This is a genomic window from Paenarthrobacter sp. NEAU-H11 (assembly GCF_050573415.1).
In the GTDB taxonomy this organism is placed as follows: domain Bacteria; phylum Actinomycetota; class Actinomycetes; order Actinomycetales; family Micrococcaceae; genus Arthrobacter.
Map to the genome: position 1 here is coordinate 180,361 of NZ_JBNZGA010000002.1, position 57,671 is coordinate 238,031.

Consider the following 57,671-nt stretch of genomic DNA (forward strand, 5'->3'; position numbering starts at 1 on the left):
CGTCGTTGCCGTCCACACGTTCGCCGGCCATGCCGTAGCCCACGGCCTTGTGCGCGAGCGACGGCGCCACGGACTGGTGCGCCAGCGGCACCGAGATGGCGTACTTGTTGTTCTGGACGAAGAAGATGACGGGCAGGTGAAAGACGGCGGCGAAGTTCAGGGCCTCGTGGAAGTCGCCTTCGCTGGTGGCGCCGTCGCCGCACATGGCCAGCACCACGGTGTCCTCGCCGCGGAGCTTGGCGGCGTGGGCCACGCCCACGGCGTGCAGCAGCTGGGTGGTGAGCGGGGTGCACTGGATGCCCACCTTGTGCTGGAGGGGGTTGAACCCGCTGTGCCAGTCGCCGCGGAAGATGGTCATCACCTGCACGGGGTCCACGCCGCGGGTCATCACGGCGACGGCGTCGCGGTAGGTGGGGAACATCCAGTCGCCGTCGGAGAGGCAGAGGGCGGCGGCCACCTGGCAGGCTTCCTGGCCGTGGCTGGACGGGTAGACGGCCATGCGGCCCTGCCGGACCAGCGCGGAGTTCTGGTCGTTGACGCGGCGGCCGACGACGAGCTGTTCGTACGCTGCCAGCAGTTCGCCGTCGCCGGGCAGGGGGTATTCGTGGCCGGGTTCGGTGCCCTGCTCACTGTCCGGCAGGAGCCGGCCGGCCGGGTCCACCATCTGGATCTGGTGCCGGGCCGGGAGCATGTAGTCCTCGGCGCTGATGCCGAACTTCTTGGCCGTTTCCGAGAGGTCATTCCCGGCGGGCGCCGTGCCGGTGTGTTCCGGCGCGGTGTGGTCTGCGGAGATCGTCATTGTTCCGTCCTTCTGTTGCCACTATTCCTTCCCAGTATCCGCCCGGGGCAGGTTTCGTATCCAGCTCCCTGAGGAATCGTGGAGAAGCTGCGCGATTATGCCTGCTGCGGGAGACAAATTGTAAGTGTGAGCCAGATTACTGGCAGGGTGCGTGGACAAAATGGCAGCCGGGGACGCCGGGGCCCCGGTGACCACGCCCCTTCCCGGACCAGGTCCGAGGCTGATAGCCCGTGCCAAAAGTCCCTTGACCTCTCCTTCATGCGGGACCACACTCGGAAGGTGCGCAGGGTGCGGAGGGACAGTGCAGTCCTTTCTGCCCCGGAACCGCTGTGGGCAGGGCGGCATCTCTTACACCGAAGAATTACAAAGAGTGGGGGCAGCTGTAATGGACATTGAGAAGTTGTGGGACCGGCTCGAGCCGGAAACGCGGCAGTGGCTGGTGGACAATCCCGGATGCAGGATCCTTCCCCGGACCGTCGTGGCGGCGATCACCAAGGCCACCGGGGTGCAGGTTGAACAGGACAGGCACGGGGAAAGTTCCCTCTCCCCCAGTGACTGCGACTTCCTCCGCACCGCATCGCAGCTGCAGGATGCTAATAGCCGCAAGTCTCCGTAGCCGGGCCTTTGGCCGGGTTTTCGCATCCGGCATCCCGTGAGCTGAAACGATCGTGCCCGATTCTGCCTACACTGGAAGACGAATTGTAAGTGTGGGCCGGATTACCGACGGGGGCCGTGGAGCAAGTGGCAGCCAGGGATGCCGGGACGGAACCCGTCCCGCTGGACGAGATCGACCGCAGGATCATTGCCGAGCTGACCCGGGACGGCCGGATGTCCGTCACGCAGGTGGCGGAGAACGTCCACATTTCCCGGGCGCACGCCTACACGCGGATCGGCCGGCTCACTTCTGAAGGGGTGCTGTCTAAGTTCACGGCGCTGGTGGACCCGATCAAGGCGGGCCTCCGCTCGTCCGCCTACGTGACCCTGAAGCTGAAGCAGGATGCCTGGCGGGAGCTGCGAGACCAGCTCGCCGTGATCCCCGAGGTGCACCACGTGGCCCTGGTGGGCGGCGACTTCGACGTGATCCTCCTGGTCCGCGCCGTGGACAACATCGACCTGCGGCGGGTCATCTTCGACCAGCTGCAGTCCATGCCGGGCGTGCTGGACACCCAGACGTTTTTGGTGTTCGAGGATTTGGATACGCGGTAGCTCTTAGTGGCGGGCTCTTGCCCGGATCAGTCCTGCGGCCAGGAGTCCCATGCCCGCGAGTGATGCCAGCATGCCGCCCAGTGCTACAGCGTATTCGTTGATCGTCATTCCGTTGCCCCTCCCCTGCTGTCCTGCCCTGATGCGCCCAAGCTACGCCCGGAAGCTCAGCATTGGCCGCAGGCACGGCGAGGGTTTGGTCAAGATTTGGGCACGGTCTAGGGAGATGGCTCTACCGGTACCCGTCCACAATCGCCGCAGCGATCTCCTTGTACGCACGGCGGGTCTCCGGCTTCAGCACGTCCAGGGTCACCAGGTCACCGTCCGCTACCCCACGGTCGTGCGGAACGGCAATCAGCTCGCGGCAGATGCCAGAGAGGTGCTCCTCGATCGCGTCCTTGTCAACGCGGGAGGAGACCTCATCTTTGTCGGTGATCACCACGATGGCGTTCCGGGCCAGTTCCTCGTACCCGTGGCTGGCCAGCCACTGCAGCGTGCTGCGGGCGCGTTTGGCGCCGCTGACGGCGTAGCCAGCGGCGATCACCAGGTTGTCCGCTGATTGCAGGATCCCGCTCATCGCGTTGTGGGTGACCCCCGTGCCGCAGTCCGTCAGTGCTACGGAGTAGTAGCTGGAAATGAGTTTGCGGATCCGCAGGTACTCGGCGGCCGTGAGGGAGTCTGAGACTTCCGGGTCCTGCTCCCCCGCGATCAGGTGGAGCCTGCCGGCGTGGTGCATGTACCGGGCCAAGGCCGTGAGCGAGTCGATGGACTCGATGTTTTCCAGCAGGTCGGTGATGGTCCGCGGGCTGGACTGCTGGTAAATGCCTTCACCCAGGGCGCGTTCCACCAGGTCCCCGGAGTCCGGGTTGGCGTCGATGGCGCAGGGGGCGTCCCCACGGTATTCGGCGAGGGTCAGGCCGACACCCACGGTGGTGGAGGTCTTGCCGATACCGCCCTTGAGGCTCAGGATCGCGGTGTTGTAGCTGCCCTGGAGCTGGCGCGAGATACGGCGCGCCAGCTCATCCTCCTGGCGCTGCTTGGCACTGGGACCCAGGTTCCAGGCGCCGCCGGTCATGCTGTAGAGCGCACCCCGAATGCCGCCGACGGGCCGCGGCTTCTGCTCCTTCACGAACAGCCCGGGTGAGCTGATGAAGTCGGGCATGGGGCTTTCGGCGATGCTGTCGGCAACAGTAGGCCGGGCACGGCGGAAGCCAGGCGATTCAGATGGAGCGGCCGGAGGGGCCGGCATCGATTCACCCTCCGGCGCACCAGGCACAGAGGTGATGGTGCCCGGTGCAGTGGGCCGCGCAGATACCGGCGGACGAGCGGGGACTGCCGGCTGTGCGGCGTCGGCTGCGGCTGCTGCCTCGGCCCAGGAGGTCCGGGGAGTCAGCGGCTGGCCGTCCGCGGGCTGGGTCGACGGGCTGGGAGTTACGGCTGGCATGGCTCCTGTCCAGGCATCCGATAATGAGCCGTCGGCGCGACGAAGGTCGCGGCGTCGGCGCAGCTGCGGCTGCCCTGCATCCTCTGCTTGGGCGCCTGCATTGTGATCCGCCGGATGTGGCATGTCTGTCCCCCCAGGACGTTCGGCAAAAGATTCTGCGGCACTGGTTCAACCAGTAAGTCTAGGGGCTTTGGTTGGACGCACTGGTCAGCGCGGCACCAGGGCAGCAGAAACTACCACTGCGGTGAGAACCAGAAGGAAAATCAGTAGAGCATAGCCCTGCCACTTGGGACGGCCTTTGTGGGGGTTAATGTCAACGTATGGCATGGCTAGCGAAGGTTACCTCGGGGCGCGGGGGCGGGAGCACTGGTCCGCACGGCTCGCCGCTTGAGCCGCAGCACTTGGTACAGAAGAGTGAAGGGAACCAGCAGGGTGCCCAGCAGCAAGGACAGCGCAAAGGCATACTCGGAAAAAGCCACAATAGCCTCCATCGGTCACAGTGATCCCCATCGCTCATGACCTAACCACGTGATGCGAAAATTGACAAATCATGTCAAAGATAGCTCCTGTGATCCACAGCCTATCAGCGATTGACAGCCACCATCACAGCAGCAGATGTTGCCACCGCCAGCAAAGTGAGCAGAACGTATGACAGTAGTCGAGACTGGCGCTTGACTCACCTGGGCCGGGGAACGCCGGACCGCGTAATAGCCCCTCATACGTACCCGTGCCGTGATGCTGCAAAACATGAGCTCAAGGAATGCTCACGTCGCGCTGTTTGTGACATCCCGTCTCGTCGGCGCAGCAGCCTAACATCAAAACCTCTTAGAAAGCACCGTGGCAAACGGTTCCTCATAGCTTTCCGTCGGAGGCAAGCAGAGCAGAACAGATATATTCGGAAGCGTGACTGCTCGCGCCGGTTGGGCAGATAGGAAGTGCCCTCATGGGCGTCGGAGTGGCGTCGCAATGTGCTCGCACCAACCGCCGGCTGCAACCAATTTCTATGCGCCTACCTCTAGTCATCCGGCGTAACGGACACTGCTGCTAGCCGCGCCTTGGCGGCGCAGCATGTATGGCCCCGAGGCCAATAGCTCCAGTCTCAATAAAATATTGCGGTCACATATTAGCGGTCCTAACGTTGGGCCAGGCACCACAGACGAGCGGCAGCGAGGCCTCCTTCGGCGGAACTTCGCATCGCTTGCGAGGGCCATCGCCGGCTCAAAGTCCACGAGCAGCTTTCGTCTCGACTGACGCGTTCGGTGTCACCAAAGCTTGGTCCGGGCACCCAGTGGCTGCATTCGTACGCGCCTCCGCGCGGGAGGGGCCTGTCAGTATTCGGTGGAGTCAGTGAACAGTCGCTACTTGGAAGCCCAGTGAACATGGATACTCAACACGTACGTCCCACAGCACAGTTGGACATTTGTCGGACCACGTGATGGGTGGCATCTTGCATGTGGGGACCAAGCAGCACAAGGTTTGTTGCACGCATGCGTCCAAACTAAGAATCCATTACCGGGTGCCAGAAGAGCAGCGACAGGCAGCAGGCGTGTTAGTGCGTTGAGCAGAGTGCTACAACTCTCTTGAGACCTGTCGGCTGTGTATAAGCAGGGCTCTTTAGGAAACAACAGGCAAACTCTTCGATATAAGTCGGATATTCAACTGGGCGCACTCCCGGTCAACTATTGCTACGTTCCCGGCTCTGAGCGGCACCCACCCTTAGCGTCAGTTCATCTTCAACAGTTGGCCCAACATTAGCGGCAGACCAACAAATTGGAGACTACGGCTGTTGTACATAACTGCGACAGCGGGGCGAAGGATAGCAACCCCCCCGACGTCAGATCATTAGGCATGCAAGAAGGCACTGTTGAGCGCATTGATTAGAACTGCGTACAGCGCGCTGACGAACAAGTATTCGATCGCAAGTGCTTGCGTAGTTGCTACTGTAGCGACTCAGCTAGAACCCAAATAACCTATCTGGCATGATGAACCCCACGCCACCCAATCGGTGCATGACGAGTGCATTTTTGGCATTAGTCCGCCAAACTACGGCTGGTAATACTACCTGCGATGTCGACTTGGACCTTTCCCTTGCATGTGAGGCGAAGACATGATTGATCGTATAGACAGCAGGATACCCCGCGAAAAAGACAACGCCTCAATTCAGCGTCGCAAACTCCTCGGGGTCGGAGCGTTAGCTGCTGTAACGTCTGGTATAACAGCGCTTTTCGGCCCAAATACGAATAAGGCGAATGCCGCTTCCGGCGAGGTAGAGAAGACAAATCTCAGTACGCAAGAAGTTTCCACCTATCTGACCAAATGGAAGCCCGAAACAGGGTATGGAGCAGGTGAAACGGTGGTAAGTCCCAGTGGTGATGTCGTGTTGGCCAAGAGTGCTTTCGTCAGCGGAAGTACATATAACCCGACCAATTGGCAGGTGAGTACATCTGCCCGACTAGGAAATGATCCTCTAGACTTCGGAGCTTCGGCCACTGCAGATAGTGCATCTGCCTTCGTCGCTGCATCATCCTCATCGAAAACAATAAGATTACGACCTGGAGCGACTTACCGCATCGCTTCTGAGGCCGTTTTACAACCCGGAACGGTACTCGAGGGCAACGGCGCAACCATCCAACTCCTCCTACAAGGGCATGTGACAGCATCCGATAATTGCACGATCAAGAACATAAGCTTCGTGACTGGCAACACCGTTGGGTTTGTCGGAGGAGAACGAGCGGTTACTGTTCGCGGCTCGAACGTCCTCATTGAATGTTGCCAATTCATCGGTCAAAACTACCGTCATGGCGTTGTTATTGAACGCCCAAACGGCGGCTCATGCGATAACTGTACGATTCGGCATAACAAGTTCTCAAACATTGGCTACGGGATATTAAAGCAGGGAGGTCCTATCGCCAATCCTTGCACGGCACACTTTCTTGCGATACATGACAACACCTTTAAAACTGTCCGAAGAGGGGATGCCATCGAACTTAACGCGGGAGCGGACCACGATATACTTATTGCATCCAATATCATCGATGATGTCACTGCGGGCACACTTAATTATGCGGGTTTCGGCATTGCGGTGGCTGGCCTCTCTGGTTACTCCTCGCCGGAGGCCGATCGACTTAGGCGTTGCCTCATCACCAACAACATAGTTACAAACGTAGAACGCACTGCAATCCACGCTGAGGTCGCAGCGAGAATAGAGATTAGAAACAATCATATAGAGCAGACAGCTACGAACTACGAAAAAATTGGAACTGGAATAGCGATTTATGGGTCGATAAACTGCACAATTCAATCTAATAGCATCTACAACTTCAACACTGGAATTCTCGACGGCATCGGATATATCAACGGCGAGAACATTATTTCCACCGACAAAAACCGGATTCGCGACAATGACATCACCTACTGCATTGTTGGCATCAGTGAGGGGGTCGCCGGCGAAGGTAAGACTGCCCATGTCGAGCGAAATACACTGACGAGCTGCACGACGGGGATCAAGCAATTCGGAGCAGCATCGGGAGTCTACTACACAGCCAACACCCTGGTTGCCTGTTCAACAGCATTAAACATAGATGCGAATCCTGCGGCGAAGTTGTCCGTAGCAGCCAATAATAGGCGGATCAACCTCAAAGATAACCAAATATTTACACTCGATTCCTCGAACCCATCGAACGTCTTTAGCAATTTATTCGGCACGACGGTTACAGGTGATGGCAATAACTTCAATCTACCTGTGTAATCGGAATCAGGTGCTCAATATTATATTGACCAAAGCTACCGGATTTTAGATACCGCGTCTTCGACGACCAGCGAGGTTGCTCCTTCCGTCTTCTTCTGGTGCTGCGTTATGAATCTTCGCTCAACGCTCACATGAAAGAGATAGGCTACTCCCGCCGACATCGGGAGCACGACAAGGCTCATGAAGGCAAATCTTTGCAGAGTCGACATGGGCCAATGAAGTGTCAAAAGGTTGCCGAGCCCCAAGAGCGGACTGTGGATAAGGTAGAGGCTGTAGGACCAAAGGCCCAGCCAAACCAGTGGTTTACTTTCCAGTACCCGGTGGAGAATAGAGTGCTTCCCGGCAACGCGTCGCTTGGCCATCCATACCACCCCCAAAGTAATGCCAGCCCCCGTCAAGAGTTCGCTTGCCCACAAAGGACCGGGAGCGATAAGGACAAATCCGGCCGCGCTAGCGAGGACAACGAGCGTAGCTGCGCCTAGATACTGGCATTGCACCCCATTAGCCACGATGTGTGCGGCTATTGCACCCATCGCAAATAGGGCAAGAAACCATAGATGCCCAGCGTCAAGGGTTGGCAGCAGGACCGCGACAACAGCACTCAGGCCGAGGCAGACTGCCAGCATCGCAAGAGGTCCTATTTTTCGCCAAAGGGGCAGTATCAAGAGCGGTAGGGCTAGGTAGAGTTGCCATTCTGTTGCAATTGACCAGGCAGGTCCGTTGATTTGATAAGCCCATTCTTTATTCAGGTTATGCACTACAAGAACGTGGGCAATCAGACCGTCGATTGTTGGAGGAATTTTGGAGTCCCACGCAGTACCTTGTCTGGTCTGAAGGACAGGGATGGCTGCAATGAGCAACCCAAAAAGCAAAAGTGACGCGAAGTATGGCGGCAGAATGCGCTTCGCACGCCGCGCGAGAAACGAGCCGGTTCCTTTGCGAATTCGGAGTCGCCTTCTTCTAACAATCGGCAGTGCCAGCACAAATCCAGACAAGACTATGAATACTGATACAGCGTAGTTCCCTGCAAATAGGACCTTATGCAGATACGGGAGTTCCCTGGCAATATCGCCTTCATGTCCGGTGTAGAGCGAAGCGTGAAGCACGGCAACAGCAACCGCAGCAACCGCTCGCATGCCGTCGATAAAATCAAAATCCAGGCGTCCCTCTGCAACCTTATTCACGCTAGGAGCGTACTGCATCGTGGCGTCTACCCGGCTAATCACACCCCGCCCTACTGACGAAAATCCCTTCGGCCCTATCCGGTGACGAAAGCACAAGCCACGGGCGACACATCTCACTAAATTTTCGTCCCGCTGCCACGAGACACGCTTTCTGCAAGTCAACCTGGCGCATCTGCGTCGGCCCTTCAGCAGCATCACGAGCATGTGAGGTGCTGACCAAACTATAGTTAGGCGTTGGGGTCATGAGACTCACGAGAATCCAGCAAGGCGGACTGGCTGCCAAAGGGCTGTAGACAGGGGTGAACATGCGCAAGGTACTGCAGGTGAACATACGGCTCTCTGAGGGCGGAGCCGCTGGTGTGGCTCGTACTTTGGCCGAAGAACTCAGTCAGCTGGGTGTGCACAGTCCTTTTGCCTACGGTTATGGCAAGAGGGGCGGAAGCTCCCCCCTTGAAGACATATATGACGGCGTACGGATGACTCCGATGCCAATAGCGGCATTAAACAAAGCAAGTTACGGCTTGATCGGGCGAGAAACAGACCTGGTGAGTCCGAAGTTATGGGCAAACTTCGTCGACGAAGTTCAGTCAAGCGATTTAGTGCACCTTCACGCTATTCACAGCTACTTCATATCAACCGAACGCCTACTCGCAGCTCTGATCAACGCAGGAAAGCCGGTCGTTTGGACTCTCCACGATCAATGGATCATGACGGGTCGGTGTGCCCAACCCGGAAGCTGCCGGCGCTGGGAAACAGGTTGTAGTAAATGTCCCAATCTGCAGGCGTATCCCCCGGCTGTTTTCGATCATGCGGCCAACCGGTGGCATGAACGTTATGCCGCGGTGTCCCGGCTTCAAGAAGCAGTCCCAACGGCCATAGTTGCTTGTGCCGACTGGCTCGGTAAAGAGGCCGCGAAAGCTGGCCTGAAGAACGTCCAAGTTATCAAGAACTCTGTGGATCGGGAGTTTTGGAATGCAACTCGGACGGCACCCATGCTGGCCGGAGGTGGTATCAGAAACCTGTTCATGTGCCGAGACCTTCGAGATCGGCTCAAGGTCAACTGGCCGATCCTTGAGCGGATAGCTCAGCTTGGAGATCAACGCCTGACCATAGTCGGAGATAATCCTGAGAAGGCTCCTGAAGGTTCTGTACAAAAGCCCGCAATCATGAATCGGACCGACCTTGCCCTCGAAATGTCAGCGCATCATCGTCTAATTTTTACTTCAGCTGTCGATTACTTTCCTCTCACTATTGCAGAAGCCCTATCAGCTGGTTTGGAGATTCTCGCCCTCGATTCGCAAGCCGCACGTGAGTTTGAACGGCATCCGAGAGTCAAGATAGCAAATACCGAGGACGACCTGGTCAACCTCGCAAGAGAAGCTCTGACACCGGTAGTTCAACCATCTAGTGAAGAGACATCATTCTTCGACCCCAAACGTATGGCCCTTGAATACATGAACGTCTACCGCTCTTTGTCTCTTATCTAGGCCGCGTTTATGCAGCGATTAGTTTCATTTCTGACGTTTGTCTCCATAATTTTTCAGCATTTTACACTTTTCAATCTTGCCAGTTTTGAGATAACGGTCGGGTTGGTCGCTGGATTAGCTGTTGTTTTTTTGCTTATCGAAAAGATTCATGTCAAGCTAGTCGCGTTCTGCTGGATATCACTCGCCGCACTAACGTCCGCGGCAGCTATTTCGTCGCCAATAACCGTGCCCATCAATTATGTTCAAACATTCGCGCTATTTGTGCTAGCTACCTTTATAGTAGCTAGTTCCTTTGGTCCGATTCATGTCGGAATTGTAAAGTCTGAAGCCTTCTCAAGATCTCTACTTCTCGCATTAGCTGCAGTCGTTGCCATTTCTATTGGACAAGTTGTGCTTGGCACGTTGGGGTCAAGTCTTTTGTTCAATCCCTTTGGGACCCATCAGTACCTACATGAGTACAAACCATATATTGGCATCGTCCAGTTTCCCCGAGCGCACGGGTTTTTTCTCGAACCTTCATACAACGCATTTGTCATCGGGTCCGTGGCCGCTGCTCTTCTCTGTCTCAAACGTTTCAGCAAAACCACGACAGTCTTAACTGTGCTTGGCCTCATAGCGTGCCAGTCCGCGACCGGGCTGTTGTTGCTGGTCTTCCTGCTTGCACTGGTTGCCAGCAGATCTCGCCCGGCCATCGCCATCGCCGCCGCTGGCCTGATTTTCGGCGTCATCCTGTACGCCGGCGACTACCTATGGATTCGACTGCTCTCCTTCGGGACAGAAGGTTCAAGTGCCTACTATCGAGTATTCGCTCCGGTCGAGGTTCTAATGGATGTGCTAGCGGACGCGCCTCTCGGCATGCCGTTGGGTTCGGTTGAGCAGGTAATGAGCAGATACGGACTAGAAATGGCTGGTGTTCAAGCCACCTCCTTGGACAACGGTTTTTACGTGATCATTTTCTATTTTGGATGGCTCGGCGTGCTCCTGCTAATACTAATGCTCGCAGCAACCCTTTATGCATCTAGGATTAGGAGCTCGAGCGCCTTTGCCTGGGTTGCTCCAATATGGTTGTTTGCTTCCCTTTTCTTCTCGGGAGGAATTATGGCCCCCGAGTTCGCAGTAATGACTTTTATAGTAGTAGCCAGATATAGATCAACTCCCCGAAGCTGGCACGGAAAAACCGAGGTAAACTTTGCTACTCAGCATTATCACCGTAACCTTTCGAGATTTACACGGTCTGCGGCGGACTATCAACTCCCTGGCACGCCTACGGGCCTGCAGTGAAAATGACGTGGAACTGATCATTATCGACGGCGGCACCGGCAGCGATTTTCAGCAGATCGCCTCGAGCCTGTCAGGAAATGTAAGAATAGTAAGCGAACCGGACGATGGCATATATGATGCCATGAACAAAGGTTTGCGTATGTCCAGAGGCGATTTTGTGTGGTTCCTTAACGGGGGCGACGAGTGCACGATCGAAAAGATTCAACTGTTTCTCAGCTCGCTTCGACGCGCTCGAGGCACCATGGCATTTGCTGGTTACTCTCTCGATACTGGCTTCGGCAGGATATCCCGAAAACCTCGAACTTCCGACTATATATGGCACGGTCTACCGACATCGCATCAAGCTATTTTTTATCCTGGCGACATAGTTCGCGCACAGGAATACGACTTGAGCTACAAAATCGTCGGTGATTATGAATTGACGGCTCGTTTGCTAAAAATGGGAGTCGAATCATCTGCGATAGACCATGAAGTTGCGTCCTTTCAGCTTGGGGGCGTGTCACAAAGACAAGCTCGCCTCGTAGCTCTTGAAGCATCTCGTGTTCAAAAGACAACTCTTGGATATAGGTGGCACTACAGGGCCGTAAGTCGTCTACGACACATTGCCAGCCGCAATCTGCGTCGTCTGCAAACACGAGAATGGGCTCGACTTACTAGGCCGTCTCGAGACGCAAGTTACCCGCCCGCGTCCCTAGACAATGAATGACGCTAGATTGAAAGGAACCGCTCGATGAGTTCAAAGGAGGCCGGGTATTGGCGCGCTGATAGGGCCATTTACGGGAAGAGTGCCTGGCTCATGCAGCCCTCATATTGGGCAATTGCTGTTTATCGATTTGGGAGGTGGACCAAGACTGCACCCCCGGGCATAAGAGTAGTAGCGCACTGCGTATATTTCGCTGCATATTCCTTTGTTCGACTTGCTACCGGTATAGACATTCCGCGGGGCGCCCGCGTTGGTCCTGGTTTTATGATCCACCACTTCGGTGGCATCATCATCCACCCCAGCTCAGTAATAGGAGCCCACTGCGTCCTTCGCCACGGCGTAACAATCGGTGCGCGCGACAAGTCGGGGCCACCGACGTTAGGTGACAACGTGGTCGTCGGTGCATACGCGCAATTACTCGGTTCAATCCACATAGGGGACGGTGCTCGCATAGGCGCGATGGCCGTCGTTCTCCACGACGTGCCCACAGGTGCGACCGTAGTGGGAAATCCTGCCCGGATCATCACCCCTAGATCTCGCAGCTAAGTGCGAAGCATCTTCGCCGCCAACTCTCGGCAGTGGCCGCTCCTTGCTCAGGTGTGCATTGCAGGAGTAGGCCTCGTGGGTGCTACGCTGGCCGCGCGAATTCTGGGACCGAGGCTCTATGGCAGCTACTTTCTTGGATTGACCATTGTCTCAGTTGTCGCCATCGCCTCAGACTTGTGCGTCAGCCAAGCCATCCTGACGCGGTCACCGGGGTACACAGAAATGTGGAGGCGTTGGCGTGCTCTTAGTGTCCTCCTGGCAACGGCAGCCGCTCTGCTAACGTTTGCCGTCGCCGTCACAATGTCAGCCGATGCTGACAGCGTCGGCATGTGGTTGGTGCTTACCGCCGGAGTGCCAATCTCTTTATTGAGCATGACCGGCCGTGCGTTCCTAATACTGGACGGAAAGCTTCGGTACATAGCGAGCCTCGACGTGACTTCAGTGGTACTGGCCAACGTTCTCATGTTATTGCTTGTTGCTGCCTACCAGACACTCACGGCAGCCGCAGTTGGTCAGCTGATAATCGCAATAATCCGATGGATCGGTTTTGAATTCCGATTTAGGAAACCTGTCTCTAGTCCACTATCGGTGAAGGGCAAAGGTATATGCGGGTCTTTTCGTAGTCTGTGGTCGTCTACGTCGGGAATCTATCAAAGCCAACTTTCTGGTTTTATCGCGCGGAATGGGGACAATCTGATAGTGTCGGCGGTCCTCGGCCCGTTCCATCTCGCGCAATATTCTCGCGCCTATTCATTCTTGCTCGGTCCACTTCAGCAAGCACAAATGGCTCTGACACCTATGACGCTCCGCGACCTGACGCATTCTGGATTACGAAATGTACCGATGGTGGACGGTATGAGATCCGCCAAGCATCTACTTGTAATCATGTTGCCCTTGACTGGCACAATGGCCGTCGCTGGTGAAAAAGTTGTCTCGCTACTGCTCGGCCCAGGCTGGGAGTCCGCGGGCGAGCTCATGGCAGCCTCCGCCGGACTTGCCATATCGATGACTGTGGCGCTCCCAGCACGCTGGATCCTGATCGCTAGAAGAAACTCAGGCAAGCTAAAGTTGGATTCACTACTTCAGTACTCCTTGCTGGTTGGAGTATTGGTCGGGTCGGTCGTCTGGGGATTGCCTGGGAGTTTGGTCCTTAATGCGACCCTGTTGGGGCCTGCAGCGGCCGTCGCTGAGTGGATGCTCCTATCCCGCACCTACCGTGCCGAATTTCTAAAGACAGTTCTGCCTTGGACGGCAGCGCTTACAATACTTCCTGCTTTAGCGATGGTTATGACTGATTTCATAGGGCTTGACGGAACTGCCTACGTAGCAATGGCCGTTGTCATCGCAGTAAGCACGTCCGCGGCCGGTCTCCTCGTTCAACGCAAAGCCTAAGCTGCAGTTTCCTAACGAAGTACCTGAGTTGGCTCACGGGCTGTGCTCTCGCGAAAGCGCAGGCCGCTGACCTGCGGTTATGTGGCTCTTCGTGGTTGGTGGGGAATTGAGTTCGTGTCGTTGCAGACAAGGCGGCCCGTGGCCCTGTTGGGATGAGTGTGTCTAGCATTCAACTTGGAACAGGACCACGAGCCGTGATCGAGCCTACCGGGGTCGCAGCCGACGCTGCCACCATTCTCTTCAACCTGCCCGACTACCGTGTCATTTCCACCACCGTCACTGCCGGCCGGCGGCAGGTCATCGTCGAAACTGACGAGCTCCCTGGCTGCCCGAGCTGCGGTGTCATCGCGTCGCGGCGGAAGGAACGCCGCTTCCAGCGGCTGCGGGATATTCCTGTCGCGGGGCCGGTGGAAGTGCTCTGGTCCAAGTACCGCTGGTACTGCGAAGAAGTGGCGTGCGACCGGCTCTCGTTCTTTGAATCAACACCCCAGGTTCCGCGCCGCGCCCGCTCCACAACCCGTCTCCGGGACCAGCTCGTGGACGCAGTTATCCGCTCCGGCAGAGCCGTGTCGGAGACGGCTGCCGGCTTCGCCGTGTCTTGGTGGATGGTCCGCGCGGCGGTGACCGAAGCCTGCCTGCTCAGATTGCCCGATGTGGACAAGCTCAGCCCGCGGATGCTGGGCATTGATGAACACCGGTTCCGGTCCGTGCGCTACTTCCAGGACCCGACCACGAAGGCGTGGAGACGGTTCGAGCCGTGGATGACAACCATCGTGGGTCTGGATACCGGTCAAGTCCTTGGCGTGGTCGACGGCCGTGACCACAAGGGCGTCGGGGACTGGCTCTTCGCCCGGCCCCTGCAGTGGCGCCTGGCCGTGTAGGTCGTCACTATCGACCCCTCCGCGGCGTTTCGCAAAGCCTTGCGGATGTGGCTGCCCCGCACTGCTGTCGCCGTCGATCACTTCCACCTCATCTCACTGGCCAACCAGGCAATGACCGAGACCCGGCAGAACCTCTCCCAACAGGTCAAGGGCCGCCGCGGACGGGCCACCGATAAGGCCTGGGCGCACCGCATGCTGCTCCTGCGCGGCGGCGACACGCGCACCTGCCGGGCCGCGCACCGGCTCGAGGAAGTGTTCGCCCTGGATGACCCGACCGGAACCCTCCAGGCCGTCTGGAAGGTCAAGGAACAGCTCCGGGCACTGCTCCGCACCGGCTCCCTGGAAGACGCGGCGGCGGCCAAGAAGGTACTTGAGGAACTGGTCAAGGCAGCCGCACGGCAGGAGACGAACAGGCTCTACCGCACCGTGTGCAGGTGGTGGAAAGAGATCGAGGTACTGATCATCACTGGCGCCACGACAGGCAAGGTCGAGGCCAACAACACCGCAATCAAGAACATCAAACGAACCGCACGCGGGTACCGCAACGCCGCCAACTACAAGTCGGTTATTCTCTTGAGAAGTGCCGCCGGACGGTGGCATGACGCTCATTCCAGGAATCCATTTCCCCACGAACCGTGAAGAGCCGGCATAGGCTTCGGTGCCGGCGGCACGCACGAGTCACTATGACATGCCACGCCAAGGGCCGTCTCCGAGAGGCCCTCGCGAAAAGACGACGGCGCCGGACGAATTGAACCCCTGGACCTGCTCGTGGAGCGGGGCCTGCGCTAGTGGATTCAAAGTGGATTCAAATACCCAGCTGACAGCACTACACGGACTGCAGCACGTCCACGGCCCAGTGAAAGGAGCATCGCGGAGCCGTTGCAAGCGGTGTTCTTTCCGCCGGGAGTGAATGACTACTCAGCTCGAGCAGCCAGACAGCTCGCCAGTTCTAAAAAGCACCCCCGCGGTGGGCGTTGACGGTGTGGTGAACCTCTCGCGGCGGCCGGGAGGGCTAAGGAGAATGGTGGTGGCAGCGTCGGCTGGAACCTTGAGGAGGCTGGATTGAGGCTCGTAGTCCCGTACTTAGGGGACGAGAGCAGGCCGGGCCTTTCGCTACTGGCTCCAACGTCACGGCAGTTACGACGGACGGCTAAACTGCGATTTCCATTCATTTATAGCGTTGGTCGGCAGCGAAATACTTCGGCTTGCCCGCCTTTTTATACTTTCAGCGATCTCATCTCGTTGACCGCGGGCGTGAACCGGCAACATAGTGTCTCGACCAATTTCCAGAGCTCGATTATCAACTGCCACTATCAACCCCCAGTGACCACGCTGAAAGGCACGTATGCCTCCATGCAAACGCGTGCCGATATAGTCTGCATCTGTGGAGATCAAAAGTTTGTCATACGCGTTCAGATCCGGCGTAATTAGTTCAAATGCACCGTTCAGCTGCTTCGCGTATGCAGCGTCTCTCACGGCTTGCGGCCACACTACGACCCTCTTGTAATACTTGCTCACTTCGTCGAGGAGCCACTGATCTTCCTCGACATTTTTATTGTAGTCAGTGAGTGTGACGATGCATGTTTCGGACCGCGCTGGCGAGGCGGACATGGTTGACAGGTGCCACATCGTGGGACAAGCCGTATTTAGTACGTTGAAGCCCATCTTCTGAAGGCGCTCCATCGTATATTCATCACGTACAGAATGTACATGATCCTTTGAAAGCACCTGGTTGAGCAGCCATGACGTATAAGCATTAGGCTCTGCTTGATACTGCCACCACCCCACACCCATAAGGATCACCTTATTGCGCAAGAGCGGGGCAGTCAGCGGTCCAACCTTCCATTGCTGATACCACGGCATGTTGGAGGACAAAAGGTTTGTCCCACCAACTATCGCCAGCTTGGACGTCCTCGCAGTGCGTCGCTCAGCTGCACTGAGCCGTCTTTGAGTTGGCAAACTGCCACTAACTTCAAGAAGCCCGTCCAGTCCGCGGAGTACACTTTCCTGAATAATTTGATCACCCACATTTGCGGAAGATATTGAAGGGTCAAGCAGTAGAGTACTCAATGTAAACTTTCTGTATAGCGGCATGCCAAGTTGTAAAGCCATAACCATGCTGTAAGGCGACAGTGGGGCACAAATCTATTTCCGATCACCTAGAACCTGGGCCGGTGGTGATCCATACTTTTTTCCCGGCAGCAGTGTGCCAGAGACGACGGCACCCGGCGAAACCAGACAATTCCGCCCAATGTTAGAGCCCCCCAGGACGATACACCGAGAAGTGATCCACACTCCGTCTTCGATTGTGATGGGTTTAGTTATTAGGCCCATATCCGTCCGGTGCGAATGACTACCCGTAGTCAAAAACGTCTCCTGTGAGATCACGACATTGCTACCAATTGTAACTTGGTCCTGATTATGTATCCAGACACCTTCGCCGATCCAAGAGTTGCTACCAATTGATAGCTTCCAAGGAAACTTAACTCGCGTTCGCGGCCGGAAAATTACGCCGTCGCCAATCTGCGCTCCGAATGCTCGCAAGGCGGCCGTCCTCACCCGCGAGCTTACTTGCCAAGCGTTGGTGACAAGGACCAATTCGACGGCAGACCATAAATACACAACCACTGCAGGTCTTCCCCATGCAGCCCTTTCACCGGGAGCTTTCGCTAAGCTGATGATCGGCTGACTGTCAGCACCGTGTACCCCATCAATACGTTCCATTGGCTTCTCCATAGCTGGCCCCCGTGCCGAGTGGGATCGTGTGCTGCGTGCCTATTAGCACTGAGGCTTGATTATTCCATATCCGATGCGACGGGGCTCAGAAGGCGAAGGCCGACGGGCCCCTGATGATCCGTGCATGCTCAGGTGGGCAAAGTTGCAGGAGATGACATAACAACGGCGACGATATGCACTATTTCAAGCATCGTGAAATTCCGTCAGGATCCCGAAGAGCAGGTGATCAACGTCACTACACTGTGGGCGTCGGAACTTCGACACAGAACGGGCACCCGCGCTCGCGGTGCTAATCTCTTTCCGTGATCGATGCCAAACTGCGAGTGACCATAATCGGGCTCCATTACGCTCCTGAGTCGAGCGGAAACGCACCGTACACTACTCGCTTGGCTGAGCGGCTGGTAGCAGGTGGCCATAACGTTCAGGTGCTTACAGGATATCCTCATTACCCTGAGTGGAAACTTGCGGAAGGATACAAAGGCTGGACCCGTCGTGAGGACATAAACGGTGTAGCAGTCAAGCGGTTACGGCATTTCATCCCTTCTCGTGTAACTACCCTAAGTCGACTTCACATGGAGCTGAGCTTCGGATTCCGGTTATTCACGTCTTCATGGGGCCGACCAGACGTGGTCGTCGTCGTCAGCCCGGCTCTGTTCTCAAGCGCGTTTGCTCTTCTGCGTCGCTACGCAGGCGTCAGCAGGCCTGGAATCGGACTGTGGATGCAAGACCTCTATAGTCGAGGGCTAGAAGAGACTGGAGGAGGCAGCTCCCTGGCGTCTCGAATGGTGAAACGTCTCGAAGGTGCGCTTGCCCGGTCGGCCACAAAAACAACAGTCATTCATCAGCGCTTCGCTGACTACTTGTGTTCCAATCTGAATGTCCCAGCGGACGATGTCTCCGTGATCAGAAACTGGTCCCATGTTGAGCAATCGGGCGACGTAGATACTGAATCCGTTCGCGCACGTTTTGGCTGGAGTGAGAACGACCTCGTAGTTCTTCACGCTGGCAATATGGGAATTAAGCAGGCACTTCAGAATGTCGTCGCGGCCGCTCGTCTCGCGGAAAGCCGTGGATCGCGCGTACGTTTTGTACTCCTGGGTGATGGCAATCAGCGACCATTTTTGGAAGAACTGGCCCAAAGTTGCCGGAACGTTCAGTTCATTAGCCCGCTCTCCGATCGAGACTTTATGCCCGTCCTGATGGCAGCAGACATCCTGTTAGTGAACGAGATGGAGGGCCTGCGTGAAATGTCTGTCCCGAGCAAGTTGACCTCATATTTTCGAACCGGTCGGCCTATCATTGCAGCCACCGAGGCGGACAGTGCGACTGCTGGCGAAATCTCAGACTCAGGTGGCGGCATCGTAGTCAATCCTGGGGACCCTGCGGAACTCTTGGTAACTGCGGAACGCCTGGGCATAGACAAAGACCTCGGACTTGCTCTCGGGCGAGCCGGTAGGAAGTTTGCTGACCATATGCTCGCCGAAAGCGCCGCTATAGTTCAGTACGAAAACTGGTTACAGACGATCGCAGCCGCGAACGACGCCAAGCGGAAAATCCGCAGCAAAACATCATCTTGACCACCAATATTTAGGGGGAAATCACAATGACAAAGCGTGCTTTTATCACAGGAATTACAGGCCAGGACGGCTCTTACCTCGCCGAACTCCTTCTCAGCAAGGGATACGAAGTTCACGGTCTTATTCGTCGAGCCTCAACTTTTAATACTGCACGTATTGATCACCTTTATGTTGATCCGCATGATCCCAGCGCCAGGCTTTTCCTCCACTACGGTGATCTCAGCGACGGTGCTCGGCTCGTGACTCTGCTGGCCCAGATAAACCCTGACGAGGTTTATAATCTCGCCGCACAGTCTCATGTACGAGTATCATTCGACGAACCGGAGCACACTGGTGACACCACCGGCGTCGGTACAATTCGTCTTCTGGAAGCAGTACGTATGTCAGGCATCCAGACGAAGTTCTATCAGGCATCATCCTCCGAAATGTTCGGTGCCACTCCTCCGCCCCAAAACGAAGAAACTCCGTTCTATCCCCGATCGCCCTACGGCGCAGCCAAGGTATACAGTTACTGGCTGACTAAGAATTACCGCGAGGCTTACGGGATGTTCGCGGTTAATGGAATTCTCTTCAACCATGAGTCCCCCCGCCGCGGCGAGACATTCGTGACCCGCAAAATAACCCGGGCAGTGGCAGCTATCAAAGCCGGCAAACAGGACCTGCTTTACATGGGTAATCTGGACGCGGTCCGAGATTGGGGTTACGCCGCAGAATACGTTGAAGGCATGTGGCGCATGTTGCAGGCCGACGAGCCTGATGACTTCGTGTTGGCAACGGGCGGCAACTACACGGTCAAGGATTTCCTTCAGATTGCCTTTGAACACGCCGGTCTGGACTGGGAAAAATACGTGCGGTTTGACGATCGTTACCTTCGTCCCACGGAGGTAGACGCCCTAGTGGGTGATGCATCCAAGGCGCAGGAAAAGCTTGGCTGGAAGGCATCGGTTCATACTCCCGAGCTCGCTCGCCTTATGGTTGACGCTGATATTCAAGCCCTTGAGCATGTCGGAAACGCATGGATCGACACAGTCAATCTCGACTCCTGGAAGAACTGATATGTCGGAGACAACTAGCTTCCAACCTGGCCCACTTGATCGGCAAGCCCCGTTTTACATAGCTGGCCACCGCGGTCTCGCGGGATCGGCTGTTTGGCGCCATTTGGAGTATTCGGGTTTCACGAACCTGGTGGGGCGGAGATCCGCAGATCTCGACTTACGAGACCGTGACGCCGTCTTCCAGTTTTTTTCAGAGATAAGGCCGCAGTACACGGTGCTGGCAGCTGCAAAAGTCGGCGGCATCCTAGCCAACAGCACGTACCCAGTCGACTTCATCAGTGAGAACCTCAGGATACAAACCAACGTCTTAGACGCAGCACTGGCTACGGGCGTCGAGCGACTCCTGTTCCTCGGATCCTCCTGCATTTATCCGAAGTTTGCGCCACAACCGATTACAGAAGACTCCCTACTGACTGGCGCTCTAGAGCCGACAAACGATGCCTATGCCATCGCTAAAATTGCGGGCATTATGCAAGTGCAGGCGGTCCGCCGGCAATACGGACTCCCCTGGATCTCGGCGATGCCCACTAACTTGTATGGCCCCGGAGACAATTTCTCACCGCAAGGGTCGCATGTCCTTCCTGCCCTCATTCGGCGGTACGAGAATGCTGTCGTGACCGGGGCGGAGAGAGTCGTCAACTGGGGATCCGGAAGTCCTCGACGCGAATTCCTACACGTCGATGATATGGCCGCAGCGTGCCTTCACTTGCTCGAGACTTACAATGGCCATGAGCAAGTGAATGTCGGAACTGGCACTGACATCACAATCCGCGAATTGGCCAACGTTGTGGCAGACGCAGTGGGCTATCAAGGAGTAACTGAGTGGGACACGTCGAAGCCGGACGGCACACCTCAGAAGCTATTGGATGTCTCAAAACTGGAAAGTGAAGGATGGAAAGCCAAAATCAGTTTGGCTGAGGGCATTGCGTCAACGGTTCATTGGTACCGCGACAACTTCGAGTCCGTCAGGGCGTAGCCCACCATTGCTGAGCCTTCCTGCAAACTTTTGAGAGGTGCATGTCTTGGAATTGAGCGATTATCTCCGGGTCCTTCGACGTAGCTGGGTCCTAGTTGCCGCTATTGCCCTGCTCGGGATACTCATCTCAGCGGCTATCTCGCTTTCGGTTCCAGCAACTTATATGGCCAAAACACAACTCTTCGTGGCCATCCAAAGTTCTGGGTCCGTTACTGAGCTTCAACAGGGAAATACGTTTAGTCAGGCAAGAGTGCAGTCTTACGTGAAGACGGCCGCTACTCCTGTTGTCCTTCAACCGGCTATTGACAGCCTGGGTTTGGAAACGACGCCGGCGGAGCTTGCTACAAAAATTACGGCATCATCTGACCTGGATACGGTGTTGATAACAATATCCGCGGCCGACCCTTCACCAGTTCAATCTGCGGCAATCGCTCAGGCTGTTGCAAACAGCCTTATCGACGCTGTCGACAGGCTCGAACGGCCCTCACAGGGAGGAACCTCACCGGTACGTCTGTCAATCATTACTCCCGCGACCGCGCCCACGACCCCGTCGGCACCCAATACCAGATTCAATCTGATGCTTGGTCTTCTTATGGGTTTGGCTCTGGGCATGGGAGCAGCAATGCTGCGCTCAGCACTTGACACCAAAATTCGTGGAGAATCGGATGTCCGTAGAATCACTGACGTCCCAATTCTAGGAGGTCTCAGTTTTGATGCTGACGCAGCGAAGAAGAGCCTTCTGACTCAAGTTCCGCCGCAAAGTCCTCGCGCAGAATCTTTCCGCCAAATAAGAACAAACCTTCAATTTGCGCATGTCAGTCACAGCTCTAAAACGGTCCTCGTTACTTCTTCTGTTCCTGGCGAGGGTAAGAGCACCACCGCCATCAACATGGCAATCGCCCTTGCTCAGGCTGGACAGCGAGTCGCTTTGGTTGACGCTGACCTACGACGTCCAATGGTCGGTGAATATTTGGGCCTCGAGCGCTCTGCTGGCCTAACCACCGCTCTGATTGGCAGCGCCACGTTGGAAGAACTAATTCAGCAGTGGGGAACCGATGAACTCTATGTCCTTACGTCCGGTGAGATTCCGCCTAATCCGAGTGAGCTTTTGGGCTCAGGGGCTATGCAGGCCGCAATTGACCGTTTGGAATTGGACTTCGATGTAGTAATCATTGACGCGCCGCCGCTTTTGCCCGTAACTGATGCAAGCGTGTTGGCTCAGCGTGTGGGTGGTGTAGTTCTCGTGGTCGGAAGCCAACAGGTGAAAGCCTCTGACCTGGAAAAGTCACTGACTGCTCTTGAGATGGTAGATGCGGAGTTGTTGGGCGTCGTACTGAATAAACTACCCTCGAAGGGGCCCGACGCATACGCTTACTACTCCTATGGTTCTGAAAGCGCGAGCAAACGACAGGGCGGCCGAAAAGAAAAATTGCGCTCGTCTAAGTCGTCCCATGACTTTGACGAGATTGTTTTTGGAGAACGGGGCCAGCACGCAGACCATCCTTGAGATGTTCTGCAAGTGAAAATATGGCCGTGCAACTCTATTTCAAAAATATAGTGTTCCGAAGGGGAATGAACATTATGTATCCCACGGCCGACTGGCGCACGAAGTACCGGCAGCGCTTGGGTTGGGCAGACGCCTTCGTCGTCTCCTGGGCCACAAGCGGCGCATATGTGGTCCGGTTCCAATTGGACTCCCGAGGAACCGCCGAGGGTGACTCTGTCATCTATGCAATCTTGACGGTTGTGCTAGCAGCCTGCTGGTGGGTGTTCCTTGGTCTATGGGGCACTCGGGACCCTAAGATCCTTGGCGCAGGTACGGAGGAATATAAGCGACTTTCAGCAGCCTCTCTCTGGCTATTCGGCTTTGTCGCGATCACCTCTTACGTGTTGCAGTTTGAAACGGCCCGCGGGTATGTCGGTCTAGCATTGCCCGTTGGGCTCTTTGGACTCCTTGTTGCCAGGTGGGTAGTTCGTCAGGTCTTGTGTGTAGAACGTTCAAGGGGCACCAGCAATTCTCGCGTCATGGTCATAGGTGGGCCTCATTCCTCTGAGCATCTAGTACGTTCTTTGCTGAGCCACCCCGAGGCTGGCTACCAGCCCGTTGCCGCCTATTTGGTTGGACATACAGGAGCTTCAATGAGTTCCGACATCGAAACACGCGTCGTGGGGTATTCAACCGACCTAAAACAAATAATTGACGGGATCGACGAATGTGGCGCGGACACTGTGGCTATATCCAGCGGTGCCCAACTAAGTCCTGATCAGTTGCGCCGTCTTGGATGGGAACTGGCCGCTCGCGGAACGGGCATGATTCTTGCTCCCGCGCTTACCGATGTAGCGGGTCCGCGTATCCATACCCAACCGGTGGCCGGGCTTCCCTTGATTCATGTCTCTACCCCCAAGCTCACGGGCGGCAAACGAATCGCCAAGAGGCTGTTCGACATGTCCGTAGCCTTCCTTCTGCTGCTGGTGTGCAGCCCGGTTCTCTTGACGATCGCTGCCCTCGTAAAGTTCACCAGCCCGGGTCCCATCTTTTATACTCAGCGAAGAATAGGAAAAAATGGAACGCCTTTCAGCATGATCAAGTTCAGATCAATGCGGACTAATGCTGACGATGAGCTGCAGGCTCTATTACAGGCACAAGGTACAGCCGATCGGCCTCTATTCAAAATCGAGAATGATCCCAGAATTACTGCCGTGGGTCGAGTGCTAAGGAAGTACTCCCTTGATGAACTTCCTCAATTGTTCAATGTGCTAGCTGGCACGATGAGCCTGGTGGGGCCTCGCCCTCAGCGCGAAGGTGAAGTTGCACTGTACGATGATGCAGCGCACCGACGACTATTTGTCAGTCCAGGAATGAGCGGACTATGGCAAGTTAGCGGTCGTTCTAATTTGTCCTGGGAACAGTCCATAAGAATCGATCTTTATTACGTTGAAAATTGGTCACTTACACAGGATATTGTGATCTTGCTAAAGACCTTCAGGGCCGTCTTTGGTGGTCACGGAGCAGTATAAACATCTGGGCAACCTAGTCCTCTGTACTCAATCAGCCCGGCCGCCCTGCATTTGACCCCTGATGAGACCTTACGCATAAGACATACGGGAAATCACCCTCCGGGGCAGGATGACCAAGGATGGGATGGAGATGAAGTGCGGGCGATGAGTCGACGCAAAGTAATCATGTTGGTTGCATCTGCTGTAGCCGTAATCGCTCTCGCATATGGTGCATGGTTGGCGCATCAGGTGCTCGCGGTGCGTGACCACCTCAAGGCTGCTAGGGGCAACCTCGAGATCCTGGAAGCTCAACTAGCTACGGGCCACGTTAGTCCCGATACAACAACACTCCAACGGCTGCAAAGCGATGCGAATGAAGCCAGGGCCGTAACTTCGACTCCAGGATGGAAATTCGCGGTCGCGGTACCTCAGATAGGGCCAAATTTTCAAACTGCTAGCGAGCTGTCTGTTTCAGTGGACGACATAGTTGATCGCGCGATAGTCCCCCTATTGTCCGACGCAGACCTCCTTGATTTTGAAGCGCTTGCTCCCTCTAACGGCGCGGTTAACCTTGAACAGCTTCAGCGGGGCGCACCCAAACTGATTGCGGCTGCCAATGTGGTGCAACTGTCCTACGAACGCCTGTCGCGTATCGAATCTTCAGTGCTTGTTTCGCAGATCTCAGAGCCGCTCGCAGAAGCAACTGAGGAGTTAGGAGATTTGTCGCGCCGCTTGGATGTGGCAGCGAGTGCCGCGAAGCTAGCCCCCGCAATGCTGGGATCGAACGAGCAACGACGGTACCTGCTTCTAGTGCAAAATAATGCCGAGCTGCGAGCGACTGGAGGCATCCCAGGGGCGTTGGCTGTGCTAACCCTAAATAACGGAACAATGACTTTAGAGGATCAGACGACTGCCAGCGCTTTAGGACAATTCGTTCCTCCCATCCCAACTGACGCAGAGCAGAATCAGCTGTACACGGCTCGCCTTGGTCGATACATGCAAGATGTTAATTTAACTCCTCACTTCCCAACTGCCGCCCAAACTGCGCAGGCGATGTGGGAAAAGAATACAGGCGAAAAATTGAGTGGCGTCCTGTCCATTGATCCAATTACTCTAGGCTATTTAATCGATGCATCGGGACCTATAAGCCTGACGAATCCGGACCTGATAGCCAGCCTTCCCAAGGAATTTCCCAAGGAGTTGACCGGAGATAATGTCGTACCGACTCTCCTTTCCGAGGTTTATACGAAGATCCGGGAACCTCAATTGCAGGACGCGTATTTTGCGGGAGTAGCTGAAGCGACCTTCAGGAAGCTCTTAAGTGGCTCCGCCCAACCCAATCTACTCTTGCAGAAAATAGCGAAGGCAACGGACGAAGGAAGGATACGACTGTGGTCTACGACAGCAAGCGAGCAGTCCCTGATCGCTTCCTATCCACTTGGCGGCTCTGTAGCAGGCCCGAATGTCCAGCCTTCTGAATTCGGCGTTTACTTCAATGACGGTACGGGCGCGAAAATGGACTACTACGTCCAGCGCACGGTTCAGTTGCGGAAGAAGTGTCCTGCAGATGGCTACGAGCAGGTCACCGTGCGGGTAACTAGTACCAACACCGCTCCGTTGGACGCAGCCACATCCCTGCCTTCATATGTAACCGGCGCCGGCGATTTTGGCGTTCCCCCTGGGTCGGTGCAGACAAATATCGTCGTGTATGGGCCAGTGCAGGCACTCGTGGAGACAGCGCAACTTGACGGTCAGAAGACCGAGTTCGCCCCGCATCGTCACGACGCTCGTCCCGTGGGTGTCTTGGCGGTTCGCCTAGCGCCAGGGGAAAGCAAGACAGCAGAGTTTACGTTCTCAAAGATTGTTCAACACACTGAACCTAACCTTGTAGTCACACCAACCGTCCAGCCTGTAAAGGATGTGACCCTACCCATAGAAAATGCATCCTGCCCGTAGCTGTGTGGCTAGGGCGTTAACACTATGTAAACCGACTGGATTGAGATTGCTCACAGGGAAGAGCAGATGGTAGCTTCTTACTTGGGATAACTATCCGGAGTTCTGCACACAGGTCTCGTGCGGAGGGGAAAAACTCCCCATATCGGGTAACCATCAATACTTAACGTCTCCGGGGGGACACATGAAGAAAACACTCGCAGCGATCGCACTTGCAGGCTCTATTGCACTTATCGGTTCGGCGCCTGCCGTAGCCGCAACCTACCCGGCACTTCCGCCGCAAGCCGCCGTTTCTGATGGCACCGTCGGCCCGGGCGAAGACTTTATCTTCAGCGGACAGGGCTTCCTTGCCGGCGAAACCCTAACCATTACCGTGACCCCGGGCGTTGCCCCGGCTTCGGATGGCGCTAGCATCGCCGGTGGTGCCGCTGTAGCGGCCAAGATTCCGGTCGTTCAAGCTCCCCAGACGCTGTCGACAGTTGCAGACGCCCAGGGCCGCTTCTCACTCCCGATCTCCATCAGCGAAGCTGGTACCTACTCGTTGACTGCAACGGGTAACACATCCGGCGTTGTTGTTGGACCCGTTACGGTTACTGTCGTTGGTTCACTCGCCAACACGGGCGGCGCCCCGCTGGCTACCACCGGCAGCGGCCTGGCCAACACCGGCGCTGACTCAGGTCTGATCCTCTGGACCTTGGTCGGTGCAGGCGCACTGGCTGCCGGCGCAACTTCGGTTGTTGTTGTTCGCCGCCGTGCCAAGGCTGAGGCTGCCGCCTAACCGCAGCACGCAATTACCACCGAAGATGGTGGGTGTACTCCAGATATGGGGAACACCCACCTTCTTTCTTTAAAGTCTCAGCGGGCTAAGCAACCAGGGCGGCCGGCCGGATTGTGGTATCAATATGAGCTATGGGGAGACATTGGCGAAGAAGACCGAGAGAGTACGACTTCTCCATGCGATTCCTCCGCCCGCAGGCGCTCCGCTACGGCCTTCTTCTACTTCTGGCAGCCTCTGCATCCGCGACAACGGTTTTAGCTCTTCTACGGACCTCCTGAGGCCCAGCTTGGGCTACCTCCGCGTGCAAAGAGTTTGGCAGCTCGTGCTCGCAGCCATGCTGGTCCCGCTCGCCTTTATTGCGTTCTGGCCCAGCCCCATAGATCAACCGGTGCAAGATCAACTGGCTGCTGTGCTGGATTACCTTCATCACCACGGAATTCCAGCTTGGTTCAACTACAAATTTGTTGAGGCGTCGGCAAATATAGGACTCTTCGTACCGCTAGGGATAGTAAGCTCGCTTGCGTTTCCGGAAAAGCAGTGGTGGCAAATCGGAGCATTCGGGTTGTTGATTTCCGGCTTTATGGAACTCGGCCAACTGCTCGTTCTTCACGACCGTTTTGCAAGCCCGATCGATCTTGTGACAAACACATCGGGAGCAGTCATAGGGGCACTCCTGGCCGGGTGGGCGCTCAAAAGAGTAGAGGCCCGCCACCCTGCGGTAGCGGACCTCTAGAAGGCATTGAAGCGTAAAGCTAGTTCACGAAGCCCTTCATCCAGGTCTTCAGGTCTTCGCCGAACTCCACGCGCTCAGACGCGAGTGTGATGACTGCCTTGAGGTAGCTCAGCTTGTCGCCGGTGTCGTAACGGCGGCCCTTGAAGACGACCCCATAGACTCCGGAGCCTTCACCCTCGCCGGCGGCCAGGGTCTGGAGCGCATCGGTCAGCTGGATCTCGCCGCCGCGGCCCGGCTCGGTGTTCTCCAGGACGCCGAACACTGACGGGTGCAGCACATACCGCCCGATCACCGCGAGGTTGGACGGCGCCTCCCCCACGGCAGGCTTCTCAACGAGGCTGTTGACGCGGACGTAATTCTCGCCGTCCACCGCTGTGATGTCCGCGCAGCCGTAGGCGCTGATCTGGGACGGGTCCACCTCGATCAGGGCAATCACTGAACCGCCGGTCTTCTGCTGCACCTCCATCATGGTGCTGAGCAGGTCCTCGTCCTCGTCGATGAGGTCGTCGCCGAGCAGGACGGCGAAGGGCTCGTTGCCCACGTGCTGACTGGCGCACAGCACCGCGTGGCCCAGGCCTTTGGCCTCGCCCTGGCGGACGTAGTGGATGGGTCCCAGTTCCGAGGCGTACTGCACAGACTCCAGGCGATCCTTGTCGCCCTTCAGTTCCAGCGCGCGCTCCAGGCCCGGCTCGCGGTCGAAGTGGTCCTCAAGGGAGCGCTTGTTGCGCCCCGTGATCATCAGCAGGTCGGTCAGGCCGGACTTCACGGCTTCCTCAACGACGTACTGGATGGCCGGCCGGTCCACGACCGGCAGCATTTCCTTCGGCATTGCCTTGGTGGCGGGCAGGAAGCGAGTCCCCAATCCGGCAGCAGGAATGACGGCTTTGGTGATAGCTTTCCCCGTAGTCATAGCTGAACCTTACAAATCAGGGGTAGACAAAGGCAATTTCTCCGCCTAAAGGGCCTACCGAAGTCCGCGGAGATCGCGCAGGAGCCGTGGAGTTGAACGGAGGAATCTTGCCCATCTGGCCCGGTGCTGCACGAGCCGGCCCCGGAGGGACATGTCAGCGTAGATGTTTTGGCTCAGGAGGACTTCGGGAGGCGGGAACATAGCGCGCCACAGCATCCCTGGCTTCTCCCGCCACGGCGCCTGGACGATTGCCACGAGCCGGGCACTCCCCGGTTCCCTGGCCATCAGCCGGTTGCGCCATTCCACTGACGGCTCCGGCCATTCCGGAGCGCTTGCGTCCGGCAGGAGGTCCTCAAGGAAGGGGCGCATGGCCGCCAGGGAGCCTGTCGCCTTCGCGACGTCCAGGATGGCCAGTGCGTGGGAGCCGCGGTTGGAGATGTCCGCCAAGAATTCGAGCTCCTGCCGGCATGCAGGCAAATGCGGCGCACGGAGGGCATGCAGCGCCAGGATCAGGATTCCCAGCGCCTTTGACGGGACCCGCACGGCCCGTCCGGCAAGATCGAGAACTTCGGTGCTTGCCCACATCACCTCGAAGCAGACGGCGGCCGGATGTTCCATTCCCGGGAAGCGGAAGTGGACGTCGATGCAGCACGGCCAGTCAGGGTGGTCCAAGGTAACGGAATGTTTGGGAAACGTTCTGCTGTCCGGATCCACGGGACGTTCCCGCCAACCGCGATCCCGCAGACCCTGCAGTATGTTTTCCAGGCGTGAAGGGTCGACGAAGACGTCCACGTCAGCTGACGTTTTGGGCTGGCGCAGGCCCTGAAGCACGCTTGCCGGGCCCTTGATGAAGAAGGCCCGGATGCCCAGGCCGTCCGCCAGCCGCGCTACCAAGGCGTGGCCCAGGAGCACGCCCTCGGAGATGCTGAGCTGCGTGACACTGCCGTCGTCCGCCACGGGCACCGCCTAGTTCCGGACTCTGCGGCCGCTGAGCGCGGCTTCAAGGGCACCTTCGGACTCGGTAGCCGCCCCGACGCCATGGCGCTGAGGTTCGGGCTGGGTCTCCGGGCTGTGTGCGGACGTATATGTTCCGTAGTAGGAGTAGGCGTCGGTTCCCCGGGTGGGCACGTAATTGAGGACTGCGCCCAGGATCCGGCCCTTGACCTTGTCCAGGTTTCCCAGTGACTGTGCCAGCTGCTCCTGGGTAGTCCTGCCCGTCCGGATCACCACGATGGCGCCGTCCGCCGTACGCGAAAGCACAGCGGCATCCGTCACCGGAAGCAGCGGCGGGGCGTCGATCAGGACGACTGCGTCTTCGGCAAGGGCGTTCAGCATGTTCCTCATGGCCCGGGAGCCCAGCAGCTCGCTGGGGTTGGGCGGGATGCGGCCTGAGCCGAGGACTGAGAGGTTCGGGAGTGCACCCCAAGGCTGGAGGACGTCCGCCAGCTCGGCGGTGCCGGTGAGGACATCGGTGACGCCGGCGCCCGGAACCAGATTGAAAACGTCCACCAGCGTAGGCCGGCGGAGATCGCCGTCGACCACTACGACGTTCTCGCCGGCGGCCGCCATGGCGACCGCAAGGTTGGCCGTGACAGTGGACTTTCCTTCCGCCTGCACGGAGCTGGTGACGACGATGATCCGGGGCGGCTGGTCCACGTCCAGGAAGCTGAGGTTGGTGCGCAGCTCCCGGAGGGCCTCGGCCATGGCTCCGCCGGCATCGTGGACCTGCGCCTCGGTGCCGGCGTCCAGGACCATGCTTTTCCCCTCCAGCCGGTGGTCCACCGGCAGGGTGCCCACCACCGGGACACCGAAGAGCCGTTCGACGTCGGCAGCCTTGCGGATGCGCCGGTCAAGCTGCCGGCGGATCACCGCATAGGCCACACCGAGGGCCAGGCCGACGAGCGCGCCGAGTGCCAGGTTGAGCCTGGTGTTGGGTGAGGTGGGGCCCGTGGGGAGGACCGCCTTGCCCAGCGGGAGCACGCGCACAGCCGTTGCCGCGGGGGCCACCTGCGTGCCGTCCGGGGCTGCCGTTTCGATCGCCTCCACCTGGGCGGCGAGGCCGTTAACCCAGGCATCGGCCACGCGCTGCGCCGTGGCCGGGTCCGTGGACTGGGCGGTCACCCGGATCTCCGCGGTGTCCAGCGGGACCTTCACGGTGATGTTGCCGAGCAGGGCGTCCGCGGTGGTGTTCAGCTCCAGCGAGGCGATGACCCGGTCCGCCACCAGCCGCGACCTTGCCACCGACTCATAGTTTTTGACCTTGGCCTTGGCCAGGCTGTCCCCCGCCAGTGACAGGCTCACGTTGTCCGAGCCCGGCGTGACCACGATGCCGCTGGAATCGGAGGAGTAGATCTTGGGCTGGAGGACCGTCCAGCCCAACGCCGCCAGTGTGGCCAGCAGGGTGAACGCGACAATGGCCTTCCAGTAGACCCGAAGGACCCGGAGGTAGTCCGCCAGGTCCATGCCGGCGGGCGCTTCGGCGGGAGCGGCTGTTGCGCTCATGGTGGTTCCTTCCACTCAAATCTACTTGCGGCCCTGGGCCAGAACTGACTTTGCGATGAGCTGCTCCGTGGCTGCGGCGACGGCGTCCCGGTAGCCTTCCGGGGTGCCGTGCACCTTGCCGACTTCTTCGGCCAGCTGGTCCGGACGTATTGGGCTGGCGGACGCTGCCCAGATGGCCGGCCCGATGCCGCTGAGCCGCACAACCTGGTTCTCCAGCATCACCAGCAGGTCTCCGCCGATGGCCACGGCGTCCCTTGGTGCGGCGCGGCGGATGTAGCCCTCCGGAATATGCCTGAAGCGGGCAGCTTCAGCCGCAGGGGCCTCCCACTCGCTGGTGTCCCCTGGCTGCATCCGGAACAGCGGCTCCAGGGCCGCAGGCAGGTCCGCGGCTTCCGTATAGGTCACCTGCCAGACTCCCCCGACGCGGTCGATCAGGCGGCACAGCGACTGCAACGGCTCCACCATCTCAGCCTGCGAGGACGAGTCCGGGATCAGGGCGAGCACGGCATCGGCCAGCGGGACCCTCTGGAGCTTAGGCGCGGCAGGGCGGCCGCCCGGGACCCGGTTCAACAGCACGATCGACTGGAGGAAGGGCATGGCAGGGGCCGGCAGGAGTCCAAGCTCGTCCGGTCCCACCTGCTGTTTGGGGGTGCCTGGCCCTTGCTTCACGGACAGCGGCTTGGGGTAGGGCACCACCGAGCCGTCCGGGCGGATGGCTACGGTCTCGTCCGTGACATACCCATAGACCTCTGCCAGCAGGGACGCCGCGGTGGTCTTGCCCGTTCCGGACTTGGCCACCAGCGCCACAACGGCCCCAGTGGCAGGGTCCGCCACCCCGCAGGCGTGCAGCATCGTAAGGCCGCCCGCGTTGGCCAGGATGGCGGCCACCGTGAGCCGGGACGTGAGGTGCTCGGCCAACTCCTCGAAGGAGGCGGCCTGCAGCTGGAACGTACCGTCGTCGTACTTCTTTGACTGGTAGGTGACGGACGCCGTGAACGGCTGGTCCATGGTGGGCTCTGGTGGCAGCGGCGGGAGGAAGGGCCCGCCGCCGTCAACGCACCGCGCCCACGCCCAGCGCATGGCATCCCGCTGCTGCCACGTCACCTCAGCGCCCCAACAGACCGTGAACTGCGTTCCCAGGACCTCCAGGCACAGAAGATCGCTGCCTCTCGCCAATTCCTCGAGCAGGCGGTGCTGCCACGCCAAACGTGTGTTCTCCAGGGTTCCCGTGGACCTCATGCCGTCACAGGGAATCGCCGCGGACAGCCTCAATGAGGCGCTGGGCTTCGAGGCTGGCGAGGAAGCCTTCCACCTGCGCCTGCATCTGGCCTGCCTGGTCCTCAAAGCTGGCCTCAAGCTCAGCCAGGATGGACTGCTGGGTCCGTTGCCCGTCGATCAGTTCCCAGATCGCTGCCGCCGGGCCTTCCAGGACCACGGGCTGAGTTGCGTCCAGGTGCAGCAGGGCAACCCGGCTGGCTGAATGGGTGCGGACTTGGGCCACGAGGCCGCCGCGTTTCCACACCACCGTCAGTATGCGACCGTGACGATGCCGGCCATGATGCGGTCCGTGCCGTCCGGAAGTCTGAGCGTGATGGTCAGCGTGTAGCTGTAGGTGGTCTTTGAGGGCGCCGGGGTGACGCGCTGGTATTGGAAGGAGAGGGGGAAAGTGAGTGTCTGGCCACTGGTGACGCCGCCCGCGTAGGTAAACGTTGCGTTGTACTCAAACGCGTTTGTATACGCTGGCACCGCGGCCGTCAGCGTGGCGGAACCAATGGACTGGATGCCCGCCCCGGCAATCACTGTTCCGGAAGGCTTGATGTTGACAGTTCCGGTGATGACCCCGGTCATGGCGATGCCGGTGTTGTTGATCTGGAAGCCCGTGGGGCCCTTGCCTGTCTGGTTGGTGCCGGATCCTGTGCCTGATGAACTGACCAGGGTGATGTTCGATGCCTGGCCCACGAGCGCTGCGGTGGCCGAATAGCCTGACGCAGCCGCCGCCGGTGCGGCGATGGCGGTTGCGATCACCGGCAGGGACCAGGCTACGCCCGCAACAACACTGCGCCGGCTGATGCCGTGCTTTTCGCTCTCAGTGACCTTCGCGTGCAGAACCTCGGACAAATGCGCTCCTGTGTCGGTGTGAAGCCGCCGCTCAGCCACTAAGGCCCGCCGGCGTGCAGTGGCCGGGCTTTCCCGGCTTCGACAACTCTTGCCAACGCAAATAAAGATTTGGTGCAACCAACCTTCAAGGTTTGGTCAAGATCAGGGAAAGTTCTTTTGGAAAACGGTTTCACCTGCGGTGATAGGAGGCTGCGTCGCTCCTATGCGGACGGGTAAGGGCCGGACTCGGCCGCGAACGTAGTTCCGCCTTCATCCGTCACCATCTGGTCCGATTCCCTGAGCGCAGCCGACGCGGAACAGTCATCGCACCGGCCAACAAACTGGTGCGGGCAGGCCGCGAGTTTGACTCCATCCCCGGTGGACATTCTGGTTCGCATGGTTCCCGCCGTTCCTGAATCGTCCCGGTTCACCAGGAGACTCATTCATCCAACCGCCGCGAGGGTGGTGCCGGCGAATGCTGCGGTGGGAGCCGTGGCCACTAAGCCCTCGCCTCGCCGGCACTTCCATTGAACAACCAGGCCGCGCGGGTGACACGAGTAGGCGATACCCGTTTACAACGGGGCAACCGTACTTACCCAAGTCCAGGGAACCGCTCCCTACCTAAGCCCCCACCGGGCTTGGCTCCACAGGCGCCTAACCCCGAAACTGCGGCTCGCGTTTCTCCTGGAACGCCCGGAACCCCTCGGCATAGTCATCGGTTTTGCAGAGCCGTGCCTGCTCGGTGTTTTCCTCCGCCATGGCCTCCCACAGGCCCAGGCGCTGGTCCCGGATGTGGGCCACCAGCTCCTTGCTGGCAACAAAAGCTCCGGTGGCACCCTGCGCCACCTTGGCCACAATCTCCCGGGTGCTGTCCAGCAACGACTCCGCCGGCATGGCGCGGCTGAACAGCCCCTGCGCCACGGCTTCGGCGCCGGAGATCAGGTCCGCCGTGTAGATCAGGTCCAGCGTCCGGTGCATGCCCAGCCGCTCGGTGAAGTACCAGTGCCCGCCGGAATCCAGCGTGGCGCCCAGCTTGGCGAACGGCGAGCCGAACTTGGCGTTCTCCGCCACGTACACCACGTCCGTGGCCAGCAGTAGCCCCAGCCCCACGCCCAGGCAGGCGCCGTGGGCGGCCGCGAACGTGGGCGCCGGGAAGGACGCCATCTTCTTCAGCAGCGGCTCCACCAGCCCGCCCAGGTACGCGGCGGCGTCGTCGCTCTCCGGCGTCACGTTCTGGATGTCCCGGCCCGCGCAAAAGGCGCGGCCCTCTCCCCTCAGCAGCAGCGCCCGCACCTCACCGCGGGAGGCGGCGGCAGCAGCGTCGTCGTACGCCTGGGACAGCTCCGCCAGCGCCTGCTCGTCCAGCGAGTTCAGCTTGTACGGGGCGTCCAGCACAACCTCGGCAACGCCGTTGGTGATGGAGAGGGAAATCATGGGGCTCCTATGGTTCAGACGGGCAACGGTGGGACCGGGGACTTAGACGTCGAAGTCGACGGTGACTTCCTTGCTGGTGGGGTGGCTCTGGCAGGTCAGCACGTAGCCCTTGTCCAGCTCATCCTGCTCCAGCGCGTAGTTTTCGTCCATGGTGACGCTGCCGGTGACCACCTTGGCCCGGCACGTGCCGCACACTCCCCCGGCGCACGCGAACGGCACGTCCGGGCGGACCCGCAGCGCGGCGTTGAGGATGGACTCGCGGGCGTGGGTGGGGCTGGCCACCTCGCCCTGCAGGCCGTCCAGCTTGAACGTGATCTTGTACGTCTCTTTAGACTCGTCCACCAGCACGGGACGGCCCGCATTGCCCTCCGGCTTGTCCGGCTTGCCGGACGTGAACAGCTCGAACCGGACATTCTCCGGCTTCACGCCGCGCTCGGCCAGGGTGTCCCGGCACAGCTGCACCAGCTCGAAGGGCCCGCACAGGAACCACTCGTCCACATCGTCCGCGTGGATGGCGGTGCCCAGCAGCTGCCGGAGCTTCTCCGAATCGATCCGGCCGGACAGCAGCGGGGCGATCCGCTGCTCGCGGGACAGCACATGGTGGATGGCCAGCCGCTGCGGATACTTGTCCTTCAGGTCCGCGAGCTCCTCCAGGAACATCACGTCCATGGCCGCCTTGTTGGCGTAGATGAGGTCGAACCGGCACTCCGGGTTGGCGGCCAGCAGCGTGCGGGCGATCGCGATCACCGGGGTGATGCCGGAGCCGGCGGCGATGGCCACGAAGTTGGCTTCGCCCTGGGAGGCCACGTCCCCCGCCAGCTCCTCCGGGTTGTTCATGGAGTTCATCCGGTTCTGCTCCACGGCCTGGCCGTCGCGGCCGTGCCGGGACACGAACGCGCCCATGGGACTCATCACGTCCAGGGTGTCCCCGGCCTTCAGCTCGGCATTGGCCCAGGTGGAGAACAGCCCGCCCAGGTCCTTCTTGATGGCCACCCGGATCTCGCTGGTGCCGTCCTCGAAGCTGCGCGGCTCGGCGCAGATGGAGTAGCTGCGGCGGATTTCCTTGGGCTCGCCGGTCTCGTCCGGCAGCGTGGTGCGCAGCGCCACGTACTGGCCGGGCAGGTAGTCGAACTGGCCGGCGAGCTCCGCAGGCACGTGGAAGGAGACCTCGATGGCATCCTCGGTGAGCCGGCGCACCTCCTTCACGGCGAGCGTGTGGAAGGACGGACGACGGCGGCCGGTGGCCTGCGCCTCTTCGGCGGCGGTCTGGCGGACAACAGGCATGGGGCTTCCTTACAGCACTTTGAAGTAGTCGAACGGTTCCTTGCAGTCCTGGCAGACGTACAGCGCCTTGCAGGAGGTGGAGCCGAAGCGGGTGAGCTCTTTGGTGTTCAGGCTGGCGCACTGCGGGCACTTGACGGCCATTTTCAGGCGGATGGGCCCGGCGTGGCGTGCCGCGTTGCTCATGCCCGTGGGCGGGGCGATGCCGTATTCCCGCAGCTTCTGCTTGCCGGCCTCCGTCATCCAGTCCGTGGTCCAGGCCGGGGCGAGCACCAGGTCCACCTCCACGTCCGCGTAGCCTTCCTTGGCGAACGCGGTCTTCAGGTCGTCGCGGATGGCGTCCATGGCCGGGCAGCCCGAGTACGTGGGCGTGATGGTGACCTTTACGTGTCCATCCTGCGCCACCTCGACATTCCGCAGGATTCCCAGGTCCTCGATGCTGAGCACCGGGATTTCCGGGTCCACCACGGTGGCCGCGATGTCCCAGGCCTTCTGCCGCGGCGTCCGGGTCCTCGACTCAAAGTCGGAAATGTACATGTCCATGACGGTCACCAGCTTGCTCCGGGGTGTTCGCGGGCCAGCACCTGCATCTCGGCCAGGATGTAGCCGAGGTACTCGGAGTGCCTGCCCTGCCGGCCGCCGCCGGGTGCGGCGGGAACGTCCGGAACCTCCAGCCCGGCCTCGGTGAGGACTTCGCCGGTGAGCCGGTCAAAGTCCTCCTTGAGCGAGGAAGGCGCGACGGCGATGCCCGCCTCCGTGAGGCGGCCCGTCAGGTCGTCGTCGCGGAAGAGTTCCTCCACGTAAGGCCACATGATGCGCAGGCCATGGATCATACGGGTGCGGGATTCCTCCGTGCCGCCGGCCAGGCGCAGGATCCACTGGGCGGCGTGGTCGCGGTGGTAGTCCACTTCCTTCACGGCTTTCGCGGCGATGGCGGCCAGGGTGGCGTCCTTTGATCCGGTCAGCTTGCCGTAGAGCAGGAACTGGTAGTAGCTCACCACGAACTGGCGGGCGATGGTGGCCGCGAAGTCGCCGTTGGGCTGCTCGAACAGCTGGACGCTGCGGAACTCGTGCTCGCGGCGGAAGTAGGCCAGGTCATCCTCGGACTTGGGCGTTCCGTCCTCGTTTGTGAGGGCGCCACCGGCGTAGCTGAGGAAGGAGCGGGCATGGCCCAGCTGGTCCAGGGCGATGTTGCCCAGGGCGATGTCCTCCTCCAGCTCTGGTGCGCGGGAAATCCAGTGGCCCAGGCGCTGGGCCAGGATCAGGGCGTCGTCGCCCAGGCGCAGCGCGTACTCGGCGGTGTCCTCGGACGGCTTGGCCAGGCCGGTGCGGACCTCGAGCGCAATGTCCTCCGGGCGGAGCGCGTTGCCGGGGGTGATGCGGGTGGCGGAGGCGTTGCTGTCGCCGGCCACGCCGGTGGAGATGTCGCCGTGGCCGCTCACAGGTGCTTCACCCCTTCGCTCTTGGTGTAGTACGTGGCGTGGCGGTAGTCCTTGCCCTGGGGCGATTCGAAGAACGAGCCCTTGGCGTCCGGATCGCTGGCGGCGATGGCATCCGCGGGGACAACCCAGATGGACACGCCCTCGTTGCGGCGGGTGTAGAGGTCCCGGGCATTGCGCAGGGCCATGGCGGCATCCGGTGCGTGCAGGGAGCCGGCGTGGACGTGGCTCAGGCCGCGGCTGGACCGGACGAAGACCTCCCAGAGGCCCCAGGCCGAGCGGTCGTGGTGCTCCTGCGGAGCGGGGGATGCCTTCGGGGCGTCGCGGTTGATTTCCGTTGCCGAGCTGGCGGGGGCTTCGGGGTTGCCGTGGGGGCTCATGCTGCGTATTCCTTCTGCTTGTTAAGCTGCTTGGCTGCGTAGGCGGCCGCTGCCTCGCGGACCCACGCGCCGTCGTCGTGCGCTTGCCTGCGGCGCTCAAGCCGCTGGGAGTTGCAGGGGCCGCGGCCGGCGAGCACTTCGTGGAACTCGTGCCAGTCCAGCGGGCCGTGCTCCCACTTCTTCGTGTCCTCGTTGTAGCGGATCTGGTCATCCGGGAGGGTGAGGCCCAGGACCCTGACCTGCTCCACCATCATGCCCACGAAGCGGCTGCGGAGTTCGTCGTTGCTGAAGCGCTTGATGTTCCAGGCCATGGACTGCTTGGAGTTGGGCGAATCGTCATCCGGCGGGCCGAACATCATCAGGGCCGGGGCGTACCAGCGGTTCACGGCGTCCTGGGCCATCTGCTTCTGCGCGGGGGTGCCGTTGGAGAGTTCCAGCAGGATCTCGAAGCCCTGGCGCTGGTGGAAGGACTCTTCCTTGCAGATGCGCACCATGGCGCGGCCGTAGGGGCCGTAGGAGGCGCGGCACAGCGGGACCTGGTTGCAGATGGCGGCGCCGTCCACCAGCCAGCCGATGGCGCCCATGTCCGCCCAGGTCAGCGCGGGGTAGTTGAAGATGCTCGAGTAGCGGGCCTTGCCGGCGATCAGCGCGTCCGTCATCTCGTCCCGGTTCTGGCCCAGGGTCTCGGCGGCGGAGTAGAGGTACAGCCCGTGGCCGGCCTCGTCCTGGACCTTGGCCATGAGGATGGCCTTGCGCTTCAGGCTGGGGGCGCGGGAAATCCAGTTGGCCTCCGGCTGCATGCCGATGATCTCGGAGTGGGCGTGCTGGGAGATCTGGCGCAGCAGGGTCTTGCGGTAGGCCGCCGGCATCCAGTCCCGGGGCTCGATGCGCGAGTCCTCGGCGATGACGCGGTCGAAGTTGGCCTGGCCCGCCGCGTCTGCCGTTTCGCTGGTTCCAGCCGTTCGCTCCGGCACTGACTGCAAGTTCTGCGCTGCCATGGTTGCTCCTATGCAAAGACCTTCGGGGGCGGCCGGAATTATTTACCGACCGTTCGTTCAGGATATGCGGGAGCGCCGGACCCCGTCAAGCGCCGCCGCCACCCTTGTGATGGTGCCGGCGGATGCCCGGCCGTTGACGGAGACCGCCCGAATCTCCCGCAAAAGGTGCGCGGCCACGGTCTGTAATGTCTACGAAATGTCCCGCCCGGCCTACACCGCGCACATATACTGGCCACGCCCTACCGGGCCTAATGACAGCCTAAGGTCTCCTCACGTCGGCGTTTGGGCGCCGCCGACTGCTCCCAGCCCGCACACAGTTTTCCTGCATCGCTCGACGCCGGGCCTCCATGAAACCGGTGTTTGCACGGACGTCGGATGCCGACTTCTAAGAACGGATGATCATGAGACGGTTCCTGGTATTGATGAGTGCTGTTGCGCTGGCCTGCCTTGGCATGCCAGCGCTGGTTCCCGGTACGGCCCAGGCCGCACCGGGGCCTTGCATAGGCGCACCTGCAGCCGACGGGACGAGCTACGCCGAAACGCGGCAGTTCGTGGACACCCAGGCATGGTGGGTGCCGGAAGCGGATCAAGCAAACAACACCACCACCAACTCCGGCCACCTGCACCTGGGGGCGTGCATACCTGAGCGCGAAACGATCAGTTCGGGCAACCTCACCATCAAAGTGAGGGTGGTTCTCCACGACAACCCTGGCAAGGCGAACTACGTCTCCATGGTGTTCAAAACCTCAGACAATGAAACAACCGTCCAAAAATGCTACCTGCGGGCCACTGCAGCAAACTTCAGCTGCCCGGGGCCCGCAAGCAACGGCAAAGGCGATTTTGTGTGCTCCGGCACCTGTGAGCGGTGGCTGACGTTCTCGCAGCCGATCTCTTCGTTCAACCATTCCGGCCTGCAGGAAGTCCGCTTCCGCGCGTTTGTCCCGGAGCCGGACAGCAAGCAAATGGTCGCCAGCTTCAACTGGCAGGTGGGCATCCAAAACGGAAAGTCCCCGTCGAACGTCTCGAGGTACGCCTTCCTGCGCGGCAAGGGCTGGTACACGCACGCCGAGTACTGCGAGGCCTCGGTCCGCAGCGCTCCCCTTCCCGACGGCCCGGTTTCAGGCATCTGGACGCCAGTAGTGGGGCTCACCACCCATCCTGACGGCTCGCTCCCGGCCACCCGCTCATTCATCGCGATCGACCCGGACTTCCATGCTTCTCCGGCACGCCCCGGAACCGTGCTGCGGGACGCCGCCGGCCCCTACGGGCCCGAACCTTTTGGGGCCGCTCCCCTGTCCATTGACACCCGGACCCTGGCCAACGGCGTGCACAAGCTGCACCTGCGCACATCGTGCCGCGACAACACGCTGGGTTCAACCAACTCCGGCGTGACGGTGATTCCCTTCACGGTGGCCAACTGACGGCACCCGTGTCCGCCCAGTTCAGGGACGGATAGTTGGACGGGTAGCTGAAGGTGCTGACGTAGCGGGCCTTGCCGGGCGAGTAGGCAAGGCCCGCTGCCTGCGGAAGCAACGCTCTCTCACTTGATGCGGCCTTTCGCCCAACGCTCCTGCACCCCGCCGTAACACTTTGCCGAATTAGCGCATGGAAAGTTTGCATAATTCACTGGGACGGGTAATCTTCCTAATTAGGTAAGGCTAACCTTGGCGCCCGCGGCAAGGCCCGCTGCCCTTGCCTACCCTCCCCATGCGGGGCTTATTAGCGTCCGCACTTGTTACGGCACCCCAACCAAAGGACTTACGTTGCTTCGTCATGCCCTGGCCGCAGTGGTCACCCCCCTTGCCCTCCTCGCCCTGACCGGTTGCGGCACCCAAGCCGCCGCCAACACCCAAGCCGCAAAGGAAGATGCGTTCACGGTTCCCGCCGGCGTTCAGGAGCAGTACCAGGTACTGGCCGATGAGCTTGCCGAAAAGGGCAAGACCGTCGAGTCCGGGGAATGGACCGTCAACCTGATCACCGAGGCGGCCGAGCCTTGGTTTGACGAGCACGGTACGCATTTCCGTGCGCCGGAAGCCGGCGAGACCCACCACATCGAGATCATCCCTGTCGAGGCCTCGACCGGCAGGATCGTCCCCAACGTGCCGATCACGCTGGAGGTGGTAAACGCCCAGGACAAGGTGGTCCAGTCGATGGAACTGAATTTCTACTACTCCACCTTCTATCACTACGCCAACAACTTCACCGTGCCGGAAGCGGGGACCTATACAGTGCGCGCCACCCTCGGCGTCCCCGCGTTCAACCGCCACGGCGAAGAGTCCGACACGCCGCCCCTGGTTGAGGGCACCACCGTGGAGTTCAAAGACGTCGAGCTGAGCTAGGTTCCACATGTCACTTTCCACCCTTTCGCGGCGCTATGGCGGGCGGCGAAGCCGGGTTCCGCGATGACAGGCGTGGCGCTCCGGCCGGGCACGCCGGAGGCGGGCGCGCCGGAAACAGGACCGGCGCGCCCGCCGGCACCGTTGTCACGCCGCCACAGGCAGCGACTGGTTTTCCTCGGGGTGCTGTGCACGGCCGGATGGCTGGCTTCGGTGCTCGTGGGGCATTATGTGGACTGCGGGCCGGAACTCCACCGGATCGGCCTTGCCGTTCACATCCTCGCCCTGGTGCTGTCGTTCGGCACCATCCTGGTGGTCGACTGGCTGGGACTGCTGTGGCTGCTTGGCAAGATGGAAATGCACGAGTCCGGGAAGCTTGAGGCCGCCGCAAAGCCGCTCATTTGGGGCGGCCTCGCCCTGCTGCTGGTTTCAGGCGCCCTGATCAGCCCTGACCTGACCAGCACGGTCACAGTGGTCAAACTCGTGGCCGTCCTAGTGCTGATGCTGAACGGCCTCAGCATCGCACCGGCCATGCACCGGCTGCTCGCGCTCCCGCCGAGCACACGCTTCAGCGAGCTGACAAAGAGGCTGCGTCTTCGGCTCCTGATCGCACTGACCGTTTCCCAGACCTGCTGGTGGACTGCAGTGCTCATCGGCCTCATCAACAGCACGCTGCGTCGCTGGACCGGCGCCTGACCCGCTCTATCAATCCGGCCAATCCGGTACTTCCCCGCACCGGCGCGCACCGCCGTCGTGCGTTCCTGCCCGGTTACCTTCCTGGCACGGGGTGCGGCGCGCCGAGGACGACGGCGCGTCGCACCTCTGGACCGCCCTCGCCCGACAGCAACTGGGCAGGAACGTCCGCTGGGCCGCAAGCTCTCGCCTCCCTGGAATACTCAGTCCCAACAGGGCGGCCGCTGATACGGGTCGGCCGGGCCGGAAGGGCTGGCCCCGTCAGCGCCCAGCCTCGAGTTCCTTGCCAGCGGCTTCCGCAAACTGTGTGGTGTGGTTTGTCATGTCCTCGTCAATCCCACCGAAATACGAGGCCGCTTCGTCGGTGCTATCGCCCAGATATTTCCATGCTTCGTCCAACTCCCGTGCGATGGATTGCTTGGCTTCTTGGACGGGCGCCGTGGCGATGACTTGCACCTTCCAGCACGCGGCAACTGCATTGTCATAGTCCGACTTGGCTTCTTCGAGGACCGCTTTGGCCTCTGGCGTGTCCTGGGCATTGAGCTGCGCCAGGCTGTTGTATCGCGTAGCCGACAACTGGAAGGCTTGCGCATCACCCAGGAGGCCCGAATACACAGCCACCCGTTCTGCAAGAAAGAAAGCATGACGGCTTCTCTCGGCTTCCGCTGACGTGGACATCGCCGCCGCGAGGAAGGTGAAGATACCGCCAACGAGCGCACCTAACAGAGCGCCCGCTGCTCCCCAGAAACCACTGCTGTTGAGCAAGTGGTTCAACGGTGAGGGCGTCTTGTCACCGCCAGAGGCGGCTGCCCCGTCCGAAACCACAGATTCCATCCGCTGACCCTTCCCTGGGAAACTGACGCACCCCGTTGACATGGCAAGGTGCATGAGATGAGACACGGGCCGGACCAATCACCGTCGCTGCGAGCCGCTTAAAGTCGCCGAGGGTGCCTGACCAGGCGTACCGGAAGATGTTGGTGTATCAGTCATCGAAGTCGAAGGTGTTGACGTAGCAGTAGTTGAAGTCTCAGGCGGTGACGGTGTGCCTGTGGAGATGGTGACAGGTGTAGGTGAAATGGCCTGAAGGGGTGCGTCAGCACTCGAGCTTGCGGCAAGTGGGACTGAAATCCGCTTCGTGGTCGCATTCGGCACATTCTGCTTCGTAACGGCCACGTCCAATGTGGTCTGCCTGGCACCCTCAGCCAACCACTCACCGCGCACCGTGCAAGTCTGGCCTGGCTTGAGAATTGTCCTGCACCCATTGATTTCTATCTTGAAAGCGGTCTTGTTCAGTCCAACATCAGGCACGATATCCGAGCCGGTGTCATTCACGACCTCAAAAGACTCGATGGTGCCAGCTTCGACGCTGCTGCCGTCACCGCCAGGTAGAAACAGCCAGTTCTCATCGCCAATTTTCACGCGATTTACCACCGAAACGGGTGCAGCTGAACTGACGCCGTTGCCGCCGGATGGAGGATTCCGCGCACAGGCGCCCAGTGCAATAGGGAGAATAGCCGTCAACATTGCCATAGACGTGGTCCTACGTCCCATTTAATTAACCTTCTCCCGGCTCGAATTCAACACGGTATTCTGGACTTTCTTCCAGAACAATTGCGGCACCGGCCGTGCGTGACCACCCTTCGGATAGCAGGAAGTATTTCCCGGAACTCAGCGTCACGAACCTGAGCCCGGTGTACTTGAACCCGTACTTCGACCCGGGAACCAAAATGCGCTCTTCCTTGACGGAGCTTCCCATCGCGAGGGACTGGACACTGTAGACCGTCACTGAGGGACGCTTAGCCAAATCCCGCGCATATTCCTTGGACCTGCCCGTACCCAGCGCTCCGGCGTATGACGAACAGGCCCAGAACAAAGCCACAACCACCAGCAGGACAACGGACACATAGCCAAGCTTCTCCCACATCGGCAAGCGCCTCAGCCTTTGATCGCCCAGCGCTGTTCGCCGAAGAACCCAGAAAGCGTATGCGCTGCCAGCGGTTCCGCCACCCAGGGCAGCGGGTTCAAAAAGGAAGGAGGTGCCAAAGGGTAGTTCATCGAACATCGACCACACTGCAAGTGAGGTGACAAATGCTCCCACCAGTAGTACTAATCCAGCGCATATTTGAACATATCCAAAACCAATCGCCCGCCGAATGACATTGACTGTAAGAGCATGAACTCCTACACACAGAACCGAGATAAGCAGGATTACTATCGCGGGAACGATCAATGCGTCCGCACTTCTAAGCAAATAATCCACGGTTGAATACTCGAGGACACTCTGGTCAATGCCAAAATATGCGGTGCGAGTAGCAGTCATGGTCCAGCCGAACCAGAATGACAGAGCGGTGGCAACGGTGGTGAGGGGTGCAATAATGGCGAACCATTGCAGGACGGAATGACTCAGGTCCGCACCGTTTGTGGTTGGTGCCGTCCGCGATGTAGAACGAAGCCGGCCTGATTCAGGTGTGTGTATGCGAAGCCCCCGGCCGAGCCTAAGGCTTTGCTTGCTGCCACGGATCTTGCCCGGACTCACTGGTCGTCTCCAAAATCTTCTTCTCGCTGAGCACGTCTTCAGTTGCTCATACACGTCGTTACTACGGCGTTACCGAAGAAGGGACGCCGGGTCATTGGACCGAGTTGGTGTCACCCCACGCCAGGGCCGCACCTGTGCTTCCGTACGCTCCCGTAGGAACTTCCGTTACCCGATGCACGGAGGCTAGCCTGAGCCATGGTCACTGTGGGACCGGCAGGCCAGGGCATGGAGCTACAGGCGGGGCTCGCCACTGAGCTGCGCGCCTTGCCCGGCCTGCTGAAAGCACTGGGCATGCTGGCCATGACCCACCTGGAGGTGCAGCAGGCCACCGAAAACTGCCTGGCCGAGAACCCGATGCTGGAGCGGATGGACGGCCACCCGTGCCCCGGCTGCGGCCGCCATGTCCAGTCCGGCTCCTGTTACCGCTGCCGGGACAAGGGCGCTGCCCTGCACTACCAGGACGGGCCCGAGCCGGGCATTGACCCCTTCAGCACCCTTGAAGCAGATGCCGGGCTGGAAGTGCGGCCGGACTCCCGCGGTGCCCTCGAATACGTGATGGGACACCTGACGCAGCGGGGCACCCTGGACGCGGAGCCGGACGAGATCGCGGAGTTGCACGGGCTGGAGACCGTTCAGGTCCAGGAAGCCCTCCGGGCCCTCCGCGCCGTGGGGCCGCCCGGCATCGGGGCAGCGAGCGTCACCGCCCTGCTGGCCGCCCAGGCCGAGGCGCTGGTGAAGGCGGGCGGGGCGCCGGCCTGGCTCCCCCGCCTGGTCAGCGACCACCTGGGCGACCTTGCCGCGGGAAGCACTGCCGACGTCGGACGCGCCCTGCGGATCCCGGAAGAGCAGGTCCGGAAGGGGCTGGCCATCATCCAGGAACGGCTGAGGCCGTTCGCCGCCGCGGAGACCGGCCGGACAGACGCCGCCCCCGCCGCCGACGTGTTCCTCTACCGCAGGCCCGACGGGTCCCTGGAGGTGGAGGTGCCCGCGAGCGCCTGGTTCGGCCTCAGGCTGGTGGAGCTATCCGACGGCGTGAAAAGGGCTCCCGAGGCGAAGCAGTGGCTGGCGGAGCACGAACTTGCGGCGCAGCGGCACATCTACCAGGTTGACCGCCGGGCCAGCGTCCTGCTCCGCATCACCGAATGCGCCGTGGCCCGGCAAAAGGATTTCCTGGACCACGGCGACGGGCACCACCGGCCGCTCACCCGCACCGCAGTGGCGGAGGAAATCGGCGTGCACCCCTCCACCGTCAGCCGGGCTGTCCGCGGGAAGCGGCTGCGGCTGCCCTCCGGCGCGGTTGCCGATCTTTCCTGCCTGTTCGGCAAGGGCCTAGCCCCCAGGGCTGCCCTGCAGGGGCTCCTCGACGCCGGCCCGGAGCGCATGTCCGATGAAATGCTTCGCGAAGAGCTGAGCCGCCAGGGCTTCAGCATCGCCCGGCGGACCGTCACCAAGTACCGCCACTCCCTCCAGTAACCGGAGCCCGCCGCGAACCTGCGTTCGCGGGAGCGAACCCGGCTTCGGCTCCGCGGTGCCGCGGATGCGCCGACTGCCAGCGATCCGCCCCTCCCCGAAGCACCCGTCCGTGTTGGCACGAATTGTGCAGTAGGAGGGGTATGCGGTGTTCCGCGAGGGTGTCCCCCAAGGCACCTGCAAGCATCCGGGAAGGAAATACTCATGCACGACATCGACAGGGCCCTGTTCGAAGGCCAGGACGAAGGCACCTGGGGCGAGGTGATGGATGAAGAATCCGGCTTCTCCTTCGAAGGCGAACAATCCCCGTTCCAGGCGGAAGAGTCCAGGGAGGACAGCGCCGGCGAATTCTGGGGCGAGACCGACAGCCAGGAGATGGATGAACTGTCCCTGGCCGCTGAACTGCTGGCCGTCAGCGACGAAGGCGAGCTGGACCAGTTCCTTGGCAGCCTGGCCAGGCGGGCCGTTTCCGCGGCCCGCGACTTCGCCGGATCCGACGCCGGCAGGGCCGTGGGCAACATCCTGAAGTCCGCGGCGCGGAAAGCACTTCCGCAGCTCGGCCAGGCCGTGGGTAACTACATCGTCCCCGGCGCCGGCGGACAGGCCGGACGGCAGGTGGGCAAGTGGCTCGGCAGCAGGTTCGAGACGGGGCTCCAGCTTGAGGGCCTCTCGCCGGAGGACCGCGACCTCGAGACCGCCCGGGCGTTTGTCCGGTTCGCCACCTCCACGGCCCAGCGCGCCGCGTCCATGCCCAAGAGCGTCCCCGGCCCCCTCGCCGCGCAGAAGGCCGCAACCGCCGCGGCCCGCCAGCACCTTCCGGGGCTGCTGAAGCGTCCAGGCCGGGCCGGCTCCCCTGCGAACAGCGGCCGCTGGGTCCGCCGGGGCAACAACATCGTGATCATCGGCGCCAGATAACCCCACCCACAGAACAACCAAGCCAAAGGACATTGACATGAGCACCAACTACTACGCAGGCGAGACTGAATCGGCTTTCCCCTGGGCGCAGGAGGAAGAGGACGAAGGCAGCTTCAGCGGCTATGAAGGCGAGCAGGACAACGAGGAAAACCTGGAGTCCGAGCTGGCCATGGAGCTGCTCAGCATCAGTTCGGAGGAGGAGCTGGACCAGTTCCTGGGAAAGCTCGCCCGGAGCGTGGTGCGGAACGCCTCCAAGTTCGTCAAATCACCCATCGGCAAGGCCCTGGGCGGTGCCCTGAAATCGGTGGCCAAGAAGGCGCTGCCCATCGTGGGAGGCGCGATCGGCTCCTTCGTTGCTCCCGGCGTCGGCACTGCCATTGGAAGCAAGCTCGGCTCCCTGGCCGGCGGGCTGCTCGAGGCCGAGGAGGCCGAGTCGATGGATGAAGCGGAGGCCGAGGAGGAAGCGGCCCGCCGCTACGTCCGGTTTGCCCGGGCCTCCTACCGCAACGCCGCCCGCACCCCTGTGTCCGTGCCGCCGGCCGCCGCTGCCCGCGCCGCGGCCACCAGCGCGGCCCGGCGGTACGCACCGTCCCTGCTGCGTTCCCGCCGCGCCGCGCGGCGCAGTTACCGCGGCGGAACCCGGATCTACGGCGACCAGTATGCAGGTGCCGTGTGGGGCGCCCCGGACGAAGGCTGGGACAGCCAGTCAAACGGCGGCTCGAACGGCAACTCAAACGGCGGCGCCGATGAAGGCCGGTGGATCCGCCGTGACGGACGCGTCATCCTCCTCGGCGTGTGACGGCGCAGGCGACGAGCAGAAGGGAGGCGAGCCGGATGGACACAAAGACCCTCAGCACCAGCCTGATCGAGAGCGAAGCAACCGGCCTGCTGACCCGCCTTGACCAGGTGAAGCCGTTCGTCATGCACGAAACGATGGTCCTCGCCGCTGCCCTGCCCCGGGACGCCCAGCTGCTGATCGAACGGTTCCTCCACTCCGGGCGCAACGACCTCCGCCGGCAGCTGGCATCCTTCCTGGACTGGCTGCACGGCGAGGGACAGTTCGCCACGGCCGCCGAGCAGCAGCACCGGTTCGTCCTCATCCGCCTGCAGTTCAACGTGGTCCTGGCCCAGTTCGATCTCTTCACCGAAGTGGTGACCCAGCGCAGCGAACACTCCACCGGCGTGTGGCTCTCCGGGCTGGACATCCTCGCGCAGGATGCGCTGCGGGTTGAAACGTCGGACGACGGCGACACCAGGCTGGTGGTCTACCTCGCCAGGGGTGCGGGTGCTGCGATCCGCCGGGCCAAAACCCGGCTCCCCGGGGGCAAGCCAAATCCCGTGGGCATCATCCGGCTTCCCCGGGAGCGGATGATCGGCAGCGGGATCGCCTCGTCACTGGTCCATGAAGTGGGGCACCAGGGCGCGGCGCAGCTGGAACTGGTCCCCTCCCTGCGCGCCGAGATCGAGCGGCGCACCACCGGGAACCCGGGCGGCATATGGGAGGCGTTCTCCCAGTGGGTCAGCGAGATGGTGGCGGACCTGTGGTCCGTGGCCACCGTGGGCATCACCTCGACCATCGGGCTGCTGGCCGTGGTGAGCCTCCCGCGCTATTTCGTTTTCCGCCCCAGCGGCACCGACCCGCACCCCATGCCGTACCTGCGGGTGCTGATTTCCGCCGCCATGGGAAACGCCCTCTACCCGCACCCCCAGTGGCAGGAACTCACCAGGGTCTGGAAGGCGATGTATCCGCTTGCCGGCCTGCCGGCCGAACACGCCGCCTGGATCCGGAACTGCGAAGCCCGGATCGGGGACCTCGTTGAGCTGCTGCTGACGCACCCCGTGCCGCTGGCAGACGGCCGCGAACTCGGCTCCATCTTCCCCCTCGGCGAGCGCCAGCCCGGGCAACTGCTTCGCCTCCACCAGGCATGGGGCGACGACTTCGGCGTCATGGCCCGGCAGCGGCCGGCCCTGGTGTTCGCCGTCCTGGGCCAGGCCAAGGCGGCCGGACGCATCACGGCAGCGGACGAAAGCTCCCGGTTGTCCTCGCTGCTGACCGCCTGGGCAGTCCGGGGCAGCCTGGACCTCATGGGTTCGCCGGCACCTGTCCGGGGACATTCACCGCACACCTTCACCACAACAGCACTAACAACAAGGAGATAGCCATGGATTTCACCCGACGGCCATCCGAACCGGTATATGCCGGACAGGAAGTGGCCCTGCATTTCGAACTTCTCAGTTCCGAAAAAGGCGGCGACTACGAGTTCCAGGTCATCCGCGACGGAGGAGGCCCAATGCCCATCAGCGGGTTTCCGGCGGGCCCGGTCACTGCGCATCTGGAGCCCGACGACTCCTTTGACGCGATGGTCCTGATTCCGGATCCGGGCGAATACGAGGTTCAATTCCGTGAAATCAGAAAGGTGGAGGCGGGCAAGAAGGCAGAGACCACTGCAACAGGCTGGGAACCGCTTGACACCTTCATCGTCAAGCGCCGCGAAGCCCCTCCCATTGTCAGGGTTGCCCTTGAGCCCAACGCGAAGCCCAGCAGCACGCACGCGCACTTGTGGACCTTTATCCAGAGCGTGGGAAAGAACATCAGGTTTGAGCGCTTCACCCGGTTTGCCGGACACAATGCAGGGCGCCTTACGACCTTTCCGGGCTACGGATCGTTGACCTACGACAAACTTCACGAGCTGGCAACGAAGTTTGTTACCCAATCAGCCCTCGGCTACACGTTCAGTCCGCCCGACTGGGAACCTGAACCGGGCCAGGAAGCGGCGATCAAGGGCTCCTACGTGAGCGAGGAACGGGACGACCAGCCGGCACCGTTCCCGCCGGGATTCCCGCAGAGAAGCCAGTACCCCCTGCGGCTCGTGCCGTTTACCGAGCTGATTTACGTGTACTGGCTGGAGGAGGGAATGCTGTTCCAGTCCCTGAACAGGATCCTGGCCCGCTTCCAGAACCGCCGTGCGGTACCAGCCGGGGATCCGCTCTCCCGACTGGCGGTCAGCCCGCTCCTGCCGCTGCGGGGACTCCTGTGGGGGCTCGCGGAAGCGGAAAAGGACCGCCTCTCCCTGCGGCGCCGCGCTGCCGAGTACGAGTACCAGTACGGTCTGCAGCTGATCGGTCGCGCCATCCCGCCGGCTGAACTGCTGGTGGAGCGCAGGACCCAGTTCCTGCAGGCGTTCCACAGCCTTCTGAACGAATGCCATCACTTCTACAAGGAGCACAACGACAAGACGGTGGACGCGGATGCCTTTCCCCTGCTCAGCAGCCTGCGGGAACTTCACCTGGTCCTGGCGAACGGGGCCAACAACCAGTTCGCCGATCTTTCTGTCACGGCCCGCATCGAAACCGTCGAAGTGCAGTGGATGCTCGCACAGCCGGAAATGCGCGAGTTCCTGGGCGGCCGCACGATGGTCCCCTACGACGAACCGTGGATGGACCGGGTGGACACCATGAAGTCGATCCAGGGCTGGTCGGACGCGAGTATCACGCACTTCTACGACCTGGCTCTCCACGGCGAGCAACTCCTGCTGTCCGTCCGCCACGGGCGCTGGAACGAATCCGACATGGACGGCGACGACGCGGAGAACTGGGCCCTCGCGTGGAAGCCGTCCGTCCAGCGCTACATCCACGCCTACCGTGCCGTCACCGGCGTGGACCTCAGTGAGCGGGTGGACACCACCATGCCGTCCACGCTGCTGCAGCGCCGGCTGGCCCAGAAGCTCGTCCGGTACTGAGGCGCGGAGATGTCCGCAGCATCCGGAAGGGCCGACGGCGGGGCGGACTTCACGTCCGCGCTCTTCCTCGGCCAGCACCACCCCAGCGCCGGCTTCCGTCCGTGGACAGAGTTCACCACGGGCGTCCCGGCGGCGCTGCGGGAAGTGCCGGAAGCCGGAATGCTTGCGTCGGAGATCGCCGAACGGCAGCAGGCCGCGTCCGGACTGGTGGCCCGCTCGGCCCTGCACGGCCTGATGGACGTGCTGCAGGCACTCCCCCGCCCGGGGGACCTGCTCCTGGTGGATGAAGGTGCGTACCCTCTGTCCCAGTGGGCCTGCAAGGCCGCCCAGTCCCGCGGCGTACGGATGGTGACGTTCCCGCACTTCCGGCCGCCCGCCGTCGTACCCCACACCAGGACGTGGGTGCTGACCGACGGCTGGTGCCAGGGGTGCGGCCGGCCGGCTCCGCTCGCCGCGATGCAGTCCCTTGCCGGGCAGACCGGCGGCCAGGTGATCGTGGACGATTCCCTGGGCTTCGGCGTCCTGGGGCGGCGGTCCGCGGAGGGCAGCTTCGGGGACGGAACGGGGACGCTGCGGTGGGCCGGGTTGAAGCACGACGGCGTGGTGTGGCTTGCGTCGCTGGCGAAGGCGTACGGGACCCCGGTCACGGTCATCACCGGGGAGGGCGGGGCCATCAGCAGGCTGGCACGGCTCGGCGGCAACCGCCTGCACAGCAGCCCGCCGTCGGCAGCCGATCTCGGCGCGGGCCTCAGCGCCCTCGGCAACAGCCGCATTCCCCGCCTGCGTGCCCGCCTGTTCCGGCTCACGCTGTGGCTGCGGCAGGCCTTGAACGATCTGGGCCTGGCCCCGTTGGGGCTGCCGTTCCCCATCGTGGGAACCCGCACGGATTCGCTCCTGCAGGCACGGCGGTGGCGGAACGGCCTCGCGGCCCGGGGCGTGCAGGCCCTGGTGCAGCTGCCCCGCTGCCAGCCCGGCGCCCTCTTGTCCGCGGTGGTACGGGCGGACCACTCGCAGGCGGACCTTGACCGCCTGGTCCGGGGCCTCGCCCAGGTCACCCGGGACAGGCGGGCGGCGTGATGCAGCACCTGGTCATCGACTCGCACGTGCACGTAGGCACCGCCGGCGTTCCGCTGGGGCCTGCCGACCCGGAAACGTCCTTCGCCCAGTGGCAGGCCCGGGCCGCCGCCGCCGGGATTTCCGGGGCGGTGCTGATGGCAGCGCCGGTGCGGACGTATGCGGCGGCCAACCGCGCCGTCGCGGAGCTTGCCGGGCGCGATCCCGGCAAGTGGCTCTGGTACGTGTTTGTGAACCCCGCCAGGGACCGGGGACGGGTGGGCGCCGTGGTGGCTGCCGCCGTCGGACATCATGCCTGCGGGATCAAGGTGCACTGGTCCGACGCGATGGCCACGGACGAAGTGGCCGATGCCGCAGAACGCCACCGCCTGCCCGTCCTGTTCGACCCCGGCGGGGACGTGCAGCGGGTGGCCTACCTGGCCGGGCGGCACCCCAATGTGCCGTGGATCGTGCCGCACCTGTCCTCCTTCGCCGATGACTGGCGTGCCCAGAAGCGGCTGATCGGCCTGCTGGTGCGGCTGCCCAACGTCTTTACCGACACGTCCGGGGTGCGGTACTTCGACCTGCTGGAGGAGGCCGTTGCCCGCGCCGGCGCCCACAAGGTGCTCTACGGCAGCGACGGGCCGTACCTGCACCCGGCCCCGGAGCTCGCCAAGATCTTCGCGCTTGGCCTGATGCCCGAAGACCGGGACCTTGTCCTGGCCGGCAACATCCTGCGGCTGACCGGTCCGGCCCGGAAGGCCGCCGGCGCCCGCCGTAATGTCACAACGCACTCCAGGAGGACTGAAACATGGCCATGACCACGCTGGGCAAGGGACCCGAAACCATCACCGATGCGGGCCTCGCCGAGATCAAGCCGGACAACCCTGCGGCAATCAGGAAGGGGCTGAACCAGCTACGCGACTACGTAAAGCAAAGCAAAGCGGCGCGCAGCCGGGCCGGTGCACCCCGGCAGGCCTGGATGCAGGGAAGCGAGCCGGAACGGAATTCGATCTGGCTGGTCACGTACTCACCCTGGTCCGCGAAGCCCGGCCCTCCCACCCACGTGCGCGTGTTCGCCCACCAGGTGAACGGCAGCGAACTGGTGAAGGGCAGTTCCCTGCCCGGCCTTGACCGCCTGATCCTGTCCCGCCGCGAGCTCCCGAAAGTGGAGCTGCCAAGGATGATCCCGTTTCCCCACCCCAAGAAGGCCGACCTGTTCGGCCTCACCGTGGAATCGTATGTGCGGGACGCCTTCGCCCAGGCTTACAAGCGCCCCCGGCAAAGGCCCCAGCGGCTGGGACGGAAAGGCCCGGACGTCCTGTGGCGCGAGCTCGAAGAACTGTTCCGCGAACTGGCGGAGGAGACGGGCGACGGTTACTGGCGCGAGGTGGCGGACGAGCTGTCCTCGGGGGTCTGACACGCGCCGTCCGGGCCGGTTTTCCTGGCCTGCCGCTGCTGGATGGCCCGGTCGGTGAGTCCCAGCATGGCGGCAGCGGAGTGCACGTTTCCGCCGCTCCGCTCCACCGCCACGTCCACCGCCGCCTCCGCCGCGCGTTCCTTGATTTCGCGCAGTCCCAGGCCGCGGTCCACGGCCCAGGCCACCGCGGCCCTGAAAGGATCGCCGCCTGCAGCTGTTCCCGCGGCCGGGGCGGGATGCGTGGAGACGGGCCGGTCCTCCCGGGGCAGGTCGCCCGGAGTGATGGCGCCCGGACCCACGTGGCGGGCGGCAATCCGGAAGGCCAGCTGGCGCAGGTCGCGGAGGTTGCCCGGGTAGGCCCTGCGCAGCAGCACGTCCTGGACCGAGCTGTCCACGTCCGGATCCGCAGGTGAACCACTGACCTCCCGGCAGAACCGGGCAAAGAGGGACAGGATGTCCTCCACCCGTTCCCGCAGCGGCGGCATGGTGACCATCGAGGCGGCGATCCGGTGGTACAGGTCGGCGCGGAAGCTGCCGGCCGCCACCTCACCCTTGAGGTCCCGGTTGGTGGCACAGATGAGCCTGAATTTGCTGTGCAGCCACTTGTCGCCGCCGACGCGTTTATAAGTGCCCTCCTGGACCACGCGGAGCAGTTCGGGCTGCAGGTCAAGAGGCAGTTCCCCCACCTCGTCCAGGAACAGGGACCCCTGGTCCGCCCCTGAGCACGCTCCGGTCCGGACACTCACGGCACCTGTGAATGCCCCGCGCTCGTGGCCGAAAAGCTCGCTCCCCATCAGGGTGGGCACAATGGTGGTGCAGTCCACGGTCACCAGGTTGCCGCGCTGGTGGCTGACGGCATGGGCCACCCTGGCCGCCAGCTCCTTGCCGGTCCCCGTTTCGCCTTGGATCAGGATGGGGCCGTGCCCGAACCGCGCCGCCACCACGAGGTCCCGGAGCGCGGACCTGAAGGCGGGGCTGTTGCCGGTCAGTTTTTCCCGGACCGCAACCGAATCGAGGACCGCTTCAACATCCTGGATCCGCTGCATCCACGCCGATACCGCCGGTACTTGCCCCTGCCACGCAATGCATTCCGCTGCGCCGGCGTCCAGCACGGGCCAGGGCTTCAGCTTGCCCCCTGGTGGCCCGATGACCATCACCCGGCTCCGGCCATACTCGGCTGCCCCGAGTGCAGCCCTCAGGTCCTGGGAATCCGATGCGGAAAAGATGATGCCGGCTCTTGAGCCGCCGGCCGGGGCATCGGATTCCGCCAGGGCCACACCTCCTGCGCTGAGCGCGGCGATCGCCTCCCGGGCCCACAATTGCTGCCCTGTGAGATCGATCAGCCACGGCATAACACTGATCCCCTTCACATGAGGCACCCCAGGAACGAATGCAAAGACGCGAGACATATGATCATCCGCCGCGTTACGGGGGCGTTACAGTCCACGCTGCAGCTTGGCGAATGAGCCAGCTGAAACCGATATTCCTGCGGACATGGAAGCGCCCCGATGTTATTGGGGGATACATCGGGGCGCCTGGAAAAAGCATAGGTCCGGGGTTTATTCAAATCAAATGCCAAACCCGTACGGCGGGGCGAAGGATATGGCCCAACCCCCAATAGGATTCCGAGGCCATATCCCCGCCGGTCCGCGGGTCCCTGCAGGGGCGCGAAAACGATGTTTTCTGCACAGTGGATCCCATGGCGCCGGCATACCTGCGCACGATGGCGAGGTGCCTATTGGCGGGGGGTGGAGGGCAGTCGTGGCCATGCGGACAGCGGCGCGGTCACAGACGGGACCCCCGGGAAACACTGAGAGGCCGCTGCATGACCTCTCAGAGAATACCAAGTCGGCAGCCCTGCGTGAAACGTCACCGCTCCGCCCGGCTGACGCGGCAGCCGCACGCCGTCGTCGTGCGTTCCTGCCCGGGTGCCCTCCCCGCCCCCGTGCAACGCGCCGCGAACGACGGCGTGTCCCGCTTTTGGAGGGTGTCTCCCCGAATGCAACTGGGCAGGAAGGTGCGGCTGGCCGCCAAACGCTCGATCACTTACTGCGGCTTTTTCCCGAACGCTCTTTCACCTCCCGCACGGCGACTGATAGAGCGTTGGCCGAAAACACACGTCAAGTGAGAGAGGGTCGGTCAAAAACACACGTCAAGTGAGAGAGCGTCGGTCAAAAACACACGTCAAGTGAGAGAGCGTCCCGGGCGAGGTGGATGGGGGTTACCGGGTGACCTCTTCCAGCAGCTCCAGCACATGCCGGTACTGTTCGCCGGTGGCCCGGGTCATGCCCAGTTCGCAGGTCCGGTTGCAGGAGGCATGGGCCGCCGCCCCCATTTCCGCGACTTCCTCCCCCTGCTTCCGGGTGGCGGACGCGGTGAGCTCGGGGTGGAGCATGCCCCGGTCCCCGGCGAACGCGCAGCAGCCCCAGTTCACCGGAACATCCACCTTCTCCGCCACCGCAGCCGCCACCGCATCCAGGGAGCCGTTGATCCCCATGCGCGTGGAGGAGCAGGTGGGGTGCAGGGCCAGCGACTCGAGCTTTGCGTGCTCCGGCAGCTTGGGCAGGATGTGCTCGGCGGCGAAGTCCACGGCGTCCACGATCCGCAGCGGCCGCTGGCCCGCCAGCGGAACGTCCGACTCCACGGCCTGGCGCAAGCCCTCGGTGCAGGAGGACGCATCGCAGACGATGGCCAGTTCGCCGTCCCGGGTGGCCTCCCGGAGCGCCGCCACCGTCTTCTCCTGCATGGTCGCCTGGCCGGCCACCATGCCCTTGGAGGACCAGGGGGTGCCGCAGCAGAGCCCGTCAATGCCCGCCGGCACCAGCAGGGTGATGCCCGCGCGCCCGCACAGCTGCTCGAAGCTGTACTGGACGCCGCGGCCTGCAGACGCGCCGGCAGAACCTGCCTGGCCTGGGCCGGCCTGGCCCGCCGGCCCGAACATCGTCCCCACGCACGCGGGGAAGTAGACAGCGTCCGGCGCCCCGTCCGGCGTCGGACGCTTCCGCACGGAACCGCCGCCCGGCAGCTCCGGCGAGTGCAGCGGCACCGTGTCCGTCCCCAGGACCGCCCGGGCGGCCTTGTTGGGCGCGGCCACGGCCGCAGCGGGCAGTTTGTCCACCACGGTCAGGGCCAGCGAGGCGCCGCGGGTGACGCCTTCCCAGTGCTTCGCCGCGGCGTTCCAGGCGCCGTTCGCCACGGGCCCGGCATCCGAACGCCTGATCCGCTTCACCAGCAGGCCGGTGTTGATGTCCACGGGACAGGCGGTCTGGCACATGCCGTCCACCGCGCAGGTCTGCACGGACTCGTAGTCGTAGTCCTTTTCCAGCTGCTTCACCAGCGCCGTGTCCCCGGCCAGGCGCGCGGATTCGATGGCGCGCAGGGTGACGATCCGCTGCCGCGGCGTCAGCGTCAGGTCCTTGCTGGGGCACACCGGCTCGCAGTAGCCGCAGGAGACGCAGCGGTCCACCTCCTCCGCCACCGGCGGCGCCGTCTTGATGTGGCGCAGGTGCGCCTGCGGATCGTCGTCCATGAGGACGCCCGGGTTCAGCATCCCGGCAGGATCGAACAGCTGCTTGATCCTGCGCATCACGCCGTACAGCTCGTCACCGTACTGCCGCCGCACGTAGGGCGCCATCACCCGGCCGGTGCCGTGCTCGGCCTTGAGCGATCCGCCCTCGCCCAGGACCAGGTCCACCATGTCCTCCGTGAACGAGCTGTACCTTTCCAGCTCCTCGGCCGTGGCGAAACCGTCCGTGAGCATGAAGTGGACGTTGCCGTCCTTCGCGTGGCCGAAGATCACGCTGTTGCTGTAGCTGTACTTGTCGAACAGCCCGATCAGTTCCCGGCACGTCCGGCCCAGCGCCGGCACGGGCACCACAATGTCCTCCAGGAGGGCCGTGGTCCCCTGCGGGCGGGCGCCGGCCACCGAGGCGTACAGGCCCTTGCGGAGGTGCCAGAGCCCGGCCCGCGCCGCGGCGTCACCGGTGAACCGGGCCTCGGCCGAGAGGTTCAGCCCCGCCAGGATGCCCTCGCCGCCCAGCCGCAGGGCGGCCAGTTCGTCCGGCCCTTCGGCCGAGTATTCAACCAGCAGCGCGGCGTGGTCCCGCACCACAAGATCGCGTACGACGGCGGGAGTCCCCTTCAGTGCCTGGCCCACCTTCAGGGACAGGGCGTCCATGAGTTCCACCGTGGCCGCGCCGGTCCCCACCAGTTCCGGCAGCGCAGCGTTCGCGGCCTGCAGGTCCGGGAAGACCAGCAGGCCAGTGGCGGCGTGCTGCAGCCGCGGGATAGTGCGGAACACCGCCTCCGCCACGAAGCCCAGCGTGCCTTCGCTACCCACGATCAGGTGGGCCATGATGTCCACCGGGGTGCTGTGGTCCAGCAGCGAGTTCAGGCCGTAGCCCATGGTGTTCTTCATGGAAAACTGCTGCCGGATCCGGCGCACGGACTCGCTGTTGCCGCGTACCCGGGCGGCCAGCTGCGCCAGGCCTTCGTACAGTTCCGGCTCCAGCGTCCGCAGCTTGTGGTCCGCGTCCGGCGCCCCGGTGTCGATGACCGTACCCGAGGGCAGCACCACCGTCAGGGACTCCAGCGTCCGGTAGGCGTTGTCCACGGTGCCGCAGTTCATCCCGGACGAGTTGTTGGCCACCACCCCGCCCACCGTGCAGGCCGCCTCGCTGGCCGGATCCGGGCCGAACTTGCGCCCGTACGGTGCCAGCCGCGCGTTCAGCGCCCGCACGGTGACGCCCGGCTGCACGCGGACCCGCGCGCCGCCGTCGAGCACTTCAACGTCCCTGAAGTTGCGCCGCACGTCCACCAGCACGCCGTCGGTGACCGCCTGGCCGCTGAGGCTGGTGCCGCCCGAGCGGAAGGTCAGCGGGACGCCCTGCTCAGCGCTCGCGCGCAGGAGCCCGCCCACGTCCGCCGCGCTGCCGGCCGTCACCACGGCCTGCGGGATGAGCAGGAAGTGCGAGGCGTCATGGGCATTGGCATGG

Annotated in this window: 50 protein-coding genes (2 of these 50 only partly in view); 29 read left to right on the top strand and 21 right to left on the bottom strand. The window is 61.7% G+C overall.

Annotated features, from left to right (window positions below):
• Positions 1-799, bottom strand: partial view of a thiamine pyrophosphate-dependent enzyme gene (locus ACQ3DC_RS03425; protein WP_430751530.1) — the 5' portion only. 422 nt of this gene lie to the left of the window's left edge; 799 of the gene's 1,221 nt are visible here — the first part of the coding sequence; its start codon is at positions 797-799; the stop codon falls past the left edge of the window.
• A 385-nt stretch (positions 800-1,184) separates the two neighbouring features.
• On the opposite strand from ACQ3DC_RS03425, the gene ACQ3DC_RS03430 reads away from it, so the two are divergent.
• Both ACQ3DC_RS03430 and ACQ3DC_RS03435 read left to right on the top strand, forming a co-directional pair.
• On the top strand, positions 1,185-1,415 hold the full coding sequence (locus ACQ3DC_RS03430) for a hypothetical protein (RefSeq protein WP_430751531.1): 231 nt from the start codon (positions 1,185-1,187) through the stop codon (positions 1,413-1,415).
• A gap of 125 nt (positions 1,416-1,540) precedes the next feature.
• The gene (locus tag ACQ3DC_RS03435; protein WP_321214217.1) at positions 1,541-2,005 is read left to right on the top strand and encodes an Lrp/AsnC family transcriptional regulator; all 465 of its coding nucleotides are present in this window, start codon (positions 1,541-1,543) and stop codon (positions 2,003-2,005) included.
• Positions 2,006-2,234: 229 nt separating this feature from the next.
• Here the strand turns inward: ACQ3DC_RS03435 and ACQ3DC_RS03440 are convergent, their stop codons facing one another.
• On the bottom strand, positions 2,235-3,446 hold the full coding sequence (locus tag ACQ3DC_RS03440) for a MinD/ParA family ATP-binding protein (protein WP_430751532.1): 1,212 nt from the start codon (positions 3,444-3,446) through the stop codon (positions 2,235-2,237).
• 2,107 nt (positions 3,447-5,553) lie between these two features.
• Here ACQ3DC_RS03440 and ACQ3DC_RS03445 point away from each other — a divergent pair.
• Complete coding sequence (locus ACQ3DC_RS03445) at positions 5,554-7,194, top strand: right-handed parallel beta-helix repeat-containing protein (RefSeq protein WP_430751533.1); 1,641 nt, start codon at positions 5,554-5,556, stop codon at positions 7,192-7,194.
• A 35-nt stretch (positions 7,195-7,229) separates the two neighbouring features.
• Here ACQ3DC_RS03445 and ACQ3DC_RS03450 read toward each other — a convergent pair whose 3' ends face one another.
• Positions 7,230-8,378, bottom strand: a complete 1,149-nt coding sequence (locus tag ACQ3DC_RS03450) for an acyltransferase family protein (protein WP_430751534.1) — start codon at positions 8,376-8,378, stop codon at positions 7,230-7,232.
• Between the two features lie 305 nt (positions 8,379-8,683).
• On the opposite strand from ACQ3DC_RS03450, the gene ACQ3DC_RS03455 reads away from it, so the two are divergent.
• The 7 genes from ACQ3DC_RS03455 (at position 8,684) to ACQ3DC_RS03485 (ending at position 15,307) form a co-directional block, all read left to right on the top strand.
• Positions 8,684-9,865 (top strand): glycosyltransferase, encoded by a 1,182-nt coding sequence (locus ACQ3DC_RS03455; RefSeq protein WP_430751535.1) that lies wholly within the window; start codon positions 8,684-8,686, stop codon positions 9,863-9,865.
• Between the two features lie 9 nt (positions 9,866-9,874).
• Entirely contained in the window at positions 9,875-11,146 is a 1,272-nt protein-coding gene (locus tag ACQ3DC_RS03460; protein WP_430751536.1) for a putative colanic acid polymerase WcaD, read from the top strand.
• A complete protein-coding gene (locus ACQ3DC_RS03465; protein WP_430751537.1) occupies positions 11,055-11,852 on the top strand; it encodes a glycosyltransferase in 798 nt (265 codons plus the stop codon). Before ACQ3DC_RS03460 ends, ACQ3DC_RS03465 begins: the two co-directional genes overlap by 92 nt.
• Positions 11,853-12,113: 261 nt before the next feature.
• Entirely contained in the window at positions 12,114-12,395 is a 282-nt protein-coding gene (locus ACQ3DC_RS03470; RefSeq protein ID WP_430751669.1) for a serine O-acetyltransferase, read from the top strand.
• Between the two features lie 51 nt (positions 12,396-12,446).
• Complete coding sequence (locus ACQ3DC_RS03475) at positions 12,447-13,787, top strand: oligosaccharide flippase family protein (RefSeq protein ID WP_430751670.1); 1,341 nt, start codon at positions 12,447-12,449, stop codon at positions 13,785-13,787.
• Between the two features lie 194 nt (positions 13,788-13,981).
• Positions 13,982-14,668 (top strand): transposase family protein, encoded by a 687-nt coding sequence (locus tag ACQ3DC_RS03480; protein ID WP_430751538.1) that lies wholly within the window; start codon positions 13,982-13,984, stop codon positions 14,666-14,668.
• Positions 14,669-14,677: 9 nt separating this feature from the next.
• Positions 14,678-15,307 (top strand): ISL3 family transposase, encoded by a 630-nt coding sequence (locus ACQ3DC_RS03485; protein WP_430751671.1) that lies wholly within the window; start codon positions 14,678-14,680, stop codon positions 15,305-15,307.
• A 498-nt stretch (positions 15,308-15,805) separates the two neighbouring features.
• Here ACQ3DC_RS03485 and ACQ3DC_RS03490 read toward each other — a convergent pair whose 3' ends face one another.
• The gene (locus tag ACQ3DC_RS03490; RefSeq protein WP_430751539.1) at positions 15,806-16,786 is read right to left on the bottom strand and encodes a polysaccharide pyruvyl transferase family protein; all 981 of its coding nucleotides are present in this window, start codon (positions 16,784-16,786) and stop codon (positions 15,806-15,808) included.
• A gap of 941 nt (positions 16,787-17,727) precedes the next feature.
• Between ACQ3DC_RS03490 and ACQ3DC_RS03495 the strand changes: the two genes are divergently transcribed.
• From ACQ3DC_RS03495 to ACQ3DC_RS03530, 8 genes are all read left to right on the top strand, one after another.
• Positions 17,728-18,981, top strand: a complete 1,254-nt coding sequence (locus ACQ3DC_RS03495; protein ID WP_430751672.1) for a glycosyltransferase family 4 protein — start codon at positions 17,728-17,730, stop codon at positions 18,979-18,981.
• A gap of 26 nt (positions 18,982-19,007) precedes the next feature.
• Positions 19,008-20,036 carry a GDP-mannose 4,6-dehydratase gene (gmd, locus tag ACQ3DC_RS03500; RefSeq protein ID WP_430751540.1) on the top strand — a complete coding sequence of 343 codons (1,029 nt, stop codon included), beginning with the start codon at positions 19,008-19,010 and terminating at the stop codon, positions 20,034-20,036.
• Between the two features lies 1 nt (position 20,037).
• The gene (locus ACQ3DC_RS03505) at positions 20,038-21,012 is read left to right on the top strand and encodes a GDP-L-fucose synthase family protein (RefSeq protein ID WP_430751541.1); all 975 of its coding nucleotides are present in this window, start codon (positions 20,038-20,040) and stop codon (positions 21,010-21,012) included.
• 46 nt (positions 21,013-21,058) lie between these two features.
• A complete protein-coding gene (locus ACQ3DC_RS03510) occupies positions 21,059-22,519 on the top strand; it encodes a polysaccharide biosynthesis tyrosine autokinase (protein WP_430751542.1) in 1,461 nt (486 codons plus the stop codon).
• 74 nt (positions 22,520-22,593) lie between these two features.
• Positions 22,594-24,030, top strand: a complete 1,437-nt coding sequence (locus ACQ3DC_RS03515) for a sugar transferase (RefSeq protein WP_430751673.1) — start codon at positions 22,594-22,596, stop codon at positions 24,028-24,030.
• A 165-nt stretch (positions 24,031-24,195) separates the two neighbouring features.
• The gene (locus ACQ3DC_RS03520; protein WP_430751543.1) at positions 24,196-25,965 is read left to right on the top strand and encodes a DUF4012 domain-containing protein; all 1,770 of its coding nucleotides are present in this window, start codon (positions 24,196-24,198) and stop codon (positions 25,963-25,965) included.
• A gap of 181 nt (positions 25,966-26,146) precedes the next feature.
• Positions 26,147-26,740 (top strand): LPXTG cell wall anchor domain-containing protein, encoded by a 594-nt coding sequence (locus ACQ3DC_RS03525; RefSeq protein ID WP_430751544.1) that lies wholly within the window; start codon positions 26,147-26,149, stop codon positions 26,738-26,740.
• Positions 26,741-27,062: 322 nt separating this feature from the next.
• A complete protein-coding gene (locus ACQ3DC_RS03530; protein ID WP_430751545.1) occupies positions 27,063-27,473 on the top strand; it encodes a VanZ family protein in 411 nt (136 codons plus the stop codon).
• A gap of 19 nt (positions 27,474-27,492) precedes the next feature.
• Here ACQ3DC_RS03530 and galU read toward each other — a convergent pair whose 3' ends face one another.
• The 12 genes from galU to paaA all read right to left on the bottom strand — a co-directional run bounded on the left by galU (position 27,493) and on the right by paaA (position 38,514).
• Positions 27,493-28,383, bottom strand: coding sequence for a UTP--glucose-1-phosphate uridylyltransferase GalU (gene galU / locus ACQ3DC_RS03535; RefSeq protein ID WP_430751546.1), 891 nt, complete (start codon positions 28,381-28,383; stop codon positions 27,493-27,495).
• 54 nt (positions 28,384-28,437) lie between these two features.
• Positions 28,438-29,340, bottom strand: a complete 903-nt coding sequence (locus tag ACQ3DC_RS03540; RefSeq protein ID WP_430751547.1) for a nucleotidyltransferase family protein — start codon at positions 29,338-29,340, stop codon at positions 28,438-28,440.
• A gap of 9 nt (positions 29,341-29,349) precedes the next feature.
• The gene (locus ACQ3DC_RS03545; RefSeq protein ID WP_430751548.1) at positions 29,350-30,885 is read right to left on the bottom strand and encodes a polysaccharide biosynthesis tyrosine autokinase; all 1,536 of its coding nucleotides are present in this window, start codon (positions 30,883-30,885) and stop codon (positions 29,350-29,352) included.
• 21 nt (positions 30,886-30,906) lie between these two features.
• Positions 30,907-32,124 (bottom strand): hypothetical protein, encoded by a 1,218-nt coding sequence (locus tag ACQ3DC_RS03550; RefSeq protein ID WP_430751549.1) that lies wholly within the window; start codon positions 32,122-32,124, stop codon positions 30,907-30,909.
• A gap of 4 nt (positions 32,125-32,128) precedes the next feature.
• A complete protein-coding gene (locus ACQ3DC_RS03555) occupies positions 32,129-32,410 on the bottom strand; it encodes a PqqD family protein (protein WP_430751550.1) in 282 nt (93 codons plus the stop codon).
• Between the two features lie 2 nt (positions 32,411-32,412).
• Positions 32,413-33,003: a hypothetical protein gene (locus tag ACQ3DC_RS03560; protein WP_430751551.1), complete on the bottom strand. Its 591-nt coding sequence runs from the start codon at positions 33,001-33,003 to the stop codon at positions 32,413-32,415.
• A gap of 633 nt (positions 33,004-33,636) precedes the next feature.
• A complete protein-coding gene (locus ACQ3DC_RS03565) occupies positions 33,637-34,416 on the bottom strand; it encodes an enoyl-CoA hydratase/isomerase family protein (protein ID WP_430751552.1) in 780 nt (259 codons plus the stop codon).
• Positions 34,417-34,458: 42 nt separating this feature from the next.
• Positions 34,459-35,700 (bottom strand): 1,2-phenylacetyl-CoA epoxidase subunit PaaE, encoded by a 1,242-nt coding sequence (paaE, locus tag ACQ3DC_RS03570; protein ID WP_157241412.1) that lies wholly within the window; start codon positions 35,698-35,700, stop codon positions 34,459-34,461.
• 9 nt (positions 35,701-35,709) lie between these two features.
• Positions 35,710-36,234, bottom strand: a complete 525-nt coding sequence (gene paaD / locus ACQ3DC_RS03575) for a 1,2-phenylacetyl-CoA epoxidase subunit PaaD (protein WP_430751674.1) — start codon at positions 36,232-36,234, stop codon at positions 35,710-35,712.
• A gap of 11 nt (positions 36,235-36,245) precedes the next feature.
• On the bottom strand, positions 36,246-37,139 hold the full coding sequence (gene paaC / locus ACQ3DC_RS03580) for a 1,2-phenylacetyl-CoA epoxidase subunit PaaC (protein WP_430751553.1): 894 nt from the start codon (positions 37,137-37,139) through the stop codon (positions 36,246-36,248).
• Positions 37,136-37,516 (bottom strand): 1,2-phenylacetyl-CoA epoxidase subunit PaaB, encoded by a 381-nt coding sequence (paaB, locus tag ACQ3DC_RS03585; protein ID WP_323056809.1) that lies wholly within the window; start codon positions 37,514-37,516, stop codon positions 37,136-37,138. Before paaB ends, paaC begins: the two co-directional genes overlap by 4 nt.
• Positions 37,513-38,514, bottom strand: a complete 1,002-nt coding sequence (paaA, locus tag ACQ3DC_RS03590) for a 1,2-phenylacetyl-CoA epoxidase subunit PaaA (protein WP_430751554.1) — start codon at positions 38,512-38,514, stop codon at positions 37,513-37,515. The genes paaB and paaA overlap by 4 nt, the downstream gene beginning before the upstream one ends.
• A 401-nt stretch (positions 38,515-38,915) precedes the next feature.
• Here paaA and ACQ3DC_RS03595 point away from each other — a divergent pair, with 401 nt between their 5' ends.
• From ACQ3DC_RS03595 to ACQ3DC_RS03605, 3 genes are all read left to right on the top strand, one after another.
• Complete coding sequence (locus ACQ3DC_RS03595; RefSeq protein WP_323056806.1) at positions 38,916-39,935, top strand: hypothetical protein; 1,020 nt, start codon at positions 38,916-38,918, stop codon at positions 39,933-39,935.
• Between the two features lie 342 nt (positions 39,936-40,277).
• Positions 40,278-40,853 carry an iron transporter gene (locus ACQ3DC_RS03600; RefSeq protein WP_323056805.1) on the top strand — a complete coding sequence of 192 codons (576 nt, stop codon included), beginning with the start codon at positions 40,278-40,280 and terminating at the stop codon, positions 40,851-40,853.
• Between the two features lie 63 nt (positions 40,854-40,916).
• Positions 40,917-41,546, top strand: coding sequence for a hypothetical protein (locus ACQ3DC_RS03605; RefSeq protein WP_430751555.1), 630 nt, complete (start codon positions 40,917-40,919; stop codon positions 41,544-41,546).
• Positions 41,547-41,804: 258 nt separating this feature from the next.
• Here ACQ3DC_RS03605 and ACQ3DC_RS03610 read toward each other — a convergent pair whose 3' ends face one another.
• The 3 genes from ACQ3DC_RS03610 to ACQ3DC_RS03620 all read right to left on the bottom strand — a co-directional run bounded on the left by ACQ3DC_RS03610 (position 41,805) and on the right by ACQ3DC_RS03620 (position 44,079).
• Entirely contained in the window at positions 41,805-42,377 is a 573-nt protein-coding gene (locus tag ACQ3DC_RS03610) for a hypothetical protein (protein WP_421093899.1), read from the bottom strand.
• Positions 42,378-42,455: 78 nt separating this feature from the next.
• The gene (locus tag ACQ3DC_RS03615) at positions 42,456-43,073 is read right to left on the bottom strand and encodes a hypothetical protein (RefSeq protein ID WP_430751556.1); all 618 of its coding nucleotides are present in this window, start codon (positions 43,071-43,073) and stop codon (positions 42,456-42,458) included.
• A 25-nt stretch (positions 43,074-43,098) separates the two neighbouring features.
• Positions 43,099-44,079 carry a hypothetical protein gene (locus ACQ3DC_RS03620; protein WP_430751557.1) on the bottom strand — a complete coding sequence of 327 codons (981 nt, stop codon included), beginning with the start codon at positions 44,077-44,079 and terminating at the stop codon, positions 43,099-43,101.
• A 195-nt stretch (positions 44,080-44,274) separates the two neighbouring features.
• Here ACQ3DC_RS03620 and ACQ3DC_RS03625 point away from each other — a divergent pair, with 195 nt between their 5' ends.
• The 8 genes from ACQ3DC_RS03625 (at position 44,275) to ACQ3DC_RS03660 (ending at position 52,677) form a co-directional block, all read left to right on the top strand.
• Positions 44,275-45,552, top strand: a complete 1,278-nt coding sequence (locus ACQ3DC_RS03625) for a hypothetical protein (RefSeq protein ID WP_430751558.1) — start codon at positions 44,275-44,277, stop codon at positions 45,550-45,552.
• A gap of 201 nt (positions 45,553-45,753) precedes the next feature.
• Positions 45,754-46,464 carry a hypothetical protein gene (locus ACQ3DC_RS03630; RefSeq protein WP_430751559.1) on the top strand — a complete coding sequence of 237 codons (711 nt, stop codon included), beginning with the start codon at positions 45,754-45,756 and terminating at the stop codon, positions 46,462-46,464.
• A gap of 37 nt (positions 46,465-46,501) precedes the next feature.
• Entirely contained in the window at positions 46,502-47,263 is a 762-nt protein-coding gene (locus tag ACQ3DC_RS03635; RefSeq protein WP_421093894.1) for a hypothetical protein, read from the top strand.
• A 35-nt stretch (positions 47,264-47,298) separates the two neighbouring features.
• A complete protein-coding gene (locus tag ACQ3DC_RS03640) occupies positions 47,299-48,624 on the top strand; it encodes a hypothetical protein (protein WP_430751560.1) in 1,326 nt (441 codons plus the stop codon).
• A gap of 2 nt (positions 48,625-48,626) precedes the next feature.
• Positions 48,627-50,204, top strand: a complete 1,578-nt coding sequence (locus ACQ3DC_RS03645) for a hypothetical protein (RefSeq protein WP_430751561.1) — start codon at positions 48,627-48,629, stop codon at positions 50,202-50,204.
• Positions 50,205-50,213: 9 nt separating this feature from the next.
• Positions 50,214-51,281: a hypothetical protein gene (locus ACQ3DC_RS03650; RefSeq protein ID WP_430751562.1), complete on the top strand. Its 1,068-nt coding sequence runs from the start codon at positions 50,214-50,216 to the stop codon at positions 51,279-51,281.
• Positions 51,281-52,078, top strand: a complete 798-nt coding sequence (locus ACQ3DC_RS03655; RefSeq protein WP_430751675.1) for an amidohydrolase family protein — start codon at positions 51,281-51,283, stop codon at positions 52,076-52,078. The genes ACQ3DC_RS03650 and ACQ3DC_RS03655 overlap by 1 nt, the downstream gene beginning before the upstream one ends.
• Positions 52,069-52,677 carry a hypothetical protein gene (locus ACQ3DC_RS03660; RefSeq protein ID WP_430751563.1) on the top strand — a complete coding sequence of 203 codons (609 nt, stop codon included), beginning with the start codon at positions 52,069-52,071 and terminating at the stop codon, positions 52,675-52,677. The genes ACQ3DC_RS03655 and ACQ3DC_RS03660 overlap by 10 nt, the downstream gene beginning before the upstream one ends.
• Here ACQ3DC_RS03660 and ACQ3DC_RS03665 read toward each other — a convergent pair.
• Together ACQ3DC_RS03665 and ACQ3DC_RS03670 are read right to left on the bottom strand one after the other, a co-directional pair.
• Complete coding sequence (locus ACQ3DC_RS03665) at positions 52,635-54,029, bottom strand: sigma-54-dependent transcriptional regulator (protein WP_430751564.1); 1,395 nt, start codon at positions 54,027-54,029, stop codon at positions 52,635-52,637. The genes ACQ3DC_RS03660 and ACQ3DC_RS03665 overlap by 43 nt on opposite strands.
• A gap of 869 nt (positions 54,030-54,898) precedes the next feature.
• Positions 54,899-57,671 carry the 3' portion of an FAD-binding and (Fe-S)-binding domain-containing protein gene (locus tag ACQ3DC_RS03670; RefSeq protein ID WP_430751565.1) on the bottom strand. Its footprint extends 77 nt past the window's final position, so only the last 2,773 of its 2,850 coding nucleotides appear in the window; the start codon falls outside the window, past its right edge; the stop codon is at positions 54,899-54,901.

Coding starts and splice junctions, on each gene's coding strand:
- ACQ3DC_RS03490 (WP_430751539.1), bottom strand. CDS start 16,786: ATGGTTATGGCTTTACAACTTGGCATGCCGCTATACAGAAAGTTTACA.
- ACQ3DC_RS03640 (WP_430751560.1), top strand. CDS start 47,299: ATGGACACAAAGACCCTCAGCACCAGCCTGATCGAGAGCGAAGCAACC.
- gmd (WP_430751540.1), top strand. CDS start 19,008: ATGACAAAGCGTGCTTTTATCACAGGAATTACAGGCCAGGACGGCTCT.
- ACQ3DC_RS03595 (WP_323056806.1), top strand. CDS start 38,916: ATGAGACGGTTCCTGGTATTGATGAGTGCTGTTGCGCTGGCCTGCCTT.
- paaA (WP_430751554.1), bottom strand. CDS start 38,514: ATGGCAGCGCAGAACTTGCAGTCAGTGCCGGAGCGAACGGCTGGAACC.
- ACQ3DC_RS03565 (WP_430751552.1), bottom strand. CDS start 34,416: ATGATTTCCCTCTCCATCACCAACGGCGTTGCCGAGGTTGTGCTGGAC.
- paaD (WP_430751674.1), bottom strand. CDS start 36,234: ATGTACATTTCCGACTTTGAGTCGAGGACCCGGACGCCGCGGCAGAAG.
- galU (WP_430751546.1), bottom strand. CDS start 28,383: ATGACTACGGGGAAAGCTATCACCAAAGCCGTCATTCCTGCTGCCGGA.
- ACQ3DC_RS03545 (WP_430751548.1), bottom strand. CDS start 30,885: ATGAGCGCAACAGCCGCTCCCGCCGAAGCGCCCGCCGGCATGGACCTG.
- ACQ3DC_RS03665 (WP_430751564.1), bottom strand. CDS start 54,029: ATGCCGTGGCTGATCGATCTCACAGGGCAGCAATTGTGGGCCCGGGAG.
- ACQ3DC_RS03520 (WP_430751543.1), top strand. CDS start 24,196: ATGTTGGTTGCATCTGCTGTAGCCGTAATCGCTCTCGCATATGGTGCA.
- ACQ3DC_RS03625 (WP_430751558.1), top strand. CDS start 44,275: ATGGTCACTGTGGGACCGGCAGGCCAGGGCATGGAGCTACAGGCGGGG.
- ACQ3DC_RS03610 (WP_421093899.1), bottom strand. CDS start 42,377: ATGGAATCTGTGGTTTCGGACGGGGCAGCCGCCTCTGGCGGTGACAAG.
- ACQ3DC_RS03455 (WP_430751535.1), top strand. CDS start 8,684: ATGCGCAAGGTACTGCAGGTGAACATACGGCTCTCTGAGGGCGGAGCC.
- ACQ3DC_RS03470 (WP_430751669.1), top strand. CDS start 12,114: ATGATCCACCACTTCGGTGGCATCATCATCCACCCCAGCTCAGTAATA.
- ACQ3DC_RS03615 (WP_430751556.1), bottom strand. CDS start 43,073: ATGGCAATGTTGACGGCTATTCTCCCTATTGCACTGGGCGCCTGTGCG.
- ACQ3DC_RS03550 (WP_430751549.1), bottom strand. CDS start 32,124: ATGAGGTCCACGGGAACCCTGGAGAACACACGTTTGGCGTGGCAGCAC.
- ACQ3DC_RS03635 (WP_421093894.1), top strand. CDS start 46,502: ATGAGCACCAACTACTACGCAGGCGAGACTGAATCGGCTTTCCCCTGG.
- ACQ3DC_RS03655 (WP_430751675.1), top strand. CDS start 51,281: ATGCAGCACCTGGTCATCGACTCGCACGTGCACGTAGGCACCGCCGGC.
- ACQ3DC_RS03645 (WP_430751561.1), top strand. CDS start 48,627: ATGGATTTCACCCGACGGCCATCCGAACCGGTATATGCCGGACAGGAA.
- ACQ3DC_RS03430 (WP_430751531.1), top strand. CDS start 1,185: ATGGACATTGAGAAGTTGTGGGACCGGCTCGAGCCGGAAACGCGGCAG.
- ACQ3DC_RS03650 (WP_430751562.1), top strand. CDS start 50,214: ATGTCCGCAGCATCCGGAAGGGCCGACGGCGGGGCGGACTTCACGTCC.
- ACQ3DC_RS03630 (WP_430751559.1), top strand. CDS start 45,754: ATGCACGACATCGACAGGGCCCTGTTCGAAGGCCAGGACGAAGGCACC.
- ACQ3DC_RS03525 (WP_430751544.1), top strand. CDS start 26,147: ATGAAGAAAACACTCGCAGCGATCGCACTTGCAGGCTCTATTGCACTT.
- ACQ3DC_RS03515 (WP_430751673.1), top strand. CDS start 22,594: ATGTATCCCACGGCCGACTGGCGCACGAAGTACCGGCAGCGCTTGGGT.
- paaE (WP_157241412.1), bottom strand. CDS start 35,700: ATGCCTGTTGTCCGCCAGACCGCCGCCGAAGAGGCGCAGGCCACCGGC.
- ACQ3DC_RS03660 (WP_430751563.1), top strand. CDS start 52,069: ATGGCCATGACCACGCTGGGCAAGGGACCCGAAACCATCACCGATGCG.
- paaB (WP_323056809.1), bottom strand. CDS start 37,516: ATGAGCCCCCACGGCAACCCCGAAGCCCCCGCCAGCTCGGCAACGGAA.
- ACQ3DC_RS03505 (WP_430751541.1), top strand. CDS start 20,038: ATGTCGGAGACAACTAGCTTCCAACCTGGCCCACTTGATCGGCAAGCC.
- ACQ3DC_RS03445 (WP_430751533.1), top strand. CDS start 5,554: ATGATTGATCGTATAGACAGCAGGATACCCCGCGAAAAAGACAACGCC.
- ACQ3DC_RS03460 (WP_430751536.1), top strand. CDS start 9,875: ATGCAGCGATTAGTTTCATTTCTGACGTTTGTCTCCATAATTTTTCAG.
- ACQ3DC_RS03440 (WP_430751532.1), bottom strand. CDS start 3,446: ATGCCAGCCGTAACTCCCAGCCCGTCGACCCAGCCCGCGGACGGCCAG.
- ACQ3DC_RS03605 (WP_430751555.1), top strand. CDS start 40,917: ATGACAGGCGTGGCGCTCCGGCCGGGCACGCCGGAGGCGGGCGCGCCG.